The sequence below is a fragment of the Nocardiopsis xinjiangensis YIM 90004 genome, assembly GCF_000341145.1.
GTDB lineage: Bacteria > Actinomycetota > Actinomycetes > Streptosporangiales > Streptosporangiaceae > Nocardiopsis > Nocardiopsis xinjiangensis.
The window spans coordinates 111,094-168,764 of sequence record NZ_ANBE01000006.1; the positions used below are offsets into that span (position 1 = coordinate 111,094).

44 protein-coding genes and 3 pseudogenes (2 of these 47 only partly in view) are annotated in these 57,671 nt (G+C 70.2%); 19 read left to right on the forward strand and 28 right to left on the reverse strand.

The window, feature by feature from the left end; genetic code table 11:
* On the forward strand, nucleotides 1-866 hold the 3' portion of the coding sequence (locus D473_RS0103725) for a hypothetical protein (RefSeq protein WP_017607749.1). The gene continues 475 nt to the left of window position 1, outside the view; only the last 866 of its 1,341 coding nucleotides appear in the window; its start codon lies beyond the left edge, outside the window; the stop codon is at nucleotides 864-866.
* A 66-nt stretch (nucleotides 867-932) separates the two neighbouring features.
* On the opposite strand, the gene D473_RS0103730 is transcribed toward D473_RS0103725, so the two are convergent.
* The gene (locus tag D473_RS0103730; protein ID WP_017607750.1) at nucleotides 933-1,418 is read right to left on the reverse strand and encodes a hypothetical protein; all 486 of its coding nucleotides are present in this window, start codon (nucleotides 1,416-1,418) and stop codon (nucleotides 933-935) included.
* 124 nt (nucleotides 1,419-1,542) lie between these two features.
* Here D473_RS0103730 and D473_RS0103735 point away from each other — a divergent pair, with 124 nt between their 5' ends.
* Nucleotides 1,543-1,950, forward strand: a complete 408-nt coding sequence (locus D473_RS0103735) for an ankyrin repeat domain-containing protein (RefSeq protein WP_017607751.1) — start codon at nucleotides 1,543-1,545, stop codon at nucleotides 1,948-1,950.
* Between the two features lie 61 nt (nucleotides 1,951-2,011).
* Here the strand turns inward: D473_RS0103735 and D473_RS0103740 are convergent, their stop codons facing one another.
* A complete protein-coding gene (locus D473_RS0103740) occupies nucleotides 2,012-3,466 on the reverse strand; it encodes an amino acid permease (protein ID WP_033352648.1) in 1,455 nt (484 codons plus the stop codon).
* Nucleotides 3,467-3,719: 253 nt separating this feature from the next.
* Between D473_RS0103740 and D473_RS0103745 the strand changes: the two genes are divergently transcribed.
* Complete coding sequence (locus D473_RS0103745) at nucleotides 3,720-4,490, forward strand: class I SAM-dependent methyltransferase (protein ID WP_017607753.1); 771 nt, start codon at nucleotides 3,720-3,722, stop codon at nucleotides 4,488-4,490.
* Nucleotides 4,491-4,533: 43 nt separating this feature from the next.
* On the opposite strand, the gene D473_RS24135 is transcribed toward D473_RS0103745, so the two are convergent.
* The 4 genes from D473_RS24135 to D473_RS0103765 form a co-directional block, all read right to left on the reverse strand.
* Complete coding sequence (locus tag D473_RS24135) at nucleotides 4,534-5,295, reverse strand: alpha/beta fold hydrolase (RefSeq protein ID WP_017607754.1); 762 nt, start codon at nucleotides 5,293-5,295, stop codon at nucleotides 4,534-4,536.
* Nucleotides 5,295-6,113 (reverse strand): exodeoxyribonuclease III, encoded by an 819-nt coding sequence (locus D473_RS0103755; RefSeq protein ID WP_026126570.1) that lies wholly within the window; start codon nucleotides 6,111-6,113, stop codon nucleotides 5,295-5,297. Before D473_RS0103755 ends, D473_RS24135 begins: the two co-directional genes overlap by 1 nt.
* 48 nt (nucleotides 6,114-6,161) lie before the next feature.
* The gene (locus tag D473_RS0103760) at nucleotides 6,162-7,181 is read right to left on the reverse strand and encodes a tyrosine-type recombinase/integrase (protein ID WP_051042952.1); all 1,020 of its coding nucleotides are present in this window, start codon (nucleotides 7,179-7,181) and stop codon (nucleotides 6,162-6,164) included.
* A 1,166-nt stretch (nucleotides 7,182-8,347) separates the two neighbouring features.
* Nucleotides 8,348-9,388, reverse strand: coding sequence for an acyltransferase domain-containing protein (locus tag D473_RS0103765; RefSeq protein ID WP_017607757.1), 1,041 nt, complete (start codon nucleotides 9,386-9,388; stop codon nucleotides 8,348-8,350).
* A gap of 118 nt (nucleotides 9,389-9,506) precedes the next feature.
* Between D473_RS0103765 and D473_RS0103770 the strand changes: the two genes are divergently transcribed.
* Entirely contained in the window at nucleotides 9,507-11,126 is a 1,620-nt protein-coding gene (locus D473_RS0103770; protein WP_017607758.1) for an AMP-binding protein, read from the forward strand.
* Nucleotides 11,127-11,153: 27 nt separating this feature from the next.
* Here D473_RS0103770 and D473_RS0103775 read toward each other — a convergent pair whose 3' ends face one another.
* The gene (locus tag D473_RS0103775; RefSeq protein WP_017607759.1) at nucleotides 11,154-11,450 is read right to left on the reverse strand and encodes a 4a-hydroxytetrahydrobiopterin dehydratase; all 297 of its coding nucleotides are present in this window, start codon (nucleotides 11,448-11,450) and stop codon (nucleotides 11,154-11,156) included.
* A gap of 475 nt (nucleotides 11,451-11,925) precedes the next feature.
* On the opposite strand from D473_RS0103775, the gene D473_RS0103780 reads away from it, so the two are divergent.
* The gene (locus D473_RS0103780; protein ID WP_017607760.1) at nucleotides 11,926-12,255 is read left to right on the forward strand and encodes a DUF742 domain-containing protein; all 330 of its coding nucleotides are present in this window, start codon (nucleotides 11,926-11,928) and stop codon (nucleotides 12,253-12,255) included.
* A gap of 60 nt (nucleotides 12,256-12,315) precedes the next feature.
* Here D473_RS0103780 and D473_RS0103785 read toward each other — a convergent pair whose 3' ends face one another.
* The 5 genes from D473_RS0103785 to D473_RS0103805 form a co-directional block, all read right to left on the reverse strand.
* Nucleotides 12,316-12,810 (reverse strand): hypothetical protein, encoded by a 495-nt coding sequence (locus D473_RS0103785; protein WP_017607761.1) that lies wholly within the window; start codon nucleotides 12,808-12,810, stop codon nucleotides 12,316-12,318.
* A gap of 194 nt (nucleotides 12,811-13,004) precedes the next feature.
* Complete coding sequence (locus D473_RS0103790) at nucleotides 13,005-13,772, reverse strand: sulfite exporter TauE/SafE family protein (RefSeq protein ID WP_017607762.1); 768 nt, start codon at nucleotides 13,770-13,772, stop codon at nucleotides 13,005-13,007.
* A gap of 188 nt (nucleotides 13,773-13,960) precedes the next feature.
* On the reverse strand, nucleotides 13,961-14,590 hold the full coding sequence (locus tag D473_RS0103795; protein WP_017607763.1) for an alpha/beta hydrolase: 630 nt from the start codon (nucleotides 14,588-14,590) through the stop codon (nucleotides 13,961-13,963).
* Nucleotides 14,590-15,537, reverse strand: coding sequence for a ring-cleaving dioxygenase (locus D473_RS0103800; RefSeq protein WP_017607764.1), 948 nt, complete (start codon nucleotides 15,535-15,537; stop codon nucleotides 14,590-14,592). The genes D473_RS0103795 and D473_RS0103800 overlap by 1 nt, the downstream gene beginning before the upstream one ends.
* A 146-nt stretch (nucleotides 15,538-15,683) precedes the next feature.
* Nucleotides 15,684-16,907, reverse strand: coding sequence for an MFS transporter (locus tag D473_RS0103805; protein ID WP_017607765.1), 1,224 nt, complete (start codon nucleotides 16,905-16,907; stop codon nucleotides 15,684-15,686).
* A gap of 70 nt (nucleotides 16,908-16,977) precedes the next feature.
* Here D473_RS0103805 and D473_RS0103810 point away from each other — a divergent pair, with 70 nt between their 5' ends.
* Complete coding sequence (locus tag D473_RS0103810; RefSeq protein ID WP_017607766.1) at nucleotides 16,978-17,916, forward strand: LysR family transcriptional regulator; 939 nt, start codon at nucleotides 16,978-16,980, stop codon at nucleotides 17,914-17,916.
* A gap of 52 nt (nucleotides 17,917-17,968) precedes the next feature.
* Here the strand turns inward: D473_RS0103810 and D473_RS0103815 are convergent, their stop codons facing one another.
* Nucleotides 17,969-19,705, reverse strand: coding sequence for a serine/threonine-protein kinase (locus D473_RS0103815; RefSeq protein WP_241474700.1), 1,737 nt, complete (start codon nucleotides 19,703-19,705; stop codon nucleotides 17,969-17,971).
* A 761-nt stretch (nucleotides 19,706-20,466) separates the two neighbouring features.
* Between D473_RS0103815 and D473_RS0103820 the strand changes: the two genes are divergently transcribed.
* Nucleotides 20,467-21,531, forward strand: a complete 1,065-nt coding sequence (locus D473_RS0103820; protein ID WP_017607767.1) for an endo-1,4-beta-xylanase — start codon at nucleotides 20,467-20,469, stop codon at nucleotides 21,529-21,531.
* Nucleotides 21,532-21,626: 95 nt separating this feature from the next.
* Nucleotides 21,627-21,895 (forward strand): annotated as a pseudogene (locus D473_RS26315) (alpha/beta hydrolase); the annotation flags it as partial.
* A 97-nt stretch (nucleotides 21,896-21,992) separates the two neighbouring features.
* Here the strand turns inward: D473_RS26315 and D473_RS0103830 are convergent.
* Nucleotides 21,993-22,694, reverse strand: a complete 702-nt coding sequence (locus D473_RS0103830; RefSeq protein WP_017607769.1) for a pentapeptide repeat-containing protein — start codon at nucleotides 22,692-22,694, stop codon at nucleotides 21,993-21,995.
* Between the two features lie 37 nt (nucleotides 22,695-22,731).
* On the reverse strand, nucleotides 22,732-24,306 hold the full coding sequence (locus D473_RS0103835) for a PucR family transcriptional regulator (protein ID WP_026126577.1): 1,575 nt from the start codon (nucleotides 24,304-24,306) through the stop codon (nucleotides 22,732-22,734).
* A 219-nt stretch (nucleotides 24,307-24,525) separates the two neighbouring features.
* Between D473_RS0103835 and D473_RS0103840 the strand changes: the two genes are divergently transcribed.
* From D473_RS0103840 to D473_RS25970, 6 genes are all read left to right on the forward strand, one after another.
* Nucleotides 24,526-25,395: an FAD binding domain-containing protein gene (locus tag D473_RS0103840; RefSeq protein ID WP_017607771.1), complete on the forward strand. Its 870-nt coding sequence runs from the start codon at nucleotides 24,526-24,528 to the stop codon at nucleotides 25,393-25,395.
* Nucleotides 25,386-25,904, forward strand: coding sequence for a (2Fe-2S)-binding protein (locus tag D473_RS0103845; protein ID WP_017607772.1), 519 nt, complete (start codon nucleotides 25,386-25,388; stop codon nucleotides 25,902-25,904). Before D473_RS0103840 ends, D473_RS0103845 begins: the two co-directional genes overlap by 10 nt.
* The gene (locus D473_RS0103850; protein ID WP_017607773.1) at nucleotides 25,901-27,262 is read left to right on the forward strand and encodes an 8-oxoguanine deaminase; all 1,362 of its coding nucleotides are present in this window, start codon (nucleotides 25,901-25,903) and stop codon (nucleotides 27,260-27,262) included. Before D473_RS0103845 ends, D473_RS0103850 begins: the two co-directional genes overlap by 4 nt.
* A complete protein-coding gene (locus D473_RS0103855) occupies nucleotides 27,262-29,691 on the forward strand; it encodes a xanthine dehydrogenase family protein molybdopterin-binding subunit (protein ID WP_017607774.1) in 2,430 nt (809 codons plus the stop codon). Before D473_RS0103850 ends, D473_RS0103855 begins: the two co-directional genes overlap by 1 nt.
* A 166-nt stretch (nucleotides 29,692-29,857) precedes the next feature.
* Nucleotides 29,858-31,297: an NCS2 family permease gene (locus tag D473_RS0103860; RefSeq protein WP_017607775.1), complete on the forward strand. Its 1,440-nt coding sequence runs from the start codon at nucleotides 29,858-29,860 to the stop codon at nucleotides 31,295-31,297.
* 312 nt (nucleotides 31,298-31,609) lie between these two features.
* Nucleotides 31,610-33,715: a serine/threonine-protein kinase gene (locus D473_RS25970; RefSeq protein WP_051042944.1), complete on the forward strand. Its 2,106-nt coding sequence runs from the start codon at nucleotides 31,610-31,612 to the stop codon at nucleotides 33,713-33,715.
* A 43-nt stretch (nucleotides 33,716-33,758) separates the two neighbouring features.
* Here D473_RS25970 and dctA read toward each other — a convergent pair whose 3' ends face one another.
* Together dctA and D473_RS28635 are read right to left on the reverse strand one after the other, a co-directional pair.
* Entirely contained in the window at nucleotides 33,759-35,099 is a 1,341-nt protein-coding gene (gene dctA / locus D473_RS0103870) for a C4-dicarboxylate transporter DctA (protein ID WP_017607776.1), read from the reverse strand.
* Between the two features lie 139 nt (nucleotides 35,100-35,238).
* A pseudogene (locus tag D473_RS28635) lies at nucleotides 35,239-36,437 on the reverse strand (RNA-guided endonuclease InsQ/TnpB family protein).
* A 559-nt stretch (nucleotides 36,438-36,996) separates the two neighbouring features.
* Between D473_RS28635 and D473_RS0103880 the strand changes: the two are divergent.
* Both D473_RS0103880 and D473_RS0103885 read left to right on the forward strand, forming a co-directional pair.
* A complete protein-coding gene (locus D473_RS0103880) occupies nucleotides 36,997-39,621 on the forward strand; it encodes a molybdopterin-dependent oxidoreductase (protein WP_017607777.1) in 2,625 nt (874 codons plus the stop codon).
* A complete protein-coding gene (locus D473_RS0103885) occupies nucleotides 39,621-40,580 on the forward strand; it encodes an FAD binding domain-containing protein (RefSeq protein WP_083917904.1) in 960 nt (319 codons plus the stop codon). The genes D473_RS0103880 and D473_RS0103885 overlap by 1 nt, the downstream gene beginning before the upstream one ends.
* Nucleotides 40,581-40,653: 73 nt before the next feature.
* Here the strand turns inward: D473_RS0103885 and D473_RS0103890 are convergent, their stop codons facing one another.
* Both D473_RS0103890 and D473_RS25490 read right to left on the reverse strand, forming a co-directional pair.
* A complete protein-coding gene (locus D473_RS0103890; RefSeq protein WP_017607779.1) occupies nucleotides 40,654-41,634 on the reverse strand; it encodes a D-alanine--D-alanine ligase family protein in 981 nt (326 codons plus the stop codon).
* 26 nt (nucleotides 41,635-41,660) lie between these two features.
* Nucleotides 41,661-42,930: pseudogene (locus D473_RS25490) on the reverse strand (aminotransferase-like domain-containing protein).
* A gap of 375 nt (nucleotides 42,931-43,305) precedes the next feature.
* Here D473_RS25490 and D473_RS0103900 point away from each other — a divergent pair.
* On the forward strand, nucleotides 43,306-43,878 hold the full coding sequence (locus D473_RS0103900; RefSeq protein WP_017607781.1) for a hypothetical protein: 573 nt from the start codon (nucleotides 43,306-43,308) through the stop codon (nucleotides 43,876-43,878).
* A gap of 231 nt (nucleotides 43,879-44,109) precedes the next feature.
* On the opposite strand, the gene D473_RS0103905 is transcribed toward D473_RS0103900, so the two are convergent.
* The 3 genes from D473_RS0103905 to ddaH form a co-directional block, all read right to left on the reverse strand.
* Nucleotides 44,110-45,420, reverse strand: coding sequence for a GAF domain-containing protein (locus D473_RS0103905; RefSeq protein ID WP_033352587.1), 1,311 nt, complete (start codon nucleotides 45,418-45,420; stop codon nucleotides 44,110-44,112).
* 83 nt (nucleotides 45,421-45,503) lie between these two features.
* A complete protein-coding gene (locus D473_RS0103910) occupies nucleotides 45,504-46,082 on the reverse strand; it encodes a TetR/AcrR family transcriptional regulator (protein ID WP_017607783.1) in 579 nt (192 codons plus the stop codon).
* A 204-nt stretch (nucleotides 46,083-46,286) separates the two neighbouring features.
* Nucleotides 46,287-47,114 carry a dimethylargininase gene (ddaH, locus tag D473_RS0103915; protein ID WP_017607784.1) on the reverse strand — a complete coding sequence of 276 codons (828 nt, stop codon included), beginning with the start codon at nucleotides 47,112-47,114 and terminating at the stop codon, nucleotides 46,287-46,289.
* A 174-nt stretch (nucleotides 47,115-47,288) separates the two neighbouring features.
* Here ddaH and D473_RS0103920 point away from each other — a divergent pair, with 174 nt between their 5' ends.
* Nucleotides 47,289-48,383: an alcohol dehydrogenase catalytic domain-containing protein gene (locus tag D473_RS0103920; protein ID WP_017607785.1), complete on the forward strand. Its 1,095-nt coding sequence runs from the start codon at nucleotides 47,289-47,291 to the stop codon at nucleotides 48,381-48,383.
* Nucleotides 48,384-48,524: 141 nt separating this feature from the next.
* Nucleotides 48,525-50,189 carry an FAD-binding dehydrogenase gene (locus D473_RS0103925; RefSeq protein ID WP_017607786.1) on the forward strand — a complete coding sequence of 555 codons (1,665 nt, stop codon included), beginning with the start codon at nucleotides 48,525-48,527 and terminating at the stop codon, nucleotides 50,187-50,189.
* A gap of 40 nt (nucleotides 50,190-50,229) precedes the next feature.
* Here D473_RS0103925 and D473_RS0103930 read toward each other — a convergent pair whose 3' ends face one another.
* From D473_RS0103930 to D473_RS0103955, 6 genes are all read right to left on the reverse strand, one after another.
* Nucleotides 50,230-50,748: a TetR/AcrR family transcriptional regulator gene (locus D473_RS0103930; protein ID WP_017607787.1), complete on the reverse strand. Its 519-nt coding sequence runs from the start codon at nucleotides 50,746-50,748 to the stop codon at nucleotides 50,230-50,232.
* Nucleotides 50,726-52,969, reverse strand: a complete 2,244-nt coding sequence (locus tag D473_RS0103935) for a CocE/NonD family hydrolase (protein WP_449406438.1) — start codon at nucleotides 52,967-52,969, stop codon at nucleotides 50,726-50,728. Before D473_RS0103935 ends, D473_RS0103930 begins: the two co-directional genes overlap by 23 nt.
* Complete coding sequence (locus D473_RS0103940) at nucleotides 52,897-54,675, reverse strand: dipeptide ABC transporter ATP-binding protein (protein WP_017607789.1); 1,779 nt, start codon at nucleotides 54,673-54,675, stop codon at nucleotides 52,897-52,899. Before D473_RS0103940 ends, D473_RS0103935 begins: the two co-directional genes overlap by 73 nt.
* Nucleotides 54,672-55,568, reverse strand: a complete 897-nt coding sequence (locus tag D473_RS0103945; RefSeq protein ID WP_017607790.1) for an ABC transporter permease — start codon at nucleotides 55,566-55,568, stop codon at nucleotides 54,672-54,674. Before D473_RS0103945 ends, D473_RS0103940 begins: the two co-directional genes overlap by 4 nt.
* Nucleotides 55,565-56,524, reverse strand: a complete 960-nt coding sequence (locus tag D473_RS0103950; RefSeq protein ID WP_017607791.1) for an ABC transporter permease — start codon at nucleotides 56,522-56,524, stop codon at nucleotides 55,565-55,567. The genes D473_RS0103945 and D473_RS0103950 overlap by 4 nt, the downstream gene beginning before the upstream one ends.
* A protein-coding gene (locus D473_RS0103955) for an ABC transporter substrate-binding protein (protein ID WP_033352589.1) crosses the window boundary here: on the reverse strand, nucleotides 56,524-57,671 show its 3' portion. 451 nt of this gene lie beyond the right edge of the window; only the last 1,148 of its 1,599 coding nucleotides appear in the window; the start codon falls outside the window, past its right edge; it ends in the stop codon at nucleotides 56,524-56,526. Before D473_RS0103955 ends, D473_RS0103950 begins: the two co-directional genes overlap by 1 nt.

The following is a 57,671-nucleotide window of genomic DNA, read 5'->3' on the forward strand; positions in this document are numbered from 1 at the left end:
GCGAACCCAGCGTCCGCGCCCACCTGCGCCGCACCCCCGCCCTGCACGCCAACCTCATGGCCCTGGCCAACCAACTCAGCCCCCACCTGGCCGACTTCGACGACATCCGCGCCCTCCTGCGCATGAGCGAAGCCACCTCCGCCCTGGTCCTGCACCGCACCACCGGCCGCGCCTTCCGCGTCCTCTTCGACGGCATCGGCGACAACTTCCAACTCCACACCCTGCTCGCCCACGCCCTCATCGGCCCGAACCGCCAAGGCCTCAGCGGCCCAGAACCCGACCCCCGCTGGGTCGCCTCCTTCCGCGACGGCCCCACCGACCCCGACGCACGAACCGTCTGGGGCTGGTGGAACCTTCTCGCCCACGACGGCACCTGGGTCTGGAACGAAGGCATGCCCGCCGAGATCCCCACCGTCGAAGGCGAACGCGTCCTGATCCTGGACCCCCAGCCCTACCCGCGCTCCTGGAACGCCGGACGCCGCCACCGCCACGTCCACGGCTGGCTGGTCGTGGACAGCGAACTGGACCACGCAGAAACCCAACTGTGGTGGAAACACATCGCCCCGGCCGAACCCGCCCTGCCCCACCAGGAGCCGGAGCAGGCGCCCCTGCCCGAACCGCTCACCACCGCCGACCTGAGCACACCCCCCGCACGGCCCGCAACGGCCCATCCCGCGCCCGAGAGCACGCCGCAACCTGCACCCGAGACCACCGCGGACACCGGCCCCGGGTCCGGGTCCGCGCCCCTCGCCCAACCCGCCGCCCCCACTCAGGGCCGGCGCCGCCCCCACCCCGCCCTGGGACTGCCGCCCCTGCCCCCGGAAGTCTCACGCAGCCACTCCTGGGGCCCCACCTGGCGGCACTGAAACACCACGGTCCCGGGCCCGGCCCCGGCACAGGAACCAGACCCGGGACCGCCCAGGCCCCACCGGTCAATACCGGTGCTTGGGCCCATCCTCCGAAGGATCCTGCCCATACAGGCCCTCGAAGTACTCCTCCTCACTGACCTCGCCCTTCTCACGGCCCCTCCACCGCGTTCCCACGAACAACGGCGCCAACAACACCATCACCACGGGCACGAACACACCCAACGGCAACAGCACCATCGCACCCTCGGCGCCAGGAACCATCGGCAAACGTTCCAAAAGATGCATCCGCACCACCGCCACAGCGCTGGCCCCGCCCATCGTCAAAGCGGTACCGAAAGCCAACATGGGCGTCAAGCGGGACGGAACGGCCACCAGAGCCAGGATCAGACCAGCGGCCGCCAACCCGGACAGAGCCAAAGGCCCTGAACCGGCCAACACAGAACCGTCGTTGGCATGCAGGTTCCTCAAGTGGGAGAACGCCCAGCCGGCAATCAGGACCAACAACGGTCCCAACAGCAGTCCGGACAAGAAGCCGACAACATGTCGCACGGGGAGCTCCTCTCAGGGGTTGCGCAGCACCCTAGCGACAAAACCGATGAGAGCAACACATGCCACAAAACAGGCAACCCACGCGCCCACCGCCCCAACTCGCCAAGGCCGCTAGGCTCACCCCGTGAGCAACCAACAACCCGACCACACGCCCGACATCGTCGAACTGGCCACCCGCATGTTCGACCACGCACGCCAAGGCCAGGCCCAAACCCTGGACCAGTACCTGCGCGCCGGACTGCCGGTCAACCTCACCAACGACCAGGGCGACACCCTGCTCATGCTCGCCGCCCACCACGGCCACCCCGAAACCGTAGCCACCCTCATCACCCACGGCGCCGACCTGGACCGCCTCAACGACCACGGCCGATCCCCCCTGGCCGCCGCCGTCTTCCAAGGCCAGAGCGACCTCGTGGCCCTACTCACCCACCACGGCGCCGACCCCGACGCCGGCACCCCCACCGCCCGCGAGAGCGCCCACCTCTTCAACAAGAGCACCTACCTCACCCTCTTCCAGGCCCCCACCGAATAACCCCCCGCCCACAAAAAAAGGGGGCGCCCCGGCCGCCCCCTCAACGCTCACCCGAGCACACTCACCCCGGGCCCGCGCCCTCCTGCCCAGAGCCGCTACCACCCTGGCCCTGGTTCCGGTTCTGCCGACGGGCCTCCTCAGGGTCGGCCCCCCGGCGCAACGCATCAGTACCGGCCCGCTCAGGCACCGGCAGCGCCACCGCACTGGGCTCACCCCCACCCAGACGGCGCCGCAGCTCATAAGCGAGTAGAACCACGGCCACCGACCCCAACGTCGCCCCCAACGCCTGACGCTGATCAGGGATGACAGCCATGGCCACACCGATGGTCACCAGCCCGGCCAACACCACCCAGGTCAAGTACGGAAACGCCCACATGCGCAGCGTCAACCGGTGGGGCTGCAACCGGCGCACCCGCGCACCCAACACCAACTGCGACGCACAAATGGTGATGAACAACACCAGCAGAATCGCACCGATCGAGGAGACCAGGAACGGAAAGACCTCATCGGGGAACGCATACTCCACCACCACGGCCACATACCCCACCACGGTGCCCAGCAAGATCGCCCGCACCGGCACACCACGCCGGCTGGTACCCCGAAACACCCGGGGGGCATCCCCCTGACGGGTGAGCATGAACAACATCCGCGAAGAGGTGTACATCGCCGCGTTCAACACACTCAACACCGCGACGAAAACCACGATCTCCATGATGAGCGAGGCCCCCGGGATCCCCACCCGGTCCATCACCGCAACGAAGGGGCTGTAACCCGGCTCCACGCTCTGCCAGGGCAGCACCATCACCACCACCAGGATCGAGGCCACGTAGAACAACCCGATCCGCCACAACACATTGGTCACAGCCGAGGCCACACCCCGCTCGGGCTCGGTACTCTCTCCCGCAGCCACCGTGATGATCTCCACGCCACCGAAAGAAAAGAGCACCACCACGGTCGCAGCCAGGACCGCCACCCACCCCTGGGGCACGAACCCGCCCTGAGCAAACAGATGGGACAGACCCGGCGCATCCGAACCCGACCACAAACCCAGCGACCACAACACCCCCACCAACAAGAACGCCACGATCGTGGCGACCTTGACCAGGGAGAAGAACGACTCGGTCTCAGCGAAGACCCGCACCGAGATCAGATTGGCCACCGTCATCGACACCAGCACCAACAGAGCCAGCATCCACCCGGGCAGAGCCACCCACTGGGCCAGGATCGCCGCACCGGCCGTCGACTCGGCCGCCACCAGCACCGCATACATCCACCAGTACAACCAACCGATGGCAAAACCGCCCCGCGGCCCGAACGCCAACCGGGCATGGTCGGAGAAGGAACCCCCGGTGGGAACGGACACCACCATCTCACCCAGCGCCCGCAAGGTGAAGAAAACCAGCGCCCCCGCCAACGCATAGGACAACACCGCCGCTGGCCCAGCGGTCTGGATCACCGCCCCCGACCCGATGAAGAGCCCGGCACCGACCGAACCCCCGATAGCGATCAAGGCCATGTGGCGACGGCGCAGACTGTGCGCCAGCCCCGCACCTGCATTGTTGTGGGCCGCATCCTGGTGCGGCATCTGACTCCTGCTCACCCGCACAAGCCTATGAGCCCCCACACCCCACACGTCCCATCACCCCACACACAAACACCCGCCCCTCGGCCGTTACCACGACACGCCCCACCCACACCACTACACAAAGCAATCACACTGCTACATTCAGCACGCGTTTTTGTGCACACCCCGACCCCGAAAGGCCCGCATGACCACCACCCCGGCCGCCACCATCAACCTCGACCACATCACCACCCTCTACCGCACCCACCGCGACGACCTCGCCCGCGCACGCGAACACATGCGCGCCCACCACCTGGCCGCCGACCCCACCATGACCCCCCAACTCGACGACATCGAAGCAGAAATCACCTACCTGCTCCTACGCGAACACCAACCCCGGAACGTCGTCGAGATCGGCACCTACTACGGCTGGTCCACCACCTGGATCCTCACCGCCCTAGCCCACAACGGCACCGGCCACCTCCACTCCTTCGACATCCTCGACCACGCCCCCCGCCACGTACCCGACGACCTCGCCCAAGACCGCTGGACCTTCACCAAAGGCGACGTACGAGCCAAGATCGCCCACATCCCCACCCACACCGACTACCTCTTCCTCGACGCCGCCCACAACGGATGGTTCGCACGCTGGTACATCAACCACCTGCTGCCCCTGCTCGACCCCCACATCCCCATCAGCGTCCACGACGTCTTCCACCAGCGCTACGCCCTGCCCTTCACCGAAGGCGCCTTCGTCCTCAAATGGCTCACCAACAACACCACCAACTACTTCACCGCCTCAGCCCCCCGCGCACCCCGCGCCCACCAACACCTCAACGACCTCAAAACCGAACTGGGCCTGAACGAACCCATCCGTACCAGCGCCACCAACCCCATGATCTTCTTCCGCATGCCCCAACGCCCCCGCCCCGGCTACAGCCTCAACACCCCACCCCAACGCCCCGACAACACCTGACCCCCACCCACAAAAAAGGGACCAGGGCCCAGAGAACACACCCTCACGAGCTCTCAGCACCCGGACCCAACCGCCGCCCACGCTCCCGAACCCCCTCACGCACCGACACCACATCAGCCGCATCCGCCACGATCCGCGAAAAATTCGCCGGCTGATCCAAACTCACCATGTGCCCCGCCCGCGGAACATTCACCAAACGCCCGTCAGCACACGCATCAAAAAACTTCTTCTCATGAATCCGGAAATGATCACGCGCCCCGTTGACCAACCACACCGGACCCTCATACGAAGCCAAAGCCGACAACGTATCCAACCCCTGAACCTGATCAATGACCGCAGTAGCCGCCTCCACAGCCAAACCACCGTCCAACACCGCCTCCGCCGCACCATCACGCAACGTCAACCGATGAAAACGCTCATTGACCGCCGCACCCCGATCCGGCAACCGATCCATCAACACCGACGGAATCCGATACACCTGCGCCAACGCCTGAGCCGGCCTGGCCGTACAACTGGCCGCCACCAACCCCGCCACCCGCCCCGAAGACGCACCAGCAGCAGCAATCGAAATGAACCCGCCCAAACTCAACCCACACAACAACGCCCGACCGCCCACACCATCGATCGCACCCAGGACCGCATCGACCGCCCCACCCAGCGAGAACTCCTCACCCCGCCGCGAACCATGCCCAGGCAGATCCGGCGCCACCACACGCCGCCCCTCAGAAGCCAACAACTCCACCTGCGGCCGCCACATACTCGACGACAACCGCAACCCGTGCACCAGAACGATCGGAACGCCCATCACGCCCCCTCCAACTCATAACGCACCGTCACCGGAGCATGATCGGACCACCGCGACCCGTGCTCGGCCGCACGCTCCACGCGAGCCGACACCGCACCCCGAGCCAACCCCGCCGTAGCCATCTGATAATCAATCCGCCAACCCGCATCATTATCGAAAGCCCGCCCCCGATAAGACCACCACGAATACGGGCCCACCTGATCCGGATACAACCCCCGCACCACATCAACCAACCCGGCCCGCTCCAACACCCGCCCCAACCACGCGCGCTCCTCCGGCAAAAACCCTGAATTCTTACGATTACCGCGCCAATTCTTCAGATCAGCCTCCGTGTGAGCAATATTCCAATCCCCACACACCACCAACTCACGCCCCCGCGCACACGCCTCCGCCGAAGCCCCCACCACATAAGGCAGGAACGCCTCCATGAAACGCTCCTTCTCCTCCTGACGCGGCGTACCCACCTCACCCGAAGGCAGATACAAACTCGCCACCGTCACCGACCCCAGGTCCACCTCCACATACCGACCCGCATCAGCGAACTCACTCACACCAAAACCCACACGCACCGCATCGGGCTCACGGCGTGAATACACCGCCACCCCCGCACGCCCCTTCGCAGCAGCCGGACACAACTGCACATGCCACCCCTCAGGAGACAACACCTCAGCCGACAACTGCCCAGCCAACGCACGACTCTCCTGAACACACACCACATCAGCGCCCGTGCCGGCCAACCAGTCCACGAACCCCGGATCCTTCTTGGCCGCCGCACGCAGCCCATTGACATTGACAGTGGAAATCTCGATGCGCCTCACACACCAAAGACTAGGACCTCACCCACCCAGACCTCACCCACACCCGCTCTACTCATCAGCAGCCAACTCCCGCAACACCCCATAAGTACGGTTCACCGAAGCCGCCTCACGCCGCGCCCCCTCACTCACCTCGATATAAGCCTGCGACGAAGACACCGACGCATGCCCCAACAAATGCATGATCTCGGTGACCGAAGCCCCGTCCTCGGCCAACCGCGTCGCGAAAGTGTGCCGCAACGCGTGCACCAACGTGCCCCGCGCCACCCGATCACCCACCCCCGCATGCCGATAACACTGCTGCACCAAATACTGCAGACCCCCGCGCCGCAACCCCCGGCCACGGTTGTCCACCAACAACGCCTCCTCATCACGCACCGCACGCCCGAACCGCCCACGCCGCGAGACCAGATACGCCTCCAACAAAGCCTCCAACGGCCCCTCGATCGGCAACACCCGCTCCGAGCCGCCCTTACCCACCACCCGAACCCGACGCTCCCCGGGCCGACCACTGACCGCATCCACCCGCAACGACAGCATCTCCGCCGACCGCATCCCCGTCAGCAACGCCAACGCCAACACCGCCAGATCCCGCTCCGGCCACGGATCCCGCGCCTTACGCGCCCCCTGCGCCAGAGCCCGCAACAACTGCTCCGGGGTGTCCTCACCCCGCAACGGCTTCGGAGCCGCCGAACGCACCCTCGGCCGCGGCACCGCCGACATCGGATTGCCCGCCAACACCTGCTCAGCCACCCAGAACCGAAAGAACCCGTTCCACGTCGACCACGCCCGCACCACACTCGAAGCAGCCCGCTCAGCAGCAAACTCCGCAAACGCCGACCGCAGCACCACCACCTCCAGCCGACCCAACTCCACCTCTTCGGGCCGAACCTGCACCACACGCGCCACACACCCCAGCACCGCATGCAGATCCCGCCGGTAGGCCGCCACCGTGTGCGCCGAGGGCTTGGCCGCACCCCGGGCCCGCAAATACTCCTCCACCAGATCGACCACCCGATCACCGCCGCGGCGGCCCGACCCGTCTGCGTCCTCGTCGTGTTGCACACCCATACCCCACAGCATCCCCCATCGGCCCGCCCCGGCCCCACCCGCACACAGATCCCGACCGCGCCGCGCCCCAGGCCCAGGAAGAGGGGGTGTGCGCAACGGTCACCGCGGGGGAGCGGACCCGGGGCGGGGGAGCACCCACAGCGTTCGCACAGCGAACATATGGCGGGTGCCTGGAACTGAGGCAACGGGGCAGGGGAGGGCCGAGGAAGATCCGGCAAGCAGCAGACCGGGGGAGCGGGTCGTGCGCACAGCGAACGTCGGCGGCTCTCTCATGCACGGAGCAGGGGAGGACGCCGGCGCCGAGGGGCCAGGGGAGAAGGTCGACCGGCCGAGTCGATCACGGCGAAGCGGTCACGACACCACCGAGAAACGCCCAAACAGCCGCAAAGCTCACAAAATCATGCATAACACAGTTTATGCATGAAACATGACAAGAAGGGGCTAGGGGCTAGGAGTCGCCCGGCGCAGAGGACCGGAAGCCCGCACACACCTTCCACCAACACCACCCCTCAGGCCACAAGAGACGCACACCCACACGCCAGGACGCATCCCCACAGAACCCGCAGGCCAGAACACAAGAACCCCACAAGACCTGCGGAAACACCAGGCACACCGAACCAGCCGATCAGCGCCCACAGAACACACAGAGCCACACAACAGACAGCCACGAACCCCAACGGGCCACCGAGCCGAACACACGAGAGCGCGCAGCCTCCCACACGGCCCGCCCGCGCCACAGCGGCCCACAGAGCAACAACACGCACAGAACGCGCGGGCCCAGCAGCCGCCCACCCCTTCTCCCAGCCCACACACAACGCCGATAATGCACATTATGTCAAGTAAAGCGGATCAAAGACACCACAACCCCTACCCCACAGGCCACCCAGCACCACACCCACCACCACACCAACACCAACCCAAAACCTCACCCACCCATCACAACCCCGACCAAAACACTCACACCCCCACCCCGCACCTGCCTATGCTGCCCCCTATGCTCATCCACCTCATGTGCCGCTCCTGCCTGGGCAGCGGAACACGCGTGGACCTCCACGCCCACCGCGACATGGGACAAGCCCTCGCCAGACGCCCCTGCCCCGACTGCCACGGCAACGGCCACCACACCCAACCCGCCACCACCCGATAACACCCGAACCACAACACACCTACGACAACCGCACCCAACCCGTCCTCACCCACCACCGACCACCCCGCTCCAACCGATCCACCACCGCACGCTCCAACCGCGTCCCACGCGGAGCACGCCCCACATCCACCTCCGACATCCCAAACACGAACCGAAACACATCCGCCTCCCCCGCACGCCCCTCACCCACCAACGTGAACCGACGCTGAAACGCCACGATGTTGGAACCCTCCCCCAACACCTCGGCCCACTGCGGATCCAACAACCACGACGTACACGTAGCCACCACCGGATCCAACCCCAAACACTCCCGCGCAAAAGCCCCCGCACGCCCCAACGACTCCTCCACACCCGCCGGATCCAACCCACCCGACGGAATGTGCAACCGCAACACCGGATCCCCCACACCCATCCCCGCACCCAACCCGGCCGCCTCCCGCGGCCCATACCACTCCACCCCCGCCTCACACACCAACCGCGCAGGCTCCAACTGCAACGCCCCCACCCAGAACAAACGCCCCCGAAACTGCACAGCCACCCACCCCGACGTCTCCAACGACAACCACCCCCACATCCGACGCGACCGCGCCACCTGCACCCCCACATCCGCCAACGTCGCCACCGTCACCGAACGCGGAACCCCCCACCGCGCCTGAACCGCCAACTGCGCCGGCACCATCGCCGCGAACGCCCACAAAGACGCCACCCGCACACGCCGATCCCCGACCCCCACCAACGTCGGCCACACCCGAAACTCCCCCACCGGCAGCTCCACATCCGCCCACAACCGCCGATACATGCACTCCACCACGTGCCACAGCTCCGGCGACCACTCCCCAACAGACCCCCCACGGCCCCCACCGGCATCACCCGGCCACAACGCCTCCACCTCGGCACGATCCCGCTCCGCCAACCCGAACATGTCCAACACAGCGGCCGCCTCCGCACCCGTAGGCACCCGCAAAGGCCACTCCGGAACCGGCAACCGCTCCGCCTCGGCCAACCACTCCCCCACATCCGGACCCAGACCGAACCGTTCCACCACAACGCTGCTCTCCATGCCCCCATCCTCCAACCACGTCAACCACCCACGCGAGTGAGGTCACCCTCACAATTGGGCATAGTGTTGACGTACACGGCCCCGACCCACCAACCACCCAGAACGAGGACCACCACCGATGCCCGACCCCGCACAGCGCGTGGCCGACTGGCTCGCCACCTACGACACCCCCACCACGTCAGTGGCCCACCTGCTCTGCGACCGCCACGAACCCCACACCACCGCCATCACCGAGGTCGGCCCCACCCTCGCCCCCACCACCCTCACCTTCGGAGAGCTCACCGAACGCTCCCGCGCCCTCGCCACCGGCCTGGCCGACCTCGGCATCGGCCACGGCGACCGCGTGGCCACCCTCCTGCCCAAAGGCATCGACCTCACCGTGACCGCCCTGGCCGTGTGGCGCCTGGGCGGGGTCCTCGTTCCCCTGCTGTCCTCCTTCGCCCCCTCCGCCGTCAACGACCGCCTCCTGGGATCCAACGCCCGCCTGGTCGTGTGCCTGGACGAGCACCGCGGCAAACTCGACCCCCACCCCAACACCACAGACCACCCCACCTGGCAGATCGCGACCGTGGGCCCCGAACCCACCCGCGACGGCGACCACACCCTGAACGAACTCTCCCGACGCGGCACCGGCCCCGCCCCCGAGGTCGCCGTCGGCGGCTCAGGCACCATCGCCGTGGCGTTCGTGTCCGGACTCGCCGGACCACCCCGAGGCGTGGTCGTTCCCGCCCGAGCCCTGGCGGCGATGCACTCCTACCACCACTACGGCCTGGGGGTGGAGGACGAGGACGTCTACTGGAACACCTCCGACCCCGGCAGCGCCTACGGCCTCTACCACGGCCTCATCTCGCCGTTGCTGGCCGGACACGGATCCCTGGCACTGCGGGCAGGCTTCTTCGACCCCGAACTGACCCTGGACGTGCTGGGCATGTACCAGGTCACCAACCTGGCCACCGACCCCACCACCTACCGGACACTGAGGGCGGCCACCAAGACCCTGCCACCCGAGGTCATGGTCCAGCGCCTCTCCAGCGCCGGTGAGCAGCTCTCCCCCGAGGTCATCGCATGGGCCGCCGACATGTTCGGTGTTCCGGTACGCGACCATTACGGACAGACGGAGCTGGGCTGGTGCGCGGGGGCACCCAACGGCGATACCGGGGAGCAGGACCAGCCCCTGGCCCCGGGGGCGGTCGGCGGATCGCTACCGGGGTGGCGGATGCGTGTACTGGAGGCCATCAGCGACGAGCCCGCTCCGGTGGGCGCCTACGGACGTGTGGGGGTGGACCTGGCGGAGAGCCCGTTGGCGTGGTTCACCGGATACCTGGACAACGAGGCGGCCTCGCAAGTGCGCTTCACCCCCGAGGGTGACTACTACCTGACGGGCGACACCGGGATCCTGGACCGTGAGGGGCGGCTGCACTTCTCCACGCGCGACGACGGGGCGATCCTCACGCACGGGTACCGGATCGGGCCCGCGGAGGTGGAATCGGTGCTCAACGAGCATCCGGCGGTGGATGAGTGCGGGGTCTACTCGCTGCCCGACGAGATCGCCGGGCAGCTGGTCGGAGCCCGCATCGTGCCGGCGAACGGGTTCGAGGCCGGCGACACATTGGCCGAGGAGCTGCGTGAGTGGGTGCGCTCGCGGTTCGCCCCGCACGCGGCGCCCGCAGAGGTCGAATTCGTGGCGGAGCTGCCGCGTACCGCCTCGGGCAAGATGCGGCGGGCCCGGTTGCGTTGACACCGCTCCCCCGGGCCCGCCGGCGGGTCAGCGTTCGTGGCCGGGCACGAGCTCGTCGATGCGGGCGGCCAGGGACAGGTCCTTCTCGGTCAGAGCGCCCTCGGAGTGGGTGCTCAGAGCCAGGTGGACCTTGTTGAAGCGGATGTCGATGGCGGGATGGTGGTCGGCCTGCTCCGCGGCCTGCGCGATGTCGTCGACCAGGGCGATGGCCTGGGTGAACCCCGGGAGCCGAACGGTACGTCGGATGACGGGGGCCGAATCGTCGCGTTCCCAATCCTGGAGCCGCCCCAGGCCTTCGTCGATCTGTGCGTCGGTGAGTTCCACGGGAACCTCTCCCCTCGTGTGTGGTCAGCCGTGCGCTGTCCTACCCAACGGGTATCGAAGGGTCCCGTGTGCAACGTGAACCCCTTGTAATTGGTGCGGCGTAGCCGCGCGATTGTGGTGGTGTTGCTTTTCTCTGGAAAAGCCAGAGCTCCTTTACGTTGTAGATTTTAAACTGGCCGAACTCGGCCCCACCCCCTCCCGCCTGGGATGATGCTCCACCTCGACCCCTGCCGCGCCCTGTAGGTCTTGCGTGTTCGGGTTCTGCGACTGTTCACTCTGGGAGACCCCGGTCACCTCAGGCGGGGACGCCCCGTTCCCGCCGCTTCTCTCTCCCCCCTGGAAGCGAGACCATGTCCCACGAGCGCCCCAGAACCCCTCTGCCTTCCGAGAGCGCGTCCGCCCCGGCCCTTCCCTCCCCTGCCAGGGCAGCCGCCCGGTGAGCCGCCCCCTGTGGCCCCAGGAACCGGGCCCCGAGATGAATGTGATCCGGCCCTACTCGTTGACGGACGGGCGCACCCGCCCCTCACGGTCGGATCTGTCCCTGGCCGCACAGGTGGTGTCTGTACCGGCGGTGGAGGAACCGCAGGTGGAGACCGAACTGCGCGAGATCCTGGCGATGTGCGTGTATCCGCTTCCCGTGGCGGAAGTGGCGGCACGGTCCGCTCTGCCGTTGGGTGTGGCGCGGATCCTGATGTCGGATCTGTTGGACCAGGGCCTGTTGATGGTGCGCGAGGCCGGGCCTCCGAACGAGCGGCCGAGCCTGGACACGCTGCGGCTGGTTCTGGAACGCATCCGCGAGATCTGAGGCGCAACGGCCAGGGGGCCACCGGGGCCCGGTCGGTTTCGAGCGGGTCCCGCGGCCGGGTCAGGCGATGTCGTCGTCGATGGCGAGCTTGAACTGAGCGTGCACCAGGCGGCCGCCGGCGTCGTCGTTGTGGGCCACCATCAACGCCAGAGGTGTGTCCGGGTCCACGAAGATCTCGTGGTGCTTGGTGAAGCACTGCATACCGGGGCCGGGGACACGGTGGTCGGTGGCGGTGGAGTCGGCACCGCCGGCCAGCTCGAGGGGATCGCGCACGAAACGGTCGCGCAGCTCGCTGTAGTCGCCCGCCTCCCACTGAACCATGGCGATCAGGCTCGCCCAGCCGGCGACGGAGGGCCAGATGAGCCCGGAGCGCTCCTCCTCGTCCCAGCCCTCGATGATGTGGCCGTCGGGTTGGCGGACCTGATGCATCCCGTGGACGTCGGAGGATTCTGCGGCCCCGAAGGGGAACCGCACGACGTGGTAATCGCCGTCGGCGGGCACACTCTGGTCGAGGTCGCGGATGAGGGAACAGATGTGCAGTGCCAGGGCAACCAACTCCTCGCTCGGATGCTTCGGGCCCCGATCATTCCACGGGGGACCCGCCCTCGTCCGGGGGTCGGGAAGATCGCCTCGACCATCCGATGATTCGGAGGCTGAAGTTTCGTTCTGACTCTCCCTGGCCGGTGAGGGTTCAAGAGATTCGGACGTATTTGCCTTCTCAACTGCCGTTCCTGTTACCCGACAAGGGCTCAGGCGAACAGGTCCCAGCCCATGCGCAGGAGCAGGGCGAGCACGACGACGAGCAGGACGGCGCGCACGAAGCCGCTACCGCGTTTGAGTGCGCTGCGAGCACCGATCTGGGCACCCAGGATGGTGCACACGGCCAAGGTCAACCCCAGGAGCCAGTCGACATGGCCGCCTACGGCGAAGACGGCGAGAGCACCGAGGTTGGTACAGGCGTTGACGATCTTGGCCGAGGCGGAGGCGGTGACGAAGTCCAGGCCCAGGACGGCGGTGAGGGCGATGATGAGGAAGACCCCGGTGCCGGGTCCGATGAGGCCGTCGTAGAAACTGATGCCCAGACCGGCCAGCGCGATGGTGGCCAACAGGCGGTTGCGGGTGCGCAGGCCGGGGTCGGAGGCGGCACCCATGGTGGGGCGGAAGTAGACCATCAGGGCCACACCGGCGAGCACGACCATGATGATGGGCTCCAGGACTTCGCTGGTCAGTGCTGTGGCCAGGCCCGCGCCGAGGCCGGATCCGACCAGGGCGAGCAGGGCCGTGGGAACGACGACGCGCAGCTGGATCCTGACTTTGCGGGCGTAGGTGAGGGCGGCCGAGGTGGTGCCGAATACCGAGGCGAGTTTGTTGGTGCCCAGGAGGGTGGCCAGGGGCGCGTTGGGTGCGCCCACCAGGAGGGCGGGCAGGAGCAGGAGCCCTCCTCCCCCGACGACGGCGTCGATCCAGCCGGCGGCGAGGGCGACGGTGAGCAGGAGTCCGAGGATCTCGGGTTCCATGGGTCACCGCCCCGGGGACGGGAGTGAGAGGATCATGGGTTCTTTCCTGGCGGGGGTGCCAGAGGTGGGGTGTGTTCTGTCGAGAGGAGATTACACAGAAATGTCGCTTTTACGATGTAGATTCAAATAGGGATGCAGGGCGGTGGTGACGTCCGGGACCAAGGGACGTCACCACCGCCCGAGAAGGCTCAGAAGCCGGAGGCGGAGAACCAGGAACGTGCCTCTGCCAGGACATCGGGGGCCAACTGGTGGCCTCCCGGGTGCTCGCGTTCGCTCAAGCGCGCTCCGCGCTCACGCAGCTGCCGGCCCAGCAGGCGGGCCTGGCCGATGGTGGTGATGGGATCGGCCACACCCGAGCCGAGGAAGACCGAGGTGGCACTCAGATCGACCGGGTCGGGCTCGCGCCCCTGCAGGGGTGCCCCACCCGCGAAGAGAGCGGCGCCGGCGACCAGGCCGGGGTGGAGCAGCAGCAGGGCCGCTCCGGTGTTGGCACCGTTGGAGAACCCGCTGACCACGATGCGGCCGGGGTCCAGACCGTAGGCCTGGGTGGCCTCATCGATCCAGGTGGCCAGCTCGCCGGTGCGTTCGATGAGGTCCTCGACGTCGAAGACCCCTTCGCGCAGGCGGCGGAACCAGCGGTTCATGCCGTTCTCGTCCACCGTGCCGCGCGGGGACAGCAGCGCCGCGCCGGGTGCCAGGGCACGGCCCAGGGGCAGCAGGTCGTGTTCGTCGGCTCCGGTGCCGTGCAGCAGCAGGACGGTGGGGGCATCGGGCTCGGTGGCCGGTTCCCACACGTGTTCGTAGTCCTTCAGAGCCATCAGCGCACCTGCAGCTCGGGCAGGGACGCGGCGATCTGTTCGCGGCGCGGTTCCAACCAGGGCGGGAGTTTCAGGGAGCGGCCCAACTCCAGCAGGGGCTCGTCGTAGTCGAACCCGGGTCCGTCGGTGGCGATCTCCAGGAGCACTCCTCCGGGTTCGCGGAAGTAGATGGAGGTGAAGTAGCTGCGGTCGCGGATCTCGGTCACACCGACCCCGTCCTGGGCCAGGTTCTGGCGCCAGGACTCTTGGGTCTGACCGTCGGGTGCGCGGTAGGCGACGTGGTGAACGGTGCCGGCGGCGACCAGTCCGCGTTCGGCGCGGGGACGGGCGAGCACGTCGACGATGGTGCCCACGCCCTCGGTGGCGGCATTGGTGCGAAAGCGCAGGCGCCCCTGGTCCTCGCTCTCCAGACGGAAGCCGAGTTGACCGTGGAGCATCTCGACGGTGCCGTCCACGTCCTGCTCGGTCAGGGTGACCGAGCGGATACCGCGGATGGCGTGCTGGGGCGGGACCGCTCCCCCGTCCCAGGGTTCGGTGTCGTGGTGGTCGGCGCCGGCGGCGAGTTCGATGAGCAGGCCGTCGGGGTCGCGCAAGGTGAGCACGTCCTCCTGGCCGCGTTCGGTGGGACGGCTGGTGGGCACGTCCAGGGCGGCCAGGTGCTGGGCCCACCAGCCCAGGGAGCCTTCGGGCACGGAGAAGGTCGTGGTGGTGGCCTGTCCTGCGCCGATGCGGCCTTTGGGGGCGTCGGGCCAGGGAAAGAAGGTCATGATGGTGCCGGGGTTGCCCGCGCGGTCGCCGTAGTAGAAGTGGTAGGTCTCCGGGGAGTCGAAGTTGACGGTGCGTTTGACCATGCGCATGCCCAACGCGTTGAGGTAGAAGTCGGCGTTGGCCTGTGGGTCGCTGGCGATGGCGGTCACGTGGTGGATCCCCGCCGGGCGCACATCCATGTCGTCTCCGTTTTCCGTGGGGCTCGCCGGTTCTCGGCCCCCTCATATAGTTGAATTTTAAACTACACCGGGTGGCTCTGTCCTCCCCACCCTGCCCGCGGTCAGCCCCTCTGTCGCCCAACGCAGCCCCAAGGCCGCTTGTGGCCTCAGTCCAGGCGGCGCAGACGCAGGGCGATGAGAGCGGCCAGCACGGTCAGGCCGACCGCGAAACCCAGGGCCCCGTTCCAACCCACGGCGTCGTAGACCAGACCACCCATCCAGCCGAACAGGCTCGATCCCAGGTAGTAGCACAGGGTGTAGATGGCCATGGCCTGGGAGCGGGCGCGTACGGCCCGTGTGCCCACCCAGGCCGAGGCGGTGGCGTGGGCGCTGAAGAAAGCGAAGGTGAGCACGAGCAGGGCGCCGATCACCACCGTCAGGAAGGGGGCGGCCAGGGCGGCCGTCCCGGCCACCATCAGCGCGCCGGCCGCTGTCAGGACGGTGTATCCGCCCCAGCGCACCGTCATGGACCCGGCCGCGGCCGAACCGGCCATGCCGGCGGTGTAGGCCAGGAACAGCAGGGAGGCGGCGGCCTGGCTCAGCCCGAAGGGGTGGTCCATCAGGCGGAAACCCAGCAGGTTGTAGACGGTCATGAAGGCGCCCATGAGCAGCAGGGCCTGGGCGTACAGGGGCAGTAGTCCGCGGGTGTTCAGGGCGGCGCGCAGGCGTGAGGCCGTGCCCCCTCCCCTGCCGCCGTCGGTGCGGGAGGTGGCGGTGCCGGCCCGGGCACGGGGCAGGACGAGGACGAAGACGGCCAGGGCGAGCAGGCCCAGCAGGGTGTTGGCGCCCACGCCCCACTGCCAGCCGCCGTAGTCGGCGGCCATGCCGGCAAGCAGGCGTCCGCCCATGCCGCCCAGGGGGTTGCCGGCGATGTAGAGGCCGGTGGCGCGGGGCACGTCGGCCGGGTGGATCTCCTCGGCCAGGTAGGCCACGGCTGCGGCCGGGACCCCGCCCAGGGCGGCGCCTTGGAGGGCGCGCAGGGCCAGCAGCAGGACCAGGTCGCTCGCGAAGGGGGCCGCGCAGCCCACGAGGGTGGCCAGGAGCAGGGACAGGGTGATGACGCGGGCGCGGCCCAGGCGGTCGGCCAGGCCGCTCCAGACAAGGGTGAAGCCGGCCATGCCGCCGGTGGCCAGGGAGATGGCCAGGGCGGCCTGGGCGGCGGTGGTGTCGAAGCCCTGGGCCACGGCGGGCAGGATCGGTTGGAGCGACCACAGTTGGGCGAAGGTCGCCACGGCTGCTGCGATCAGGGCGATGACCGTGCGCCGGTAGGCCGGGGTACCGGCTCTGGGGCGTGAGTCTCGGTCGGGTGTGGATGTGCTGGTCACGGTCATGATTCCACGCTAGAAAGGCGCGTTTTCATACGTCCAATGCATGATTTTCCGTTGATGCATACTGTTACGTATGGATTCTCCTGAGGTGGACCGTTTTCTGGGGGCGTTGGTGCCCCGCCTGCGGATGATCACGGCGGTGGCGCGCACCGAGCACATCACCCAGGCGGCCGAGTCGTTGCGGATGCCCCAGCCCACTCTGAGCAGGTCTTTGGCGCGGCTGCAGGAGGAGTTGGGGTTGGCGCTGGTCGAGCGCACGGGGCGGGGCGTGCGCCTGACCCGGGCGGGGCGGTTGCTGTTGCCGCACGTGGAGCGTGCCTTGGAGGACCTGACCCATGGGGTGTCGGAGATCACCGGTGGTGAGCAGGGCCGGGTGGCGCTGTCCTTCCTGCCCACCCTCGGGGTGGAGGTGGTTCCGGCGCTGCTGCGCGGGTTCCGGGTCGAGCACCCCGGGGTGCGCTTCTCCCTGAGCCAGGAGCCGTGGGCGCAGTCGCTGCGGCGGCTCTCGGCGGGCCGGGCGGACCTGGCGCTGACCTCTCCCCTGCCTTCGTCCCCGGGGCTGGCCGCGGCGGTGCTGCACACCCAGGCGCTGCGGTTGGTGGTGCCCGAGCATCACCGGCTGGTTTCCACAGGGGCGGCGGAGGTGCCGTTGGCGGCGGTGCCTGAGGAGTTCATCCTGCTCAAGCCCGGGCGCGGGGTGCGGCACCTGACCGACCGGCTGGGTGAGCGTGCCGGGTTCACGCCCCGGGTGGCCTTCGAGGCCGACGACATCGCCACAGCGCGCGGGTTGGTGGGTGCGGGGTTGGGGGTGTCGGTGCTGCCTGCGCGGCCGGAGGGCCCGTTGCCGGGGACGGTGGAGCTGGGGATCGCCGACGGGCAGGCCGAGCGCCCCATCGGGTTGGTCTGGCCCGTGGCGGGTTCGGGGGGCGGATACGAGCCGCCGGCGGTGGGATTGTTCCGGGACTACGTGCGCCGGGTGGGGCCGCGGGTCATCCCGGACCTGACCGGGTGAAGGGCGGGCCCGTGTGTGCCGGACCCGCCCTTCACCCGGTGTGGGGCCGTGGTCAGGACCAGAAGCCGAAGCTGTACAGCAGCCCGTTGGTGGCGGCGATGACGGCCAGGGCCAGTACCGATCCCACCACGTAGGAGGTGCGCAGCGACCGGATCAGGTACTCCAGCGAGACCAGGTTGTTGAGCAGGAAGTAGCCCAGCATCGTGGCGTGCCAGAAGGAGTCCATGGACAGCGGCTCGAAGTAGGAGGGGGTCCCGGTCCACACGTCGGTCTCGGTGGTGAACCAGGACCAGGCCAGGGCGGCCCCGTACCCGAGCGGGATCTGGATGAGCGGCAGGACCAGCAGGGGCAGGAGTTTGACGAAGCTCCACAGGCCCGGCTGTGCGGCGCGGCGTGCCTGGGCCTGGGCGCGGCGGGTGGCCTCCTGTTCGGCGCGCAGGCGTTCGCGGTGGGCGCGTTGTTCCTCCTGCCTGCGGCGCTGGTCCTCCTGCTGTCGGCGTTGTTCTTCCTGGCGCCGGCGCTGCTCCTGCTGTGGGCGGGCCTGGTCCTGCCGGCCCTGCTGCCGGCCGGTCCGTGAGCGCGGTTCGCCGTACAGGTCCGCGTAGGGGTCCTGGTTCTGGGCCCCCTGCCCGTACTGGGCGGTGGGCGGGCTCTGCTGTTGGGTGGCCGGCAGGGGCGCTGTGCCCTGGGGGCCCTGCTGGGACCGGCCCATGACCGAGGTGGCGTCGTCGGCGCCCTGGCCGGTCTGTGCGTCTCGGGGCGCGGCCTGGGTCCGGGCGTCCTCGCCCGGGGCGTGTGCGGCCGCGGCGCCGGCGGCGGCCCCTGCGGCCCCGCCCAGGAGCGCGGCTCCGCCCGGGCCCATCCCCTGCTGGGTGCGCTCGTGTGCGGCGGTCTCGCCGGCGGAGGTGGCCAGAGCCTTGTTGACCTGGGCGACCTGTTCCTGCACCCCGGACATCACCGCGGGGGGCAGCCAGGCGGTTCCTGCGGGGACGTCGCCGACGTAGTCGAGGATCTGGCCGGGTGTGGGGCGTGCGTTCGGGTCCTTGGCCAGGCAGGCCGCGACCAGTTGGCGCAGGTTCTCGGGCAGACGGCTCAGGTCGGGTTCGTGGCTGATGATGCGCATGACCATCGTGGGCATGTTGCCTTCGCCGAAGGGGCCGCCTCCGGTGGCTGCGTAGGACAGGACGGCGCCGTAGGCGAACAGGTCGCTGGCGGGGGTCATGGTCTCGCCCTGGACCTGTTCGGGGCTCATGAACCCGGGGGTGCCGATGACCGACTGGGTGGCGGCGGTGCCGTCGGTGGCGCGGGCGATGCCGAAGTCGATGACGCGGGGCCCGTCCTCGGCCAGCAGGACGTTGCCGGGTTTGAGGTCGCGGTGGATCAGTCCCACGCGGTGGATCTCGGTCAGGGCCTCGGCCAGTCCGGCGGCCAGTACGCGCACGGTGGGTTCGGGCAGGGGCCCGTGGTTCTGGACCGCATCGTCCAGCGGGAGGGAAGGCACGTAGGAGGTCACCAGCCAGGGGACCTCGTCCTCGGGGTCGGCGTCGATGACCGGTGCGGTGAAGGCGCCGCTGACCTGGCGGGCGGCGTTGACCTCGCGGGCGAAGCGCTCGCGGAAGGAGGCGTCGGCGGCCATGTGCGGGTGGATGCGTTTGACGGCCACCGCGCGGCCTCCGGCGGAGCGTCCGAAGAACACCTGACCCATTCCGCCGGCGCCCAACCGGCCGATCAACCGGTACCGGCCGATGCGCTCCGGGTCGCTGCTCTCCAAAGGACCCAACGTCCTCAACCTCCGACTCTGCCGTGTCTGTCTTGCCTGCGGCTCCAGTGATCGTAGCCAACCGCGCGTGGTGCCGGGGACGCAGCGGGGGGGGCGCGGGGCGCGTCATCGGCCGAGGGCGCCGGGTCCGGGTGCGGCGTGGTGGCGGGGGTTCCCCCACGGTGTGGGCCCCGGTCGGCCCGCGGGTCTCGCGGGGATCCGGGCCGAGCGTGGCGGCGGTGCTGGTCGGACGGGTCCGGGGCGGGGACGGGACGGTTCCCTGGTGGCCGTCATCGGCCATCGTCGCCAGAGGCAGGACGGGGGCCGGTGCTGGGCTCTAGGGTCGGTGACATCACGAACAGGACATGGCAGGGACCTCCTCGGCGGGCCGCGCATCGAGGCCCGGTCGTGGACGGCGCACGCGGTCTCCTGGGCCCGGGCACAGCGCGCTGGTCACCTCGGGCGGCTGTTGTGCGTCGGCTCCGGCGGCTCGGCCCTCGCAACCGCCCACGCGCGGTTGCGAGGCGCGGACCCGCAGGTGCGGACGGCGCGGCATCTCGGGCGGGTCCGGCGGGCGAGGGCATCATGGGACGTGCTCTTCGACCGGTTGCCCGGTGCGGCGTCGCGGGTGTCGGCCGAACGGTTCCCGGGGTGGTGTCGCTGCCGCGGCGGTGCCGGACGTTGACGGTGCGGGGGTTGGCGGACTTCCCGGTGAAGGTGGGTGTGCGTTGGTGGCTCGGCAGCAGGGTGGAGCGGGGGCGCCGTGGTGGCGTCGCGGGGCTCTGGCAGCGGTGGCCGTGGGTGTGGTGGTGCTGGTGGTGGGCGCCGCGCTGGTGTTGGTGCCCTGGTCGGGTGAGCGGGAGAGCGATCACGCCGAGGGTGATCTGCGGCAGTTGGCCGATGCCCGGGGGATGGATCTGGGGGTCGCGGTGGCGGTGGATCCCTTGGCTCGGGACAGCACCTATCAGGACGTGGTCTCGGGCAACTACACGTCGATGACGGCCGAGAACACGATGAAGTGGTCGTTGGTCCAACCCGAGCGGGGCGAGTTCGACTTCAGCGGCCCGGACGCGCTGGTGGATTTCGCCGACGAGCACGGGATGTCGATGCGCGGGCACACGCTGACCTGGCACAACCAGCTGCCGGAGTGGTTGGCCGAAGGCGAGTGGGAGGAAGAGGAGCTGCGCGAGGTGCTGCAGGAGCACACCGAGGCGCTCCTGGGGCGTTACCAGGGCCGGATGCAGGCCTGGGACGTGATCAACGAGCCCTTCCAGGACGACGGGCCCGAGCTGCGGGAGAACCTGTGGTTGGAGGCGATGGGCGAGGACTACATCGCCCACGCGTTGTGGACGGCCAACGCGGTCGACCCCGACGCCGAGCTCTACATCAACGAGTTCAACGTCGAGGGCGGCGGGGCCAAGTCCGATGCGTTGTACGAGTTGGCCTCGGACCTGTTGGAGCGGGACGTGCCCTTGCACGGGATCGGGTTCCAGAGCCATTTCCTGCACGGCCAGGTGCCCGATGACCTGGTGGAGCAGATGGAGCGTTTCACCGACCTGGGGTTGGATGTGGCCGTCACCGAGCTGGATGTGCGTATCCCCGAGCCCGTGGGCCAGGAGCAGATCGAGGAGCAGGGCCAGGAGTACCGGCAGGTGGTACAGGCGTGCCTGGAGGTGGAGCGCTGCCCGGGTGTGACGGTCTGGGGCGCGGCCGAGCACCATTCGTGGGTGCCCGAGTGGTTCCCGGGGACGGCACAAGCGTTGCCCTTCGATGAGAACTACGTTCCCAAGCCGGCGCGCAGCGGCATGGTGGACGCGCTCAGCCGCCGACGGCAGGGGCGCCGCCCTTCGCGGTGAGTGGCGCGGGTTCCAGCGAGGTGTTGGAGCCTGAGAGGCTCTTGTGCTCGACAGTCGGAGACGCCGTGGCCCCGCCCCCCTTTCGCGTCCGAGCCGGCCGCCGTGTTGGAGCGCACGGGGCGGCGGCACGGGCGGAGGACCTGTCGGGGTTGCCTCCGGCGTTCTTGGACGTGGGCGCGGCCGAGACGTTCCGGGACGAGGTGGTGGCCTTCGCCTCGCGTATCTGGCCGGTGGGCGGGCACGCGGAGCTGCACGTGTGGCCGGGGGCCTGCCACGCCTTCGACGAGCCGGCCCGCAGGCGTCGGTGAGCAGGGCGGCGGTGGTCCAGCGCCTGCCGTGGTTGTTGCGGGTACTGGGGCGTTGAGGGTTTTGCGTCTTCGTGTCAGGGCCTGGTGGTCGGCTGTGGCTACAGCCGACCGCGCCCTTGACGATGTAGATCCATGATTCGGACGGGAACAGGTTCAAGTGAGCACGGTGATGCCCAGGGCAGCCAGGAGCGTGCCGGCCTGGGCGGGTCCGATGCTCGCCCCGCGCAAGGCCCCGGCCTCCTGCAGGGTGGGCTCGCCCAGATCGGCCCCGCGCAGGTCCGCGCCCCGGAAGTCGGCCGCGACCCAGGTGGCCCCGCGCAGGCGCGCATCGCTCCAGACGGTCTCGCGCAGGTCCGCGCCGGACAGGTCCGCCTCGTCCATACGCAACCCTTCGAGCGTCTGACCGCGCAGGTTCATGCCCTTGCACCGGGCGAGCATGAGGTTGCACTGGGCGAAGGTGTGGCCGACCCCGCGCAAGGAGGTCAGGTCGGCGCCGGTCATGCGGCAGCCGGTGAAGACGGTGTCGGTGAGCAGGGCGCCCTGGAAGCGGGTGTTGGCCAGGTCCATCCCCTCGAAGCGGGTGTCGGTGCAGTCGGTGTGGGAGAAGGCGGCCCCGGAGGCGCTGCCGCCGGTGAGGCGGGCCTGGTCCAGCACGGCGCGTTCGAGGCGGGCCCCGTCCAGGCGGCAGTCGGCGAAAGCGGCCCCGGCCAGGTCCGCGCCGCGCAGGTCGGCCTCGGTGAGGTCGCAGCGGGTGAAGACCCGCGGGGCCGGCGCGGGCGCGGTCAGGGCCCGGCGCAGGTCCGCCCCGGCCAGGTCGGCGTCGGTGTGGTGGGTGGTGTCGGGATCGATACTCATGGGGGTCGAGCTTAGGCAGGGGCCACGACAGTTCGGCTCAATCCCGCAATTTGAGGGCCAGGAAGAGGTCGACGCGGTGTTCGAGGCTGCTCAGGTCTCGTCCGGTGATGTCCTCGATGCGGCCGATGCGGTAGCGCAGGGTGTTGACGTGCACGTGCATGGCGGCGGCGCAGCGCTGCCAGGAGCCGGAGTGGTCGAGGAAGCGCTGGAGGGTGTCCACGAGCTCGGAGCGGTGGTCGCGGTCGTAGTCCAGCAGCGGGCCCAGCAGGCGGTCGCGGTAGGAGGACTGGACCTCTTCGGGCACCGAGGCGAGCAGGAGTTCGTGGGAGTCGATCTCGGCGCCAGCGATGACGCGGGAGCGTCCGCCGCGCAGTTCGGCCAGGCGGCGGGCGTGGCGGGCCTCGACGGCGGCCCCGCGCAGTTCGGCCACGCCGCGGGCGGCCGAGCTGAGCCCCACGGCCAGGCGATGGTCGAGCAGGCCGCCCTCCAGCACGCGTGCGCGGTGGACCAGGTCGGCGCGGATGTGGTCGGCGCGTTCGCGGGCGGGGCCGTCGACGTCGGTGACGGGCACGACGGCGAGCGCGTCCTGGTCGCCGGTGACGACGGATCCGGGCCAGGCGGCGACGAGTTCGGTGAGCACGCGCCGGGCCAGGTCGGGCACGCGGGGGCCGGGGAGCATGGTGGCGCTGACGGCGACGTGTCCGGTGTCGTGGTCCTCGTCGGTGGGGTCCACGCCCTGCATGAGGGCGGTGACCTCGTCGAAGCGCTGGGCGGCCAGCAGGCGGGGCAGGCCTTCCAGGTGGCGGGCGTGGGTGAGGGCGCGTTCGTCGGTGCGGCTGCGGCCCAGCACGGCCATGGAGGTGAGTTCGGCGGCGGCCTCGTGCTCCTCCTCGCCCCATTCGTTGTGGTCCCCGGCGCAGACCAGCAGCCAGGTGGCCAGGGGGTGGGAGTCCTTGCTCTGGACGGGCCAGACGGTGACGACGGTGTGGTCGGGGTCCTCCAGGTGGGTGGCGTGGGGAAAGTCCGACCAGGTCAGGGTGCGGGCGGCGAGGTCGTCGGCCTCGTGGGGGGCGAGGGGTGTGGTGGAGGCGGCCACGGGTCGGCCGGTGGAGGACAGGACCCAGGCGCGCAGGCCCGCCTGGGTGGCGGCCTGGGTGAAGGCGGCGGGGAAGTCGGCGCCGGCGGCCAGGTCGGCCATGTGGCGGCGGTGGCGGTCGCGGGTCTCGGCGATGGTGGTGAAGCGGTGCCGGGTCAGTGAGCGCAGGACCTCTTCGGTGACAGCGCCGAAGGAGGTGTCGGTGGGCACCTCGACCAGGGGGATGTCGTGTTTGCGACAGGCGGCGACCAGGTCGGGGGGGATCTCGCCCAGGGCGGTCCCTGCGCCCACGGCCACGGCGCCGGCCTGCACGATCGAGGCCACGAAGGTCTCGGAGTCCTCGGGGGTGTGGTGCCACATCATTCCGGTGAGGACGAACTCTCCGCCGCGCAGGTAGCGGGCGGGTTCGAGCAGATCGGTGGTGTAGGCCCACCGGAGGGTGCGGTGGGCCTGGTCGGCACCCGTCAGAAAGCGCAGACGCAGCCGTTTGACCGCGATCAGTTCGCTGATCTGCATGGACATTCCTCTGTGGCTCCGGTGGGTCGGTGGCGTGTGTTCGTTCACTTGTAGGAAAAGACCAACTGTAACGCCTGGTTGCAAAGCTCTTCATGTCATCGCGTTCTGGTCGGCCCACCAGCGAAAGTGATGTACTCCACAAACGGGCACCGGTGAGTGGTGCCCAGGACCCGATCGTGCGTCGGCTGTGACGGCGTACTGGCAACGACGAGGACGAGCATGGAATTCCTGAGCCCCTCCACTCTGGAGGAGGCGCTCGAGGCCAAGCACGCCCATCCGGACGGGGTGCCCATCATGGGCGGCACCGATGTGATGGTGGAGCTGAACTTCGACAAACGCCGCCCCCGGACTCTGATCGACCTGTCGCGTGTTCCGGAGCTGTCCGAGCTGGGCCCCGAGCAGGGACGGATCCGCCTGGGCGCGGGGGTGTCCTACACCCGGATCGTGGACGGGCTGGGCACGAGCGCCCCGGCTTTGGCCAAGGCCTCGCGCACGGTTGCCTCCCCGCAGATCCGCAACCGGGGCACGGTGGGCGGGAATCTGGGCGGGGCCTCCCCCGCCGGGGACACCCACCCGGCCCTGCTGGCCACCGACGCGGTGGTGGAGCTGGCCTCGGTGCGGGGCCGGCGCACGGTACCGGCGCGGGAGTTCTACCTGTCGCTGCGCGAGACGGCCTGCCGTGAGGACGAGCTGATCACGGCGGTGCTGCTGCCGGAACCGACAGGGCCCCAGCAGTTCGCCAAGATCGGGACCCGCAACTCGATGGTGATCGCGGTGACCTCCTTCTCCCTGGCTCTGGACCCGCACACGCGCACGGTGGGCACCGGGCTGGGTGCGGCGGCGCCCACACCGGTGCGGGCCGAGGCGGCCGAGGAGTTCCTGGCCGCGGAGTTCGACTGGCGGGACGGGTCGAACCTGTCGGAGGCCACGGTGCGCCGTTTCGGTGACCTGGTGGCCTCGGCGGCCCGCCCCATCGACGACCAGCGGGGCAGCGCGGACTACCGCAAGCACGCGCTCGCGGTGATGGCGCGGCGTGCACTGAGCTGGTCGGTGACCGACTACCGGAAGGGAGCCACGCGATGCGCGTGACGTTCAACGTCAATGGTGAAGACGTGAGTGCCGACAACGTCTGGCCGGGTGAGAGCCTGCTGTACGTGCTGCGTGAGCGGCTGGGGCTGCCGGGCAGCAAGAACGCGTGCGAGCAGGGCGAGTGCGGTTCCTGCACGGTCTACTTCGAGGGACGGACCGCGTGTTCGTGCATGATCGCGGCCGGTCAGGCCGAGGGGCGCCAGGTGCGCACCGTGGAGGGCCTGGCCGAGGGCCGCGGCAAGGGCACCGACGAGCGGCCCCTGGGCGCGGTCCAGGAGGCGTTCGTGGAGGCCGGCGCGGTCCAGTGCGGGTTCTGCACGCCGGGGTTGCTGGTGCAGACCGACGACCTGTTGGAGCGCACGGTCGGTGCCCGTGGACAGGCCCCCGACGACGCGGAGATCCGTGAGGCTCTGGCGGGCAACCTGTGCCGGTGCACCGGTTACGAGAAGATCATCGACGCGGTGCACCTGGCGGCCGAGCGCCGCGCCCGGGCCGGGAGTGGCGCATGAGCGGCGGGGCGGCGGTCGTCGAGGGCGCCCATGTGGTGACGGTTTCCGGTCAGGAGTTCGCCGGCGGCCACGTGGTGGTCGAGGGCGGGCGTGTGGCGGCGGTGGGCGCCGGCCCGGCCCCGTGGGTCCCGGAGGGGGCCGAGCGGGTGGACGGGCGCGGGTGCTTGCTGACGCCGGGCCTGGTCAACACCCACCATCACCTGTACCAGTGGGCGACCCAGGGGTTGTTCGCCGACGGCACCCTCTTCGAGTGGTTGGTGGGTTCGTACCGGATGTGGGCGGGCCTGGACGCGGCGATGACTTCGCAGACCACGTCGGCGGGGTTGGCGCACCTGGCGTTGTCGGGGTGCACGACCGTCTCCGACCACCACTACGTGTATCCGTCGGGGCGCGGTGACCTGGTGGCCGCGCAGGTGGAGGCCGCCCGCGAGGTGGGGGTGCGTCTGGATCTGGCGCGCGGGTCGATGGACCGCGGCCAGAGCCTGGGCGGTCTGCCCCCGGACGAGGTGGTGGAGTCCACCGAGGGGGCGTTGGAGGCCACGGCCGCTGCGATCGACGCCCACCACGATCCCTCCTTCGATTCGATGACCCGTCTGGCGGTGGCCCCGTGTTCGCCGTTCTCGGTCTCGCGGGACCTGATGGTGCGCGGCGCGGAGCTGGCGCGGGACAAGGGCGTGCGGTTGCACACCCACCTGGCCGAGACGATGGACGAGCAGGAGCAGTGCCTGGCCGAGTTCGGGTGCACCCCGGTGGAGTACGCCGAGTCGTTGGGCTGGCTGGGTGAGGACGTGTGGTTCGCGCACGCGGTGCACCTGTCGGACGAGGCGATCAAGACGGTCGCGCGTACGGGCACGGGTGTGGCGCACTGCCCGACCTCCAACGGGCGTCTGGGCGCGGGGATCTGCCGGGTCCCGGAGCTGGTGGAGGCCGGTGCCCCGGTGGGGTTGGGTGTGGACGGTCCGGCCTCGAGCGAGATGAGCACGATGGCCGGTGAGATGCATCAGGCGATGCTGATGGCGCGGGCCCGGTCGGGGCCCACGGCGTTGAGTGCGCGCCAGGCTCTGGGGCTTGCCACCGCTGGTGGGGCCCGGGTGCTGGGGCGCCAGGAGGAACTGGGCACGGTCGAGGTCGGCAAGGTCGCCGACCTGGCGCTGTGGCGCGTGGACGGACTCGGTCACGACGTGATCGACGACCCGGTGGTGGCGCTGGTCTTCGGCAGTACGCCGCCGGTGGAGCGGCTCTGGGTCGGCGGCCGGACGGTCGTGGACCGCGGTGAGCTGCGCACGCTGCCCGCTGAGAAGGCGGCGGCCCGGGGCCGGGCGGCCCACCGGGCCCTGACCAAGGAGGTGAGCCGCTGATGGCGGCGACGACACGTGTGACGGACCTGTCGAGCACGACCCGCGACGGTGTGGGTACGAGCCCGCGGCGGCCGGACGGGACGTTGAAGGTGACCGGTGAGTTCGCCTACTCGTCGGACATGTGGATGGAGGACATGTTGTGGGGGGCGACCCTGCGCAGTCCGCATCCGCATGCGCGGATCCTGGGCATCGACATCACCGAGGCGTTGAAGGTCGCGGGTGTGCAGGCGGTGCTCACGCACGAGGACGTGCCGGGCGAGAAGCGGTACGGGTTGGAGTTCCAGGATCAGCCGGTGCTGGCCTTCGACAAGGTGCGTTACAAGGGTGAGCCGGTGGCCGTGGTGGCGGCCGACCACCCGGAGACGGCCCGCCGTGCGATGGAGCGCATCCGGGTGGACTACGAGGTCCTGGACCCGGTCAGTGACTCGCGTCAGGCGGCGCTGGACCCCGATTGCCCGCTGGTGCACGAGGCCGGCGAGGTACCGCACCACCCCGAGTACAACCCGAGGGGCAACCGGTTGCGGTACCAGCCGATCCGCACGGGGGCCTTCACGGAGGTCGCCGGTTCGGCCGATCGCGAGCAGGAGGTCCTGGAGGGGTTGCGTGCCGAGGCCGCGGCCGTGGTCACCACCGAGTACGAGGTGGGGATGCAGGACCAGGCCTTCCTGGGCCCGGAGTCGGGTATGGCCGTGCCGGCCGAGGACGGCGGCGTGGATCTGTACGTGGCCACGCAGTGGTTGCACGCGGACCAGCGCCAGATCGCCCCGGCCCTGGGTCTGGACCAGGAGCAGGTGCGGTTGACGCTGGCCGGTGTGGGCGGGGCCTTCGGTGCGCGTGAGGACCTGTCGATGCAGATCCACGCGTGCATGCTGGCGCTGCACACGGGCAAGCCGGTCAAGTTCGTCTACAACCGTGAGGAATCCTTCTACGGGCACGTGCACCGGCACCCGGCGAAGATGCGCTACGAACACGGTGCGCGCGCCGACGGGAGCCTGCTGTACGCCACGGCCGAGGTGATCGTGGACGGCGGTGCGTACGCGTCTGCGACCCCGGCGGTGGTGGGCGTGGCCTCCTCGCTGGGCTTGGGCCCCTACGAGATCCCGAACGCGTTGATGGACGCCTACGGGGTGTACACGACCAACCCGCCGTGCGGCGCGATGCGCGGGTTCGGTGCGGTGCAGTCGTGTTTCGCCTACGAGTCGCAGATGGACAAGCTCGCCGCCGAGCTGGGGTTGCACCCGGTGGAGCTGCGGGTACGCAACGCGCTGTCGCAGGGTTCGAAGGTCATCACCGGCCAGGAGATCGACATGCCTCTGCCGATGGTGGAGATGCTCGAGCGGTGCCGGGAGCTGCCGATGCCCCCGGAGCGTTCGGCCCTGGCCGACCCGGCCGATCAGCGCACGCTGCCCGGCGGTGTGGCCGGCACGACCCGCGGCGAGGGCGTGGTGCGCGGTGTGGGTTACGGCGTGGGGCTGAAGAACCTGTGCTATTCGGAGGACTTCGACGACTACTCCACGGCGCGGGTACGCATGGAGGTCGCGGGTGGTGAGCCGGTGGTGCAGGTGCACACCGCGGCCGCCGAGGTCGGCCAGGGGCTGGTGACGGTCAAGGGCCAGATCGCCCGGACGGAGCTGGGTGTGGAGAAGGTGGTCATCACCCCTTCCGACACCCAGGTGGGTTCGGCCGGTTCCTCCTCGGCCTCGCGCCAGTCGTACATGACCGGTGGCGCGGTCAAAGTGGCGTGCACCTCGGTCCGTGAGGAGGTGTTCGCGCTGGCGCGGGCCAAGGGTCTGGTGCCCGAGGGGTCGCAGGACACCGATCTGTCGCTGACGGGCGGCAAGGTGGTCTCGGCCACGGCAGGGGCGTTGGTGTCGTTGGCCGATCTGTTGGGTGAGGCGGCCGAGGGCGGTGCGGTGGTCGAGCACACGCGCGAGTTCCACCACCGGCCCACGGAGATGTTGGACCCGCAGCTGGGCCAGGGCGCCTCGCACACCCAGTTCGGGATGTGTGTGCACCGGGCCGTGGTGGATGTGGACGTGGATCTGGGGCTGGTCAAGGTCGTGGCCCTCGACGCGGTCCAGGACGTGGGCAAGGTCCTGCATCCCCAACAGTTGGCGGGCCAGATCCAGGGCGGTTCGACCCAGGGTCTGGGGTTGGCGCTGATGGAGGAGGTCCAGGTCGAGGGCAGCGAGATCCGCAATCCCTCCTTCACCGACTATCTGATCCCCACGATCCTGGACACCCCGCCGATGCGGATCGACGTGTTGGAACGGCCCGACCCGCACGCGCCCTACGGGCTGCGTGGCGCGGGTGAGCCTCCGACGCTGTCGTCGACGCCGGCGATCGTGGCGGCGGTGCGCGAGGCCACGGGGCGTCCGCTCACGCACGCGCCGGTGCGGCCGGAGGACATCGTCGGTATCGAGGTGTGACAGGCCGGGCGGTGTCGGAAGCGCCCGGCACCGCCCCCGGTTCTGCGTGATGGGTCCCCCGTGGGGGAGTTGCACGCCGTCGCTGCACACATCCCTCATCGTCACGCAGAGTAGTTAACTAAAAACAGTCGGTTATCAAGGCCGGCGGGTCCCCCTAGGAGCGGGCATGAGCAAACAACACGAGGCCGACAGTGGCTCGACGGCGCCACCCCGGCCGCAGCGGTCCTTCATCGACCGGTTCTTCCACATCAGCGAACGCGGGTCGACGGTGGGCACCGAGGTGCGCGGCGGGTTGACCACGTTCATGGCGATGGCCTACATCATCGTCCTGAACCCGGTCATCCTCGGCGGTGTGCCCGACGCCAACGGCGACTACCTCTCCCCCGTCCAGCTGACCACCATGACGGCGTTGGCGGCCGGCCTGGTCACCATCCTGATGGGGGTGGTCGGACGGGCGCCGATCGCGTGCGCGGCCGCCCTGGGGGTGATGGCGGTGGTGGCCTACCAGGCCGCCCCCGCGATGAGCTGGCCCGAGGCGATGGGTCTGGTGGTCTGGCAGGGCGTGGCCATCGTACTGATGGTGGTCACCGGGGTGCGTACCGCGGTGATGAACGCTCTGCCCCACCAGTTGAAGCTGGCCATCGGTGTGGGCATCGGCATGTTCGTGGCCCTGATCGGGATGGACAACGCCGGATTCGTCAGCGCCGGCGAGGGCACCCTGCTGCAGATCGGCCCGCCGGGCGGGGACGGCAACCTGGTGGGTTGGCCCATGCTGGTCTTCGTCGTGGGTCTGGTCCTTGCCGGGATCATGCTGGCCCGCGGGGTCTCGGGCGCGATCTTCTACAGCATCGTCATCGCCACCGTCTTCGCCGTGGTGGTGCACTACGCCGCGGGTCTGGGCGAGGACGCCTGGGGCGGGGGCGTGCCCAGCCTGCCCGAGAGCGCGGTCTCCATGCCCGACTTCGGTCTGCTCTTCCAGGTGGACCTGTTCGGTGCCTGGAGCTCGGCCGGGCCCACCACGGCCGGGGTCATCCTCTTCACCCTGGTGCTGGCCGGCTTCTTCGACGCGGTGGGCACGATCCTGGCCATCGGCAGCAAGGCCGACCTGACCGGCCCCGACGGGAACATGCCCCGCACCAACCAGATCCTGGCCACCGACGGCACCGGCGCGATCGTGGGCGGGCTGAGCAGTTCCTCGGCGACGCTGGTGTTCGTGGAGTCCACCGCCGGTGTCAGCGAGGGTGCGCGCTCGGGTCTGTCCAGTGTGGTGACCGGGCTGCTGTTCCTGGCGGCGCTGCTGTTCTCCCCGGTGTTCACCATGGTCCCGGCCCAGGCCGCCTCGGTGGCGATGGTGATGGTGGGGGCGCTGATGATGACCCAGGTGAGCCAGATCGACTGGTCGGACCCGGCGATCTCGGTCTCGGGCTTCCTGACGATCGCCATGATGCCCTTCGCCTTCGACATCGCCAGCGGCATCGGGCTCGGGATCATCGCCTACACACTCCTGCGTACGGCCCAGGGGCGCATCACGGATGTGGGTTGGCTCATGTGGATCCTCACTCTCGTGTTCACCTTCCATTTCTCCATGCACGCATTGGGATTGTGATCGGCGGCTGACCGGAAACGGCCACGGGTCGGTGGTGGCCGAAGCAGAAACGACTATCACCGACCCTTCGCACGAACACCGTGAAAAGGACTGTTGTCCATATCGGCTGACAATCCGTCCTGCTCGTGCAACAACAAGCGAACGAAGAGCGTGAAAAACGTCCTCAGCCGTGCGCGGACGGCACCCATGCTGGTCTCATCGGAGCAGGCCGATCCCTCTCGCATGGTCACCGGTTCGATACACACGATCCGGGAAGCCCCCACTCGCACTGGGTAGGTCTTTGATCAAACCCCCAAGCGGTGAAGGACGAACATGCGGCCGAAGATCAGCGAGATCGGCGGATTCCGGCTGGTCCGGGAGATCGGACGCGGAGGGTTCGGTTCGGTCCATCTGGGTGAACGCGAGGACGGCCGGCGCGCCGCGGTCAAACTGCTGCACACGACCCCCGCCACCGATCCCCATTTCTTCACGCTCTTCGCCCGTGAGGTGGAGGCCGCCCGCAAGGTCAGCCCTTTCTGTATCGCACAGGTCCTGGACGCCGATCCCCGGGCCGAACAGCCCTGGATCGCGGTGGAGTACATCGAAGGGCCGACCCTGTCCGAGGAGATCCGGGAGAAGGGCCCGCGCACGGGCGCCTCGCTGCAGCGCCTGGCGGTGGCGACCGCGACCGCGCTGGCGGCCGTGCACGCCGCCGGGATCGTGCACCGCGACCTCAAACCCAGCAACATCATGATCGGCCCGGACGGTCCGCGGGTGATCGACTTCGGAATCGCACGCGCCTTCGAGGAAGCCACCGCCTTCACCGCGAGCGGGATCCTGGGCACCCCGCACTACATGGCCCCCGAGCAGCTGGAGTCCGACACCAAGCTCACCCCCGCCCTGGACGTCTACTCCTGGGGCGCGGTCATGGTCTTCGCCGCGGCGGGCCGGCCGGTGTTCGATGCCACGCGCCAGAGCGCGCTCCTCAAGCAGATCCTGTGCGACACCCCCGACTGCTCGGTGTTGGAGGGACCGCTGCGCACGGTGGTGGCCCGGTGCCTGCGCAAGGAGCCCGAGCGCAGGCCCAGCGCCCGTGAGCTCATCGACCTGCTCACCGTCGACCCGCCCGAGCCCGAGAACTCAGGCGGGACCGGGGACGAAGGGGCTGCGGCGGCGACCGAGCCGCTGCCCTCGGTGCCCCGGCCACGCCCGGCCACGGGCCGCCACACGCCCGCCGATGAACCCTCGCCCGCGCAGGAGCGGCGGCCGCCTCACCCCACCGGGGCGCTGCTGTTCGCCGGCCGTTACCACGGCACGCCCGGAGATCTGTCCGAGACGATGCAGCGGTGCTGGGTCGATGCGCGCCAGTTGTTCACCGACCACGGTGAGCGCCTGGCCCTGGCCTCCTGGCTCGAGGAGGAGCACCCCTCGGCACCGGTGGACACCGGGTTGCTGGGCCGTCCTCCCCTGGACGCGGATCTGGCGGTGGCGCGGTTCGTGGCGCAGCTGCGTCCGGACCTGCCTCCGGTCTTTCGCGGATGGGAGATGGACCTGGCGTCGATGGGGGCGCGGGCGCACAGCGGCTCGGCGCCGGTGGCGGCGCGGGCCGACGTGGAGGTCATGCGGGTCATGGCCGACCACCACTGTGTGGAGGCCGAGCACACCTGTTCGGGGCGGCCGTGCACCGGTTACCGCACGCTGGTGGGTGATCTGTGGGAATCGCTGACGGCCGCAGGGCAGCCCGCGGCCGACCACAACCTGTGGCTGAGCGCCTTCGACGAGTTGGTCGACGATCCCCAGCGGGTGGATCTGACCGGTGCGGGTGCCACCGAGTGGGTGCTGACGGTGCTGCTGGCGCCCGACCGCGGGTACCGGCGGGTGGAGCGGGCCCTGGAGCGGGTACCGCGTTCCTGGCGCCATCTGGTGCCCCACAGGCACGCCGACGCCTCACGCACGGCCGGGGCCGGGATGGGGTTCGTGACGGTGGCGGTGTGCGGAGCGCTGGAGCGGTTGGCCTCCTCGGAGGAGCAGCTGCGTGAGCGCCTGCGGGAGTGGCAGGCCCATCACCGGCAGTTCGGTGCGCACGTGGCCGCGGGTACGGCTGCAGCCGTGGCCTCGGCGGGTCTGTGTCTGGCGCTGTTGCCTTCGGCGGGGACGATGGCGCGGGCGGTGCTCTACACCCTGGCGTGCCTGGTACCGCTGTGGATCTGCTTGGCGTACTGGGGGCTGCGGCGGGGCCGGGTGGGGCTGCGGCGGCCGCCGTGGATGGAGGGGGCGCGTTGGCGTCCGGGCTTCTCGCGGGCCTTCCGCGCCCAGGGCGAGCGTTTCCACCGGGAGTTGTCGGAGCTGGTGCACACACGCGGCCGTCCCGACACCCATCCGTTCGTCACCCACGCCTCGGACGTGGGTCCGTTGACGCCCCGCCCGCACCCGGCTTGAGGCTCCGGGCGCGGGCTCTTGCAGCGGACGCGGGCCGGTCGGGTCAGTCGCGCGCGTGGGGCGGAGCATCGGTCCGGGCAACCCGAGCCGCTCGGTCCTCGGTCTCGGGTTCGGTGCCCTGCTGCGGCCGGCCCCCGGACCGCTCCTCGTCTTCGGCGGTCTCCTGCGGGGTCTCCTCGCGGTCCAGGACGGCGCGCATCCGGGCCATGTCGAGCTGGCCCTCCCAGCGGGCGATGACGAACGTGGCCACGCAATTGCCGAGCAGGTTGATGGAGACGCGCATGCTGTCCATGAGCCGGTCGGCGCCCAGCAACAGGGCCACCCCCGCGGCGGGGAAGGCACCGATCGCGGTGGCGGTGGCGGACAGGGCGAGGAAGGCCGATCCCGGGACGCCGGCCATTCCCTTGGAGGTCAGCAGCAGGACGAGCATCATCATGAGCTGGTCGGCCAGGGTGAGGTCCGCGCCGAAGGCCTGCGCGAGGAAGAGAGCGGCGATGGGCAGATAGATCGCGGCTCCGTCGAGGTTGAAGGAGTAGCCGGTCGGGACGACGAGTCCCGTGGTGGCCCGCGAGCAGCCCGCGTTGCTGAGCTTCTGCATGATCCGGGGCATGACCGCCTCGGAGGAGGCCGCGCCGAGGGCCAGGACGAACTCCTCTTTGGTGTAACGCAGGAACTTGAACAGGTTGACCCCGGCCAGGGCCCGTGCGATCACGACCAGGACGAAGAAGAAGATGAGTGCCGCGGTGTAACAGGCGACGATGAGCATGCCGAAGCTGCTCAGCGAGGAGAGGCCGTAGGCGCCGATCACGAAGGCCATGGCCCCCAGGGCTCCCAGCGGCGCCACGCGCATGATCCAACCGATGCAGGTGAAGATGACGTCGGTGAAGCGGTCGATGAGGTCGAGCACCGGCTTGCCGCGTTCACCCATCTTGCTCAGGGCCAGGGCGGTGAAGACGGCGAAGAAGAGCACCTGGAGCAGCTCGTTCTCGGCGAAGGCTCCCACGACGCTCTCGGGGATCACGTCGAGGAAGAAGTCGGCGATGCCGGGGATCTCCTCTCCCCCGGTCACTTCCTCCATGGCAGCGGTGTCCACGTCGGCGGAGTCGACGTCGAAGCCGTCGCCGGGGCGCAGCAGGTTGGCCACCACCATCCCGTAGAAGAGGGCGAAGGCGGTGACGGCCTGGAAGTAGACCAGGGCCTTGACGCCGATCCTGCCGACCGATCCCAGGTCGCCGACCTTGGCGATCCCGGTGACGATCACGCAGAAGATCAGGGGTGCGATCAGCATCTTGATCAGGCGGATGAAACCGTCCCCCAGGGGCTTCAGGCTCTCGCCGAGCGAGGGCCAGAGGTGGCCGATCGTGATGCCGATCGCCACTGCCACGAGGACCTGGAAGAGGAGGGAGTGTTGACGTCCTCCCTGTCGTGAACGACGGGGATTGCCACCCGCCCTTGAGGGGCGAGTGGCGCTACGCGCCTCACGACGCGCGCTGGTTCCTGTTTCACCGGGTCCTGCCGGCCGCTCAGGCGGCTGGTCTTACGGTCCCTCCGCAGGCGTTTTGCCTGTCGGCCCGTCCGGCCGCCAGGACGATGCGGGCCGCGTTCACGTCCCGATCGTGGAGGGTGTGGCACACCGGGCAGGCCCAGGTGCGCACGTGCAAGGGTTTGGGCCCGTCCACGACCCAACACTTCGAGCAGGTCTGTGAGGAGGCCAGGAACCGGTCCACCTTGGTGAAGGTGCGCCCGCAGCGGGCCGCCTTGTACTGGAGCATGTTCACGAACTGCGACCAGCCCGCGTCGTGCACACTCTTGGCCAGCCTCGTGCGGCCCAGGGCCTTCACCGCCAGGTCCTCCACACTCACGGCTTGGTTCTCGCGCGTGATGCGTGTGGAGAGCTGGTGGTGGAAGTCCTTGCGGGCATCGGCCACCCGCACATGGGCGCGGGCCAGGCTCCGGCGGGCCTTCTCCTTGTTGGCCGAGCCCTTGGTTTTGCGGGACAGGGCGCGCTGGGCCTTCTTCAGTTTCTTCTCGGCCCGGCGCAGGAACCGGGGTTGGTGACCTTCTCCCCGGTGGAGAGCACCGCGAAGTGCCTCAACCCGAGGTCGATACCGACCTCGGGCGTGGTCTCCGGCCACGGCTCGTCCTCGGTTTCGACCACGAAGGAGGCGAAGTACCGGTCGGCGGCGTCCTTGAGGACGGTCACCGACGACGGGGCCGAGGGAAGGTTGCGCGACCACGCCACCTTCACCTCCCCGAGGCCGGGCAGGGACAGTTTTCCCTGGTCGGTGATCTTCCAGCCGGCGTTGTTGGTGAACCGGGCCGACTGGGAGCGGTCGCGGCGCGACTTGAACCGGGGCACACCGACCTTGGGCCCCTTGCGTTGACCGGTCTTGGAATCCCCGTGCGCTTTCCAGGCCCGGTCCACATCCCGCAGCACCTGCTGGAGCGGGACCGCCGACACCTCGCCCAGCCAGGCCCGCTCGGGGGTCTTCTTCGCCCCGGTCAGCAGCACCTTGGACAACTCGGCACTCTTGGGCACCCGCACATAAGGACCCTCGGCGATCCGGTGCTTGGCAGAACCGAGCAGCTTGTTGGAAGCCTTCACCGGCCTGGTCCGTTCCAGCGCGTCGTTGTAAACCACCCGCACACACCCGAACAAACGGGCCAGCGCCGTGCACTGGGGCCCGTCCGGGTAGAGGCGATACTGGAACCGAAGCTGCATACGAACAACCGTACGACCAGGGTCGGCGCGGGCGCAGGAAAACCAGAAAAAAGCCCGGACCGGACGGTGGCAGACCGTCCCGGCCTGCTCCACCTGCACGGGCCAGCGTCAGCTCCTGGCCCCGGCCGGGCAGGGCGTGGGGTTCGAAACCGCGCAGACCACGGGAGAAAGTCCCACCGGACCGGTGTGCTGCGCTCCTCCGCGCCAGGACCAGAAACGCCCCTCCTGGCACGAAAAGGCGTGGTAGCCAGGCCCGATTCACCTCCGGCCTGAAGACCGGAGCACTCACGGACAAGAGGGGTAGAAGCGGGGGCGGCGATCGGGGGGTTTGTTGCCGGAGCGGACGGCCATGGTGTCTCCCGCACGTCAGGGGGTTTGTGGAATTTTGTTTCCTTATAGCGGAAACCAGCCCTGGAAGATTAATGCACCACGTCACACAGGGCAATGGGTTCGAGGCGATCCGTATCGCCCCGAGGTGTCAGGCGAGGCGTTGACAGGGGCGAGGAGCCGCCTCTATGTTGACGGCCTCCACATCACCCCCTTGATCCGAGGACCCCTCATGGACGCCGACGTCAACGGGCGGCGCGGCCCGGTGCCCGACTCCGGGACGGCCGCCGAGCACCTGCGTGAACAGCTGGGCCTGACCGGAACGAAGGTGGCTTGCGGCTCGGGGGCGTGCGGGGCCTGCACGGTCCTGGTCGAGGGCTCCCCCACCGTCTCCTGCCTGCTGCCGGCCGACCGGTTGGCCGGGCGTACGGTCACCACCGTGGAGGGCCTGAACGGCGAACATGCGGTGCAGCGGGCGTTCGTGGCCCACGACGCGATGCAGTGCGGTTACTGCACCCCCGGGTTCGTGGTCGCGGCCGCCGCCTTCACCGACCGGTGGCGCAGCGAGCACGGCGACGTGGCCCCCGACCGGGCCGCGGTCGCCGATGCGCTCAGCGGCCACCTGTGCCGCTGCGGCGCCTACGAGGGGATCATGGCCGCGGTGCGCGCCGCCTGTGCCGGGGAGCACGACACCGATCCCGAAGGGGCACCACCGCGCTCGGACGCGCCCGAGAAGGTCACCGGCCGGGCCCTGTTCACCACCGATCTGGGGGGATCCCAGGCCTGGGAAGGGGTGATCGTGCGTTCGACCCGGCCCCACGCCCGGGTCCTCAAGGTCTCGGCCGGGCATACCCGCACCGAGCCCGGCGGCGGGGACCGGGCCCCGGTGATGGTGCCGCTTCCGGTCCCCGACGGTGTGGTGCGCCATGTCGGCCAGCCCGTGGCGGCGGTGGCCGCACCCACCGCCGAGCTGGCCCGCCGCGCCGCCGATCAGGTGCAGGTGGACTACGCTCCCCTGCCGCCGGTGATCGGGACCGAGCAGGCCCGGAGGCCCGGGGCGCCGGTACTCTACCCCACCGCGAAGGAGCGCGGACGGGTTCCGTCCTACGGCGAGGCACCCACCCCGCCGGCGCCCTGGCGGGGCAACGTGCGCGGCCCCGGGGTGGTGAGCCGGCGCGGCGCCACGGCCGTGGACCGGCTGCGCCGGGCCCGCCGCAGGGACGATCCGCTGCTGGTGGCCCAGGAGTACACGACCGCCACCCAGGCGCACACCGCGTTGGAGCCGCATTCGACGCTGGCCCGGTGGGAGGAGGACGGCTCGCTCACCCTGGAGGTCTCCACCCAGACGGTGCGCAAGGTCGTGGCCAAGGCCGCGGCGCACTGGGGCCTGGAGCCCGAGCAGGTGCGGGTACGGGCCGGCTACGTGGGCGGGGCCTTCGGCGCCAAGAACGGGATGACCACCGACGTGGTGGCCGCCGGTGAGTTGGCCCGGGTGGCCGGTGCGCCGGTGCGGGTGCGGTTGAGCCGTTCCGAGGAGCTGGTCGACGGCGGCCACCGTCCCGGCACCAGCACCAAGGTGGCTCTGTTGGCCGACCGCCGGGGCCGGTTGCGGGCGATGGCGGTGGATTCCGAGGGTGATGGCGGGATGTCGGTGGGCTCGACCACCGCGGCCCTGGGTGCGTTGATGTACGGGGCGGCGCCGCGCAGATTGCGCGACTTCGACGTGGTCACCAACCGTCCCCCGGGTGCGCCGATGCGCGCGCCGGGCGGCCCTCCGTTGGCCTGGGCGCTGGAGCAGGCGGTCGACACCATGGCCGCACGTCTGGGTGAGGACCCCCTGACGTTGCGGCGGCGCTGGGACGGCAACCCCAAGCGCCAGGCCTTGTACCGGACGGTGGCGGACCTGCCGTTGTGGCGCGGCCGTCCCCGCGGGCCGCGCCCCGGCCGGTTCCGGCGCGGGGTGGGGTTGGCCGCGGCCACGTGGGTGTACATGCTCGCTCCGCAGGCGCGGGTGGAGCTGCGGGTGGTCGACGGGGCCGTCGTGGCTCGCTCGGCGACCCAGGACGTGGGGACCGGGATCCGCGGGGTGGTCTCCGACGTGGTCACTCGGCGGCTCGGTGCCCCGGACGGGTGGGTGCACGTGGAGATCGGCGACAGCGGTGCGGTGCACGGCACGGGCGCCTTCGGCAGCCGTACCACCCCGTCGATGGGCCCGGCCGCGGCCGAGGCCGCCGACCGGTTGCGCGGGGTCCTGCGCGAGCGGGTGCCCGAGATGCCCGCGGCGGGGCCGGTGGAGGAGCACACCCTCAAGGAGGCGCTGACCGCCGCCGAGGGGCTGAGCGTGGTCGGGGAACGGAAGCTGGACCGGTGGGGCCAGCTCACCCCCAGCATGGCCAACGACCTCGCGGTGGGCCGCGGGCTCAGCGGCGCTGTGCACGTGATGGAGGTCGAGGTCGACACGTTGCTGGGGCGGGTGCGCCCGACCCGTTGCTGGGCCGGTCTGGGTGTGGGCCGCGTCTATTCCGAACGGATGGCCCGCAACCAGGTCGAGGGGGCCGTCGTCCAGGGCGTGGGGTATGCGTTGTTCGAGGAGCTCCGCCACGACCCGGCCACTGGGACCGTGCTCAGCGACGACCTGGAGGACTACCGGCTGCCCGGGCCGGGGGACGTGCCCGAGACCGAGGTGCACTTCCACCAGGAGGGGTTCGAGCACGTCCCGGGTGCGGGTGTGGGCCTGGGCGAGGTGTGCGCGGTCGGGGTGGCTGCGGCCGTGGGCAACGCCGTGCACGATGCGACGGGGCGGCGGCCGCACGCCCTGCCTGTGCGTCCCGACCGGCTGCTGGAGGGAGTGCGTTGATTCTTCGCCCCTCTGATGTGGAAGAGGCCGTCTCGCTCCTGGGCGAGGGCGCGCGGGCGCGCGCCGGGAACACCGGTGCCGCATCCGCCCTGGCCGCAGGCGCCGACGTGGTGGACCTGACCGGTGTGGCCGGGCTACGGGGTGTGCGTCCCGGGCCCGAGGGCTCGGTACAGGTGGGCGCGGCCACGACGGTGGCCGAGCTGGCTCAGGCCCCGGGTCTGGCCCGCAGCCACCCGGCGCTGGTGCGTACGGCCGCGGCGCTGGCCACCCCCGAGGTGCGGGAGAGTGCGACGGTGGGCGGGAACCTGCTGCAGCGCAACCGGTGTGCGTACCTGCGTGATCCTGCCTTTTCGTGTCTGCAGGACGGTGGCCGGGGGTGCCCGGCCCGTTCCGGCGATCACCCTCGCGGGGTGGTGGTCGATTCCGGCGGTTGTGTGGAGCCCCACCCGTCGTCGCTGGCGGTGGCGCTGTTGGCGCAGGAGGCCACCGTCGAGGTCGCTTCCCCCGGGGGACGGCGCAGTGTGGACGCCGGCGAGCTGTACGCCTCCGGTGAGGGGGCGGGCGACCACGTGTTGGGGCCGGACGAGGTGGTGGTGTCGGTGCACCTGCCGGGGCCGGCCGCCGGTGAGCGGGTCGGGCACCTGCGGGCGGCGGCTCGCTCGCGCGCGGAGTGGCCTCTGGTGGAGGCGGTGGTCCGTCTCGGGGTGTCCGGCGGGGTGGTCGGGCACGCCCGGGTGGCGGTGGGTGCGGTGGCCCGCGTGCCGCTGCGGTTGCCGCAGGTGGAGCAGGCCCTGGTGGGGGCCCGCCCCGGACAGGCCCTCGACGAGCGAGCCGAGCGGGCCTTGGAGGGGGTGCGCAGTTGGTGTGCCCCGTTGCCGCAGACCGGCTACAAGGTGGCCTTGCTCGGCGCGACGGTCCGTGGTGCCCTCGAGGAGGCCCTGGCAGACCCGGGCCGGTGATACGGGCACGGATCCGGCCGCAGCCGGTCGGGTGGGCCGCCGTGGCGTGGCGGCCCACCCGGCCTGTTGGTTCTCAGGAGCGCGCGAGGGCCTGCTGGGCCAGTTCGCGGCACAGCAGGGCGAAGTCCGTCCCGGCGGCCGCGGCGGCCATCGGGAAGGTGGAGGTGTCGGTCAGCCCGGGGGCGACGTTGGTCTCCAGGAAGACGGCCTCGCCGTCGGGGCGCACGATCAGGTCGGTGCGGGAGAAGTCCCGCAGCCCCAGGGTGCGGTGAGCGGTGAGGGCGACCTCGGCGGCTGCCTCCAGGGTGGCCCCGTCCAGGCGGGCGGGGCAGAAGAACTCGGTGCGCCCGGCGGTGTAGCGGGCGGCGTAGTCGTAGACGCCGCCGTCGGGCACGATCTCCACGGCCGGGAGGGCCTCGGGGCCCTGGCCGGTGTCGAGTACACCCACGGCCAGTTCGGTGCCCTGGACCTGTTCCTCGATGAGGGCGGAGTCGCTGTAGGCGAAGCAGGAGACCAGGGCGGCCGACAGGTCCTGGGCGGAGGCGACGGGTGCGGCTCCGAACGCCGAACCGCCCCGGTCGGGTTTGACGAACAGGGGCAGGCCGAGCCGCTCGGCCAGGCGCTCCAGCAGTGCGGGGGCGCCCAGATCGTGGAAGAGGGACTTGGGCAGGGTGGCGCCGCGCGGCACGCTCACGCCCTGTTCGGTGAGCAGGGTCTTGGCGGTGGGTTTGGAGTAGGCCAGGCGGCAGGCCTGCGGCCGGGCACCCACGTAGGGCGCTCCGGCCAGTTCCAGGACCTCGCGGATGGCGCCGTCCTCGCCGGCCGAGCCGTGCAGGACGGGGAAGACGACCTGGGGCGGGTCCTGGGCCAACCGGTCCAGGAGTCCGGAGCCGACGTCGGTGACCTGGACCTCCACGTCCAGGCGGCGCAGGGCCTCGGCGACGCTGCGGCCCGACTGCAGGCTCACCTCGTGTTCGGGGGACAGTCCTCCGGCGAGGACGAGAACCCGGTCCAGGTCGGCCACGGCGGGGACCTCTTTCTGTGCTTCTGTCATAGTGCTCTGTGCCCTCAGGGAGATGATCAGGGCAGGTCGGCCGCGGGTGCCTGGCTGCCTTCGGCCGACGGGCTGAGGGTGGAGCCGAAGGTATCACGCAGGTCGAGCTCGCCCTCGATGGCGCCGACGAGGCGGCGCACGCCTTCCCGGATCTGGTCGGGTGTGGGATAGCAGAAGCTCAGGCGCATGGAGGCGCGGCCGCGGCCGTCGGCGTAGAAACCGGTGCCGGGCACGTAGGCCACCCGTTCGGTGACCGCGCGCGGGAGCATGGCCTTGGCGTCGATGCCCTCGGGCAGGGTGGCCCAGACGAAGAAGCCGCCTTCGGGTTCGGTCCAGGTGCAGCCCTCGGGCATGAGGGAGGACAGGGACGAGAGCATGGCGTCGCGGCGCTCGCTGTACATGGCGTTGAAGGTCTTGATCTGTTCGCGCCAGGGGAAGGTGTCGAGGTAGCGGCGCACCACGAGCTGGTTGAAGGTGGAGTGGCTGAGCATCGCCGATTCGGCGGCCAGGACCAGTTTGGCGCGGACGGCGGACGGGGCCAGGGCCCAGCCGATGCGCAGGCCGGGCGAGAGGGTCTTGGACAGTGATCCCAGATAGATGACGTTGCCCTGGCCCTGGGAGTAGAGGGTGGGCTGGGCCTCGCCGTCGTAGCGCAGCAGGCCGTAGGGGTTGTCCTCGACCACGAGCACGTCGTGGCGTTCGCAGACCTGCATGACCTTGGCGCGGCGTTCGGCGGTCATCGTGATGCCGCCGGGGTTCTGGAAGTTGGGGATGGTGTAGAAGAACTTGACGGGTTTGCCCTCGCGTGCGGCGCGGGTGAGGGCCTCGTCGAGTTCTTCGGCGTCGNGTGTTGATCGCGGTCACGTAGGTGGGTGCCTCGGTGAGCACGATGTCGCCGGGGTCGACGAAGACGCGGGTGATGAGGTCCAGGGCCTGCTGGGAGCCGACGGTGACGATGACGTCGTCGGGGGCGGCCTCGACGCCTTCGAGGGTCATGTAGTCGCAGAGCTGTTCGCGCAGAACGGGGTCGCCCTGGGCCGAACCGTACTGCAGGGCGGCCGGCCCCTCCTCGGAGACGACGTCCTTGACCAGGTCACCGATCTGTTCCAGGGGCAGGGCGGCGACGTTGGGCATGCCGCCGGCCAGGGAGACGATCTCGGGGCGCGAGGCGACCGCGAACAGTGCCCGGACCTCCGATGCGACCATGCCCTGTGCTCGGTGTGCGTAGCGGCCCACGTGCGGGTCGATGCGCGAACCCTGTTGGCCGGGCTGCTGCTCTCGGTGGTCAGCGGACACGATCCACCTCCGAAGGAAGGACGGTCTGTGGGCAATCGCGGTGCGGTCGTCGAGAACGGACGGCGATGTCGGTACCCGGTTCGACTCCCGGCGCGGGGCCGTGGTTCACCCGGTGCGCCCGCGAGTGCGGGCGGGGTGTGCTTGCGATACCGGCCGTGCTCGTAAGACGGTCCGGTAAATGCGATCGAGTCTAGGGCATCCAGTGCTCTACCCGTGTCCCTTCATGCCCATACAGCATGACCAGAACATGGGTCACTTTTCACTCTTTTAGCCCGAGTCGGACATATGGCCGACGGTCCGCATCGGCGAGATTGGGCGCCGGGGTGCGTGTGCCTACGGGCCGCAGCGCCCGCACCGATGATCCAGGAGGGACCCATGGGAGTGCGCTCGACCGCCGCCGCACCGCTGGCCGCGGTGCTGCTGTGCGGTGCACTGGCCTCGTGCTCGCCCAGGCAGGAGGAGGACGAGGCAACGATGGCCGAACTGGAACAGGCCATCGAGGACCTGTCGGCGACGGCGCTGCGCCCGGGCGCCGAACAGACCTTCGCAAGCCACGGCCATCCCCTCCCCGAGGGACTGGTGTGCTCGGTCGAGGCACCGGGTGCCCCTTCCCCTTCGAAAACGCCCCCGGGCTCCGAGGACACCCGAACGCGCATCGGCGGGCCGGACGGGGCCGGCCCGACCTTCACCGCCGCCCCCGACCTGGAACCGACCTTCACCGCGGCGCCCGGGGAGGGGGCGGAGGGGTACCTGATGGTGGTGTGCACCGGTAGGACCGAGGAGGGCGAGGAGGCCTCCTTCGAGGCGACGCTGCCGCGCCAGGCCCTGATCGCGGGGGAAGAGGGCGGAAAAGGCCTGTCCGGTGAGTTCGTGGGCCGTGTGGAGCGCGAGGAGCTCTTCACCACGGACTGTTTGCAGTGCGTCCCCCAGGACGGGCCCGGCCCCTGATCCTGCTCCGCCCCGGGGCACAGTGACAGCGGGAGCCCGGAGGCTCGGCCTCCGGGCTCCCGCGCGCACGGGCACGTCGCGCTCGGTCCCTCCCACAGCCCCCCTCGTGGCGTGGCAGGGCTCGCACCCGCTCCCTCCGACGGGGCCGTGCTCGGAGTACGGCCCCACCCGGGTTGCGCTCGCTCAGTCCAACGCACCTGAGCCACAGCAGCAACAGTTGCACTGGGTTGCCTAGCGCTGTCCCATGGTCATGTCCGCGATCTGCTCGGGATCCGCCTGCCGCAGTTCGCGTACCGCCGGAGCGGTCGAGGAGGGAAGCATTTCCTCGAAGGTGCCGGGCGTGTGCACCCGCACGCGCACCTCTTCGCTGAACCGGTAGGGGCGGCTCTCGATGATGCCGCCGAGCTGGCGGCGCACACGTGAGAGCTCGGCGCGGACGGTGACCACGTGTTCGGGGGAGCCGAAGAGGTCCTGGGAGAGCTGGCGGGCGGTGCGCCCGCGCCGGTGGACGGCCAGCAGCAACAGCAGTTCGGTATGGCGCGGGGAGGGCCGGTGGGCCCACTCGCCGCTGTGGCCGGCCACGGCCACGGTCGGTTCGGACCCGGCCAGATCCAGTGTGACCGAGGTGGGGGTGCATTCACCGCGGGGCCTGGGGCGTACGAGCCATCCGCCCGGCAGCGGTTCCAGGGAGCACTCCCCCAGAGCGGGCATCCAGGCGGTGGAGCCGTACCGGTGCCGGGGCAGCAGGATCCTGCGCACCGGCTCCATGTGCACGGCCGCGGCCGTCCAGCCGGACTCGTCCACGACCAGGGCGGGCTCGTTCAAGCCGGCCAGCAGGGGTGCGGCCACCGAACGCAGGCGTTCCAGATGCGTGTGGTGCATGCTCTGCAGGTGGGCCTCGGCCAGGCGGGCGACGGTGTGGACCAGGGCGAGGGTGGAAGGGTGCACGGTCGAGACCGGCCCGGTCACGTCGATGGCGCCGAGCAGGCGGTCGTCGCGGGGGTCGTGCACGGGTGCGCACGCACAGGTGAGGGTGTGCAGGTTGCGTACGTAGTGTTCGGCCGAGTAGATCTGCACCGGTCTGCCCACGGCCAGGGCGGTGCCGATGGCGTTGGTCCCGATGCTGGCCTCGTTCCAGTAGGCGCCCTCGACCAGACCGACGCGGTCACCCACCGCGCGCACCCGGTAGGAGCCGTCGCGCCACAGGATCTGTCCGGCGGCATCGGTGACGAGCATGACGTGGTCGGCCTGGTCGGCAACAGGCACCAGTGAACGACGGATCAGCGACAGGACCTCTGCTATGGGCGAGGCGGTGCGGTCGCGTTGCAGTTCCTCCATGCGGGCGGTGCGCGGGGGCGGCCCGCTGTCGGGGTCGATGCCCAGGCGCCGCACGCGGGCCCAGGAGTCCTCCACGACCGGTCGCAGTGATGCCGGGGTGGGGCGTCCGCTCAGGGCCGCCTCGTGCACGCGGCGCAGCACACGTGCGTGTTCGCGGGCGTCGACCCCTGCCGGCAGCGCCGTGTCCAAGGACGGAAAAGACATGAGTCCCCCTGACCTCACCTTTGCTGTGGATACACCAGTGTCGTGTCTGGGCCCGTGAAGGGCCACCCGACCGGAAGCCGGTCTCAGGGGGCCGCGGTCGCGCCGGCACGGTCGCCCCCCAGACTCGACCAGGTCAGAGCGGTGACATGGCCGGCCATCGTGTGGGGTGTCTCCTCCGGGTGTTCCAGGAGCCAGTCGGTGAAAGCGTCGGCGGTGCTGACGGCGACGCGGGCCAGGAGCTGGGCGTCGCGCAGGTCGGGGGCCACACCGGCGGTGCAGGTGATGATCAGGTCGACGATCTCGGAGATCACACGCTCGCGGGTGCGGGCGACCTGGCCGGTGAAGGGTTCGCCCTGGCCCCCTGCGCGCCGGTAGAGCACCGTCCAACTGTCGCGGTTCTCGGTGATGAAGGTGAAGAAGGCGAGCAGGCCCCGGTGGAGGGGGTCGTCCTCGCGCGGGGCTCGGGGATCGTGCACGGCGCGGCGGATCGCGTCGACGAGCCGGTCGGCCTCCCGTCGCACGCAGGCGAGGAAGATCCCTTCCTTGGAACCCAGGTGGTGGTACACCGTCGGTTTGGAGGTCCCGGCCGCCTCGGCGATCTCGTCCACGCGGACGGTGTGGTAATCGCCCCGGGAGAAGGCGTCGATGGCGGCGTCGATCATCTGTTCCCGGCGGACGCCACGCGGTAGTCGGCGATGTTTGGTCTTCACTTTCAGCAACCCTAGGCGACGGGCGCGGCTTTTCCAGGGACTCTCGTCACTGCCGAGGCCCCTGTTCGCGGGCTCGGAAGCACGCACGTGTGTGACCAGTGGCGACGGGGAGGCCGCCCCCGGGTGCTTTCGGCCACACGGCGGCGGTGGCGTACCTCAGCCGGGGGTCGGGCGCAGTTCGAGGGTGCAGCACTTGGCTCCGCCGCCGGCCTTGCGGAGCTCGTCCAGGTACACGGGGTGGACGGTGTGTCCGCGTCGGCGCAGGCGCTCGGCCAGGCCGGTGGCCTCGGCGGCCATGACGACGTCGGTGCCGGTGCACACCGCGTTGAGGCCCAGGGCGGCGGCGTCGTGTTCGGTGGCGAGGAGAGCGTCGGGAAACAACGCTCGGAGCACGCGCAGGCTTCCGGCGGAGAAGGCTCCCGGGTAGTAGGCGACGGTGTTTCCGGGCAGCGCGAACAGGGCGGTGTCCAGGTGGTAGAAGCGGGGGTCGATCAGCCGGAGGGTGACCACGGGCCGGTCCAGGAACCATTCGGCCTCCTGGTGGGCGGCGGCCTCGGTACGAAAGCCGGTGGCGGCCAGGGCGAGGTCTTCGAGGATGACGAAGTCGCCCTCGCCCTCGTTGACGTGTTTGGGCTCGCGGGCCCCGGTGTAGCCGGCCTTGCGGAACCAGTCGAGGTAGGCGGGGCCCTCGGGGGTGCGTTCGGCGCCGGCGAAGCGGGCCCCGTAGACACGTCCGTCGACGACCAGGCCGCCATTGGCGGCGAAGACCATGTCGGGCAGGCCTTCGATGGGGGTGATCTCGCTGACGTGGTGGCCCAGGGCGCGGTAGAGATCGCGCAGGTGGCGCCATTGGTTCAGGGCTCGGTCGCGGTCGACCGGGACGGAGGGGTCCATCCAGGGGTTGATGGCGTATTCGACCGCGAAGTGGGTGGGCGGGCACATCAGGAAGTGGCGCTGTGCCGGTGCGCTGCTCGTTCGGACCATGGGGCCTCCCTGTCGGCCGCGTTCTCGTCCTGGGTGGGAGCGATGGAGATATACCCGGGCGAGACCGGGCGAGACCCCGTTTCCGAACACGCATCCCCGCAGTGGCCGCTCCCCCGCTCTTGACCGACTGGTCGGTATTGCTAAGGTCGCGGCAGTTCGCGATTGGAGGCCCCCATGCCCACCACCGTCAAGGCCGCCGTGTTCGACGGCCTCAACTCCGCCCCGCGCATCAGCGAGATCGTCCTGCCCGACCCCGGACCCGGCCAGGTGCGTGTGCGCTTGGCGGCAGCGGGTGTGTGCCACTCCGACCTGTCCTTGTCCAACGGCACCCTGGCCCAGAAATGGCCCGCCGTGCTGGGCCACGAGGGCGCCGGGACCGTGGAGGCCGTCGGGGAGGGCGTGTCGGGCCTGTCCCCCGGACAGCTCGTGGCGTTGAACTGGGAGCCGGCCTGCCGTGAGTGCTGGCACTGCCGCCAGGGCGAACCCCACCTGTGCGAGCACGCCCTGGACGGTGCGGCCCGCCCCTACGCCGAGCTCCCCGACGGCACCCCCCTGCATCCGGGGCTCAACATCGGGGCCTTCGCCGAGGCCACCGTGGTGCCCGCCAACGCCGTGGTCCCTCTTCCCGAAGGGATCGACATGGGTGTGGCCGCCGTCCTGGGGTGTGCGGTCCTGACCGGGTGGGGCGCGGTCAACAACTCCGCCCAGGTGCGCCCGGGACAGTCCGCAGCCGTGCTGGGGCTGGGCGGTGTGGGCCTGTCGTTGCTGCAGTCGGCCCGCCTGGCCGGCGCCGACCCGCTCGTGGCCGTGGACCTGTCCCCCGACAAGGAGGAGCTGGCGCGTTCCCTGGGCGCCACCGACTTCGTGCTCGCCGACGAGTCCCTGACCAAGAACGTGCGGGCCCTGACCGAGGGGCGCGGCGTCGACCATGCCTTCGAGGTGGTGGGCTCGGGCAAGGTCGTGCGTGCGGCCTGGAACTCCGCCCGCCGCGGGGGCACCGTCACGGTCGTGGGGGTGGGCAGCGTGAAGGACGAGGTCTCCTTCAACGCTCTGGAGCTCTTCCACCAGGCGCGGACGCTGCGCGGGTGCGTGTACGGATCCAGCGATCCCGACCGCGACATCCCCGTGGTGGCCGACCTGGTGCGCTCGGGTCAGCTGCGCCTGAACACGATGATCACCGACGAGATCGGTCTGGAGGGGCTGCCCGAGGCCTTCGACCGGATGCGCCGGGGCAGCGGCGGGCGTTCGCTGGTACGTCTCGGCGGCTGAGGCCGGGCGCCGGTCACACTCTGGTCACCGATGCGCCTCCCGGCCCATCTGCCCCTTGTGGCCGCATCGCGGTGCGCGGCACAGTCGGGTCAGGCGCGCCCGCCGGGTCCGGGGCACGGACCGCAGAACGAAGGGAAGCGGATGAGCGAGGGAGCCGAGCAGGCCGACACGATCGTCGTGGGCGCCGGTCTGGCCGGGCTGGCGGCAACGGCGGAGCTGGCCGAGGCGGGAAAACGGGTGCTGCTGGTGGAGCAGGAGCCCGAGCAGTCCCTGGGCGGTCAGGCGCACTGGTCCCTGGGCGGACTGTTTCTGGTGGACTCGCCCGAGCAGCGGCGTATGGGGGTGCGCGACTCCGCGGAGCTGGCCCTGCAGGACTGGATGGGCACGGCCGGCTTCGACCGCCCCGAGGACGCCTGGCCCCGCAAGTGGGCCGAAGCCTACGTCGACTTCGCCTCCGGGGAGAAATACTCCTGGTTGAAGAAGATGGGCATGTCCTTCTTTCCCGTGGTGGGCTGGGCCGAGCGCGGCGGGGGCCTGGCCGGCGGGCACGGCAACTCCGTCCCGCGTTTCCACATCACCTGGGGCACCGGCCCGGGGGTGGTGGCCCCCTTCGAGCGCCGCGTGCGCGCGGCCGTGGAGAGCGGTCTGGTGGAGCTGCGGTTCCGCCACCGCGTGGACGAGATGGTGGTCGAGGGCGGCACGGTGACGGGGGTCCGTGGTGCGGTGCTGGCGCCCAGCGGGACCGAGCGCGGCCGGGCCAGCAGCCGGGACACGGTGGGTGGCTTCGAGCTGTCGGCGCAGGCGGTGGTGGTCACCTCCGGCGGGATCGGCGGCAACATCGACCTGGTGCGGCGCAACTGGCCCGAGCGGTTGGGCGCGCCCCCGCGGCACATGCTCTCGGGGGTGCCCGAGCACGTGGACGGGCGGATGCTGGCCATCGCGGAGAAGAGCGGCGCCCAGATCATCAACCGCGACCGGATGTGGCACTACACCGAGGGCATCACCAACTGGGACCCGGTCTGGGAGCGGCACGGTATCCGGATCCTGCCCGGGCCGTCGTCGCTGTGGTTGGACGCGACCGGGAAGCGGTTGCCGTCGCCCAACTTCCCCGGGTTCGACACGCTGGGCACCCTGGAACACATCATGGGCAGCGGCCACGAGTACACGTGGTTCGTGCTCTCGCAGAAGGTCATCGAGAAGGAGTTCGGCCTGTCGGGTTCGGAGCAGAACCCCGACATGACCGGCAAGGACCTGAAGCTGGTCCTGCAGCGGGTGCTTCCGGGCGCCCCGGGGCCGGTGGAGGCCTTCAAACAGCACGGAGTGGACTTCGCCGTGGCCGACCGGTTGCCGGCGCTGATCGAGAAGATGCGGGCGATCGCCGGTGACGGTGCCCTGGACGCCGACACGGTCACCCGCGAGGTGGTCGCGCGCGACCGGGAGATGGTCAACGACTTCACCAAGGACCTGCAGGTGATGTCGATCCACAACGCGCGCTCCTACCGGGGCGACCGGTTGGGCCGGGTGGCTGCCCCGCACCAGATCCTGGACCCGAAGGCGGGCCCGCTCATCGCGGTGCGCCTGCACCTGCTCACCCGCAAGACGCTGGGCGGACTGCACACCGACCTGGACGCGCGGGTGCTGCGCTCGGACGGCAGCGCGCTCCCCGGTGTCTACGCCGCCGGTGAGGCCGCCGGGTTCGGCGGTGGCGGGGTGCACGGTTACCGCGCCCTGGAGGGCACGTTCCTGGGCGGGTGCATGTTCTCCGGCCGCACGGCCGGGCGGGCCGCGGCTGCCGCCACCGGTTGAGCCCCTCCGGGCCGGCTCCGGAGGGGCCGGCCCGGACCGTTCAGGGCGTGCTCTCAAGCCCCAGTTCCGAGGCCAGGAAACGGCGCAGGTGGGCACGGGCCTGGTCGATGCTCAGAGGCGGGGCACCGCGCAGGCGCCTCAGGGCCAGGCCGTCGACCAGGGCACTGAACCGGACCGTGGTCTCGGCGACGTCGTCGCAGCGGAATTCCCCGTTGTCGCGTCCGCGCTCGACGAGTTCACCGATGCGGTCCGACCAGTCCTCGTAGCGGCGGCGCTGGAGAGTGTCGGGGGTGCGTACGGCGTCGGCGGCCCAGCTCTCGAACCACAGGCGCCAGTGCTGGTCGGTCTCGGTGTTGAACACACCGGCCACGAGCACGTCGATCCCTTCGACGGCCGAGGGAGCCGACAGCATCCGTTCCCCCAGAGGCCGGTAATAGGCGTCCACCTCGATGGAAACGGCCTCACCGATGATCTCGCCGATCCCGCCGAAGTGGTAGGTGACGGTTCCGACCGAGACCCCGGCGGCGCGGGCGATGTCACGCAGGCCGACCCCGCTCACGCCGTGTTCGAGGACGAGCGGAACGGCGGCCTCCAGGATGAGGCGGCGCCGTACCTCGGTGGGTTGCCGGGTGCGCTGTTCGGGTGAGACGGCCCTGCGCCGGGGCCCGCCGGCCCCGGCGGGGGGGGGNTCGCTCCCAGGTGCGGTCCGCCACGACCTCGCCGCCGGAGTGGGCCTCGACCCGACTGTGCACATGGAAGTGGTCGTCGGTGGCGCTGAGCTCGCTGGACGTGCGCACCAGGACGTCCCATCCCTCCCGCTCCAAAGTGATCTGCCATTCGGATCTTGCCACAGCCGACAACGGGTCGTCGACCTGGATCCGGTAGTGCTCGCGGGCCTTCTCGGTGTAGACGAGCCCGTCGGGGTAGGTCCGCGATCCCCCGTAGTTGGGGTCCACGTCCAGGACCCACTCGCCGGTACCCACGTCGTGGCTGATGAGGCGTTCGGGGCGGTCCTCGGCCGTTCCCCGCACGATCGGGAGCGGGGACGCCTGCTCGGCCTCCTCGAAGACCACGGGCTCGCGGCCCAGGTCGGCGCCCTCGGGCCGTTCGGGCAGCAGCAGGGCGCTCCGGTCCGGCCACACGGTCAGCGCTGTGTCGTCGGGCTGGGGCCAGACCCAAGGCCAGTAGGAGGTGGACAGGGCCACCCGGATCCGGTGGCCGGCCGGGAAGGCGTAGCCCGTTCCGGAGAGCTCGACCTCGACGTCCTCGGGGGTACCCGGTTCCCAGGGCACGACCCGGTCCCTGCCGTGGCGGCTGCTGAGGTTCATCACGCCCCGGCTGACCAAGGTGGAGCTCCCGTCGGGGGCGACGTCGCACACACGGACCACGACGGTGCCCCGGGGGTGGTCGGCGTCCATGCGCAGGCGTACGCGGGCACGGCCGAGGATCTCGGTGCGCCGCTCCAGGAGGGCTCCGTCGAAGCAGGTGGAGCGCCCGTCCTCCTCCCGTTGGTCGGAGGGCAGGTCGGTGGAGTTTCCGTAGGGGAAGTACCGTCCGGCGTCCACCCCGGTGTGCTGGGGGCTGTGCACGGTGACCGGCCCCTGCTCGCCCAGGGGTGTGCTGGTCCACTCGGTCAGGGGTGAGGGCCAGGCGTCGTCGGAGACCCAGCGCCCGGGGCGCTCTGCGTAGGCGGTGGCGGGGGCGACGGGTTCTTGGAGGTAGGAACGCAGTCGGGGTGTGTCCATGGCGCCGTTGTCGGCGTCCTTGAGCCAGTGGTCCCACCAGCGCACGGTCTCCTGGAGGAAGCCGATGTGCGGGCCGGGCGGCAGGTCGATGTCGGGATACTGGTGTGCCCAAGGGCCGAGGATGCCGCGTACCGGCCCGGACAGGTTCTCGACCAGGCGCAGCACGGTGTCCCTGTAGGGGTCGGCCCAGCCGCCGACTGCCAGCACCGCCGCGTCCAGGGCCGTGTAGTCCTCGCACACACTGCCGTGGCGCCAGTAGTCGTCGCGTTGCTGGTGGGCGAGCCAGGTGTGCATGAACGGTTCGACGGCACCGAGGCGCTCACGCCACATCGGCAACCAGTCCCGGCCCACGGCGGTGGGGTCCGGCGGACGTGCGGTGAAGGCGAGCATGGTTCCCGACCAGCCGGCCATGTCGATGCCCAGGACGGAACCACCGATGTAGTGGACATCGTTGTCATAGCGGTCGTCGGCAGAGCAGACGGTGACGATCGCCTTGAGGGGTTCGGGGCGCCGTGCGGCGATCTGCAGTGAGTTGAATCCGCCCCAGGAGATCCCGAACATGCCGACTTTGCCGGTGCACCAGGGCTGGGCGGCCAGCCAGTGCACGACCTCGACGCCGTCCTGGATCTCTTGTTCGGTGTACTCGTCGAGCATGACACCCTCGGAGTTGCCCGAGCCCCTCAGGTCCACGCGCACCGATGCGTACCCGTGCCCGGCGTAGTAGGGGTGGCGTTGGGCGTCGCGAGGCGCGGTCCAGTCACCCTTCCGGTAGGGCAAGTATTCCAGGAGTGCTGGGACGGGCCGGTCCGCGGCGTCGGCCGGTGCCCAGATGCGCGCGTGCAAACGGATGCCGTCGCTCATCGGGATCCAGGTCTCGTGCACCTCGACGTCTCTGTCGAAGTGGTCTCTGTGGCGCATGGTCCCCCGTTCGTGTGTGGTGGTGATCCGGTGTGCGGCGGTGTTCAGGTGGCCTCGGTCGTCTCTGGCCCGGAGCCCCGGCGGCGGATGCGGTGGCCCGCTCCCAGGTCGAGCCATACGGGGTCGTCGCCGGTGTCAGAGGGCAGCTCCGGCGACAGGTGTGTTCGGGCGGGTTCGGGCCCGTGTGCATCGGAAGGATCGAGCACCGCATCGATCAGGCTCCGTGTGTAGGGGTGGTTGGGCCCGGAGAAGACCGCTTCCACCGGGCCTTCCTCCACGACCCGGCCGTGGCGCAGGACGGCGACCCGGTCGGCGATGCCGCGTACGACCGCCAGGTCGTGGCTGATGAAGACGAAGGCCAGGTCCCTCTCCTCGCGCAGCTGTTCGAGCAGGCCCAGGACCGAGGCCTGCACCGACACGTCCAGAGCGGTGGTGACCTCGTCGGCCACGACCACCTCCGGTTCCCCTGCCAGAGCCCGGGCGATCCCGACCCGTTGGCGTTGGCCTCCGGAGAGTTGTCCGGGCAATCGGCCGGACAGGGCCGGGTCCAGGGCGACGTCGGACAGCAGGGTGTGAACACGCCCGTCCGCCTCGCGACGGGACAGGCCCCCGAAGAAGCGGAGCGGGCGGCGGATCGCCTCCCGAACCGCACGGCGGGGGTTCAGGGAGGTGTCGGCGTTCTGGAACACCAGTTGGACACGGCGTCGCACGTCGAGGGGGCGCCGCCGTGCGGTGGCGTCCAGGTCCCCTTCGGTACGGCCCTGCAACCGCATGTGTCCGCTCGAAGGAGCGTGGAGCCCGGCCAGGGACCAGGCCAGGGTCGACTTGCCGCTGCCCGATTCGCCGACCAGGGCCAGGACCTCGCCGCGGCGCAGGCCGAGGGTGACACCGTCGACGGCGCGGGTGGGGCCGTGGTCGATGGTCACGTTCTGCAGCGAGACCACTTCGGGTGCATCCTCGGGTACCGGTGTGCGGGTGCGTACGGCACGGATGCCGTCCTGGTCGACCTCGATGAGTCCGCGGTCCTCCAGGCGGGGCACGGAGGCGAGCAGGAGCCGGGTGTAGGGGTGTTCGGGGGCCGTCAGGACCTGCTGGGCGCTCCCCTGCTCCACCACGGCCCCTTCCCTCATGACGAGGACCTCGTCGGCCATGCGTGAGACCACGCCCAGGTCGTGGCTGACCAGGATCGAGGTGAGGCCGAGTTCGCTGCTCAGGTCGGCGACCAGGTCCAGGATGCGCGCCTGGGTGAGCACGTCCAGGGCGGTGGTGGGTTCGTCCAGGACCAGCAGGCGCGGACGTGCGGCCAGGGCCATGGCGATCGCGACACGCTGCTGCTGTCCGCCGGAGAGTTGGTGGGGGTAGCGGCGCAGCAGACTCACGGGGGCGGGCAGGTCCACCTTCTCGGCCAGGTCGAGGACCTGTGCGCGCCGTTCGTGGCGCGGCAGGCGTTGGGGCAGCAGGGCCTCCTCGATCTGCGCACCCACCCGCATGGAGGGGGTCAGGGAGTGGCCCGCGTTCTGTCCGACCAGGGCCACGTCGTGGGCGCGCAACCGGCGCACCGCCACCGGGTCGAGGCCGAAGAGGTCCTGGCCGGCGAGTTCGACCCGGCCGGAGGTGACCCGGGAGCCATGGCGCAGGTGGGCGAGCAGGGCGGCGGCGACAGTGGATTTTCCGCTGCCGGACTCACCGACCACGGCCAGTGTGCGTCCGGCCCTGACCTGGAAGGAGACCCCGCGCACGACGGGGACGTCGGCCCCTTCGGACGTGTAGGCCACCGACAGGTTCTCGACCCTCACCAGTGGTCCGGTGTGCTCGGTGTTCATGAGGCCTCCTCGGTTCGGTCCACGCTCCAGGCCCGGGACAGACCGTCGGCCGACAGGTTCAAACCCACGACGAGGGTGGCCAGGGCGATGATCGGGGCGAGCGTCGCCCAGGGCAGGACCACCATGGCCGTGCGGTTCTCCGAGATCATCAGTCCCCAGTCGGGGGTGGGCGGGTCGGCGCCGAAGCCCAGGAACGACAGTGAGCTGATGAGCAGGACCACCCAGGAGGCGCGCATGGCGAACTCGACGGCGACCACGTGCACGATGTTGGGCAGGACCTCGCGCAGCAGGATCGACAGGGTGCGTTCCCCTCGGGCCCGGGCGGCGGTGACGTAGTCGAGCGGGGCCACCCCGAGAGCGGCGGCGCGGACCACACGTACGACCTGGGGGGTGTAGACCAGGGTGACGGCGAGGACGATGACGGCCGGTCCGGCGCCTAGCACGGTGACGACCACCAGGAGCGCCAGGATCGGGGGGATGGCCAGGACCGCGTCCAGGACCCGCATCAGGAGCCCGTCGAGGCGTCCTCCCTTGAGGGCGGTCGCGCACCCCAGGACGGTTCCCAGGGCGATGGCGCAGGTGGTGGCGGCGAAGGAGACGGTCAGAGCGTACTGACCGCCGTACACGACCCGGGTCAGGACGTCGCGTCCCAGGGCGTCGGTGCCGAGCCAGTGGTCCCCGCTCGGGCCCAGCAGGGCCTCATCGGGGACGTTGGCCGTGGGTGAGGCCGAGGTCAGCAGTGGTGCGAGCACCGCCACGGCCAGGTGGAGCGCGACCAGGCCCAGGCCCACGCACGCCGTACGCGAGCGCCGCAGGGTGCGCACGGTCCGGCTCACAGTGTGTGCGGCCGTCCTGCTCGGGGTGGAAGGGGTGCCGTGGTTCGGCTCGCTCATCGCTTGCTCCCTCCCCCGGTGCGCAGGCGCGGGTTGAGCGCCATGGCGCCCAAGTCGGCCGCCAGGTTGCACAGCACGTAGACCAGTGCGCTGATCACGGCGATGGCCTGGAGGACGGGCAGGTCGCGGTTGTGCACCGATTCCAGCATGAGCTGACCGATCCCGGGGTAGTTGAAGACGTTCTCGACCACGGCCACGCCGCCGACGAGCCAGGCCACGTTCATGGCGATGACGTTGAGTGTGGGCAGCAGTGCGCTGGGCAGCGCGTGGCGCACCACCAAACGCACGGTGCTGATCCCCTTGAGGCGGGCGGTGGTGACGAATTCGCCGGCCATGACATCGATGATGCTGGTCCTGGTCATGCGCACGATGTAGGCGGTCATGACCACGGACAGCGCGATGGTGGGCAGGACCACCGCCGGCAGCAGATCGGCCACGGGTGCGGTGGCCTCGTCGAGCACGACGGCGGGAAGCACGGGCACGGTGATGGACAGAAGCAGCACCAGCAGCGTGGCCATGACGAACTCCGGCACGCTCATACCGATAAGGGTGAGCGTGGAGATGAGGGCGTCGGGCCACCGGTCGCGGTACAGGCCCGCGAGTACGCCGAGCACGACCGATGCGGTCACGGCGACCACGATGGTGGACACGGCGATGAGCACGGTGTTGCGCAGGTGCGGCCAGAGCGTGTGGGCGACGGGCTCGCCCGAGACCGGGGAGAGGCCGAAGTCGCCGCGCGCGGCGCCGGCGATCCAGTCGAGGAAACGCACCGCGGCGGGGCGGTTGAGGTCCATCTGGTCCCTGAGCGCGGCCACTGCCTCGGGGGTGGCGTCCTGGCCCAGGACCTGAGTGGCCACGTCCCCCGGCAACAGTTGCACGGCGGCGAAGACCAGCACCGCGGACAGGACCACGGTCAGAACCGCCGACAGCAGGCGTCGGCAGGTGTAGAGGAGCATCAGGGCCTCAATCCGATGTTGAGGTAGTCGAACTCGAATCCGGACTCGTGGTAGTTGAGGACCTCTCGGGAGAGCCCGACCAGGCGGTCGGCGAACATGGGTGTCATCGCGCCCGCCTCCTCCACGACCAGGCGTTGGGCGTCCTGGTAGAGGCGGCGGCGCCGGTCCCCGTCCGCGGTGCTCCGGGCCGAGTCCAGCAGGTCGTCGAAGTCGGGATCGGACCAGGCGGTCTCGTTGTAGGAGGAACCGCTGCGGAAGATCTGGTTGAGAAGCTGGTCCGCGGGCCGGCCGGTGTACCAGTAGGTGGCCATGAGGGGCCGCTGCATCCAGATCTGGGTGTAGTAGGAGTCGGCGGAGGCGTTGCGTACGCGCACGTCGATGCCGGCCTCGGCGACCGAGTCACGGTAGGCCAAGGCCATGGGGGTGAAGACCGGATCGTAGGTGGAGGTGTACAGGTCCACCTGCAACCCCTCGTGGCCGGCTTCGGAGAGCAGGGCACGGGCCCGTTCCGGGTCGCGTTCGAGGGAATGGTCGGTCCAGTAGGGGGTCTCGGGCGGTACGGGGTTGTCCTCGCCCACGACGCCGGTGCCCTGAAGCGCGACGTCGAGGAGGTGCACCGGGTCGTAGGCCGTCTTCATGGCCCGGCGCACCCGGGCGTCGGTGAAGGGCTCAGCGGTGGTGAGCATGGGCAGCACGTACCACTGGGCGTTGACCGAGCGGGCGATGGTGGCGTTGTCGGACGCGGCCACCACACGTGCTGTGGCGAAGTCGAGGTTGGTCTGGGAGAGCAGGTCGACCTGACCGGCGAGCAGAGCGTTGGTACGGGCCTGGATGTCGGTCATCGCGAACATCTCGATGGCGTCGAGGACGGGTCGCCCCTCCCAGTGGCCCTCGTCGGCGACCACGCGGCCCCTGCCTCCGGGTGAGAAGTTCTCCAACCGGAAGGGGCCGGTGCCGATCCCGCTCTCGCCGATGCTGCCGCCGCTGCCCTCTGGGACCACATAGCAGTGGTAGTTGGTCAGCAGGGCGGGGAACTCGAAGTTGGGGGTGTCGAGTTCGACCCGGAGCACGCCTGGTTCGGGGGTGTGGACCCCCTCGGGTGAGAGCAGAGGGGTCAGCACGGTGGCCTGGGGCGATGCGAGGTCGG

Coding starts and splice junctions, on each gene's coding strand:
- D473_RS0103740 (WP_033352648.1), bottom strand. CDS start 3,466: ATGGCCTTGATCGCTATCGGGGGTTCGGTCGGTGCCGGGCTCTTCATC.
- D473_RS0103745 (WP_017607753.1), top strand. CDS start 3,720: ATGACCACCACCCCGGCCGCCACCATCAACCTCGACCACATCACCACC.
- D473_RS24135 (WP_017607754.1), bottom strand. CDS start 5,295: ATGGGCGTTCCGATCGTTCTGGTGCACGGGTTGCGGTTGTCGTCGAGT.
- D473_RS0103760 (WP_051042952.1), bottom strand. CDS start 7,181: ATGGGTGTGCAACACGACGAGGACGCAGACGGGTCGGGCCGCCGCGGC.
- D473_RS0103765 (WP_017607757.1), bottom strand. CDS start 9,388: ATGGAGAGCAGCGTTGTGGTGGAACGGTTCGGTCTGGGTCCGGATGTG.
- D473_RS0103770 (WP_017607758.1), top strand. CDS start 9,507: ATGCCCGACCCCGCACAGCGCGTGGCCGACTGGCTCGCCACCTACGAC.
- D473_RS0103780 (WP_017607760.1), top strand. CDS start 11,926: ATGAATGTGATCCGGCCCTACTCGTTGACGGACGGGCGCACCCGCCCC.
- D473_RS0103790 (WP_017607762.1), bottom strand. CDS start 13,772: ATGGAACCCGAGATCCTCGGACTCCTGCTCACCGTCGCCCTCGCCGCC.
- D473_RS0103795 (WP_017607763.1), bottom strand. CDS start 14,590: ATGGCTCTGAAGGACTACGAACACGTGTGGGAACCGGCCACCGAGCCC.
- D473_RS0103800 (WP_017607764.1), bottom strand. CDS start 15,537: ATGGATGTGCGCCCGGCGGGGATCCACCACGTGACCGCCATCGCCAGC.
- D473_RS0103805 (WP_017607765.1), bottom strand. CDS start 16,907: ATGACCGTGACCAGCACATCCACACCCGACCGAGACTCACGCCCCAGA.
- D473_RS0103810 (WP_017607766.1), top strand. CDS start 16,978: ATGGATTCTCCTGAGGTGGACCGTTTTCTGGGGGCGTTGGTGCCCCGC.
- D473_RS0103830 (WP_017607769.1), bottom strand. CDS start 22,694: ATGAGTATCGATCCCGACACCACCCACCACACCGACGCCGACCTGGCC.
- D473_RS0103835 (WP_026126577.1), bottom strand. CDS start 24,306: ATGCAGATCAGCGAACTGATCGCGGTCAAACGGCTGCGTCTGCGCTTT.
- D473_RS0103840 (WP_017607771.1), top strand. CDS start 24,526: ATGGAATTCCTGAGCCCCTCCACTCTGGAGGAGGCGCTCGAGGCCAAG.
- D473_RS0103845 (WP_017607772.1), top strand. CDS start 25,386: ATGCGCGTGACGTTCAACGTCAATGGTGAAGACGTGAGTGCCGACAAC.
- D473_RS0103850 (WP_017607773.1), top strand. CDS start 25,901: ATGAGCGGCGGGGCGGCGGTCGTCGAGGGCGCCCATGTGGTGACGGTT.
- D473_RS0103855 (WP_017607774.1), top strand. CDS start 27,262: ATGGCGGCGACGACACGTGTGACGGACCTGTCGAGCACGACCCGCGAC.
- D473_RS0103860 (WP_017607775.1), top strand. CDS start 29,858: ATGAGCAAACAACACGAGGCCGACAGTGGCTCGACGGCGCCACCCCGG.
- D473_RS25970 (WP_051042944.1), top strand. CDS start 31,610: ATGCGGCCGAAGATCAGCGAGATCGGCGGATTCCGGCTGGTCCGGGAG.
- D473_RS0103880 (WP_017607777.1), top strand. CDS start 36,997: ATGGACGCCGACGTCAACGGGCGGCGCGGCCCGGTGCCCGACTCCGGG.
- D473_RS0103890 (WP_017607779.1), bottom strand. CDS start 41,634: ATGACAGAAGCACAGAAAGAGGTCCCCGCCGTGGCCGACCTGGACCGG.
- D473_RS0103900 (WP_017607781.1), top strand. CDS start 43,306: ATGGGAGTGCGCTCGACCGCCGCCGCACCGCTGGCCGCGGTGCTGCTG.
- D473_RS0103905 (WP_033352587.1), bottom strand. CDS start 45,420: ATGTCTTTTCCGTCCTTGGACACGGCGCTGCCGGCAGGGGTCGACGCC.
- D473_RS0103910 (WP_017607783.1), bottom strand. CDS start 46,082: ATGATCGACGCCGCCATCGACGCCTTCTCCCGGGGCGATTACCACACC.
- ddaH (WP_017607784.1), bottom strand. CDS start 47,114: ATGGTCCGAACGAGCAGCGCACCGGCACAGCGCCACTTCCTGATGTGC.
- D473_RS0103920 (WP_017607785.1), top strand. CDS start 47,289: ATGCCCACCACCGTCAAGGCCGCCGTGTTCGACGGCCTCAACTCCGCC.
- D473_RS0103925 (WP_017607786.1), top strand. CDS start 48,525: ATGAGCGAGGGAGCCGAGCAGGCCGACACGATCGTCGTGGGCGCCGGT.
- D473_RS0103940 (WP_017607789.1), bottom strand. CDS start 54,675: ATGAACACCGAGCACACCGGACCACTGGTGAGGGTCGAGAACCTGTCG.
- D473_RS0103945 (WP_017607790.1), bottom strand. CDS start 55,568: ATGAGCGAGCCGAACCACGGCACCCCTTCCACCCCGAGCAGGACGGCC.
- D473_RS0103950 (WP_017607791.1), bottom strand. CDS start 56,524: ATGCTCCTCTACACCTGCCGACGCCTGCTGTCGGCGGTTCTGACCGTG.